The 55,051-nt window shown below is 39.3% G+C and carries 48 protein-coding genes and 11 tRNA genes; 40 read left to right on the top strand and 19 right to left on the bottom strand.

The features are described 5' to 3' along the window. Positions 1-338: 338 nt before the first annotated feature. Positions 339-860, bottom strand: a complete 522-nt coding sequence (gene fldB / locus H5116_RS04250; protein WP_024605911.1) for a flavodoxin FldB — start codon at positions 858-860, stop codon at positions 339-341. Between the two features lie 94 nt (positions 861-954). Here fldB and xerD point away from each other — a divergent pair, with 94 nt between their 5' ends. The 17 genes from xerD (at position 955) to H5116_RS04165 (ending at position 18,211) form a co-directional block, all read left to right on the top strand. Continuing rightward, positions 955-1,881 (top strand): site-specific tyrosine recombinase XerD, encoded by a 927-nt coding sequence (gene xerD, locus H5116_RS04245; protein WP_002961416.1) that lies wholly within the window; start codon positions 955-957, stop codon positions 1,879-1,881. 63 nt (positions 1,882-1,944) lie between these two features. Beyond that, positions 1,945-2,673, top strand: a complete 729-nt coding sequence (gene dsbC, locus H5116_RS04240) for a bifunctional protein-disulfide isomerase/oxidoreductase DsbC (RefSeq protein ID WP_002961417.1) — start codon at positions 1,945-1,947, stop codon at positions 2,671-2,673. A 78-nt stretch (positions 2,674-2,751) separates the two neighbouring features. Then, positions 2,752-4,473, top strand: a complete 1,722-nt coding sequence (gene recJ, locus H5116_RS04235) for a single-stranded-DNA-specific exonuclease RecJ (RefSeq protein ID WP_182695430.1) — start codon at positions 2,752-2,754, stop codon at positions 4,471-4,473. Between the two features lie 144 nt (positions 4,474-4,617). Next, positions 4,618-5,716, top strand: a protein-coding gene (gene prfB, locus H5116_RS04230) for a peptide chain release factor 2 (protein ID WP_100218355.1) whose coding sequence is annotated in 2 segments (ribosomal slippage) — positions 4,618-4,692 and positions 4,694-5,716 — 1,098 coding nt in all. Because the reading frame shifts where the segments join, the coding sequence is not laid out codon by codon here. 26 nt (positions 5,717-5,742) lie between these two features. Beyond that, positions 5,743-7,278: a lysine--tRNA ligase gene (gene lysS / locus H5116_RS04225; RefSeq protein ID WP_002961420.1), complete on the top strand. Its 1,536-nt coding sequence runs from the start codon at positions 5,743-5,745 to the stop codon at positions 7,276-7,278. A gap of 321 nt (positions 7,279-7,599) precedes the next feature. Further along, on the top strand, positions 7,600-7,782 hold the full coding sequence (locus H5116_RS04220; protein WP_010553261.1) for a hypothetical protein: 183 nt from the start codon (positions 7,600-7,602) through the stop codon (positions 7,780-7,782). A gap of 128 nt (positions 7,783-7,910) precedes the next feature. Then, positions 7,911-8,003 (top strand) — tRNA-Ser (locus tag H5116_RS04215). Between the two features lie 38 nt (positions 8,004-8,041). Further along, positions 8,042-8,118, top strand: a tRNA-Arg gene (locus tag H5116_RS04210). Between the two features lie 73 nt (positions 8,119-8,191). After that, positions 8,192-8,268 (top strand) — tRNA-Arg (locus H5116_RS04205). A 51-nt stretch (positions 8,269-8,319) separates the two neighbouring features. Next, positions 8,320-8,396: transfer RNA gene (locus H5116_RS04200), tRNA-Arg, on the top strand. A 115-nt stretch (positions 8,397-8,511) separates the two neighbouring features. Then, positions 8,512-8,588 (top strand) — tRNA-Arg (locus H5116_RS04195). A gap of 1,284 nt (positions 8,589-9,872) precedes the next feature. After that, positions 9,873-11,048: an exo-beta-N-acetylmuramidase NamZ domain-containing protein gene (locus H5116_RS04190; protein WP_182715626.1), complete on the top strand. Its 1,176-nt coding sequence runs from the start codon at positions 9,873-9,875 to the stop codon at positions 11,046-11,048. 9 nt (positions 11,049-11,057) lie between these two features. Beyond that, positions 11,058-12,716, top strand: a complete 1,659-nt coding sequence (gene pbp4b, locus H5116_RS04185; protein WP_182715625.1) for a penicillin binding protein PBP4B — start codon at positions 11,058-11,060, stop codon at positions 12,714-12,716. Positions 12,717-12,907: 191 nt separating this feature from the next. Next, positions 12,908-14,284 carry a Na+/H+ antiporter NhaC family protein gene (locus H5116_RS04180; protein WP_182715624.1) on the top strand — a complete coding sequence of 459 codons (1,377 nt, stop codon included), beginning with the start codon at positions 12,908-12,910 and terminating at the stop codon, positions 14,282-14,284. Positions 14,285-14,387: 103 nt separating this feature from the next. Then, positions 14,388-15,254 carry a hypothetical protein gene (locus tag H5116_RS04175; protein WP_182715623.1) on the top strand — a complete coding sequence of 289 codons (867 nt, stop codon included), beginning with the start codon at positions 14,388-14,390 and terminating at the stop codon, positions 15,252-15,254. Positions 15,255-15,457: 203 nt separating this feature from the next. Continuing rightward, the gene (locus H5116_RS04170; protein ID WP_024599053.1) at positions 15,458-16,165 is read left to right on the top strand and encodes a hypothetical protein; all 708 of its coding nucleotides are present in this window, start codon (positions 15,458-15,460) and stop codon (positions 16,163-16,165) included. Positions 16,166-16,468: 303 nt separating this feature from the next. Then, entirely contained in the window at positions 16,469-18,211 is a 1,743-nt protein-coding gene (locus H5116_RS04165; RefSeq protein WP_182715622.1) for a potassium/proton antiporter, read from the top strand. Positions 18,212-18,524: 313 nt separating this feature from the next. On the opposite strand, the gene thyX is transcribed toward H5116_RS04165, so the two are convergent. The 5 genes from thyX to H5116_RS04140 all read right to left on the bottom strand — a co-directional run bounded on the left by thyX (position 18,525) and on the right by H5116_RS04140 (position 22,196). Further along, positions 18,525-19,307 (bottom strand): FAD-dependent thymidylate synthase, encoded by a 783-nt coding sequence (gene thyX / locus H5116_RS04160; protein WP_170072937.1) that lies wholly within the window; start codon positions 19,305-19,307, stop codon positions 18,525-18,527. Further along, complete coding sequence (locus H5116_RS04155) at positions 19,297-20,205, bottom strand: dCTP deaminase domain-containing protein (RefSeq protein ID WP_182715621.1); 909 nt, start codon at positions 20,203-20,205, stop codon at positions 19,297-19,299. The genes thyX and H5116_RS04155 overlap by 11 nt, the downstream gene beginning before the upstream one ends. 152 nt (positions 20,206-20,357) lie before the next feature. Continuing rightward, positions 20,358-20,981 carry a hypothetical protein gene (locus H5116_RS04150; protein WP_182715620.1) on the bottom strand — a complete coding sequence of 208 codons (624 nt, stop codon included), beginning with the start codon at positions 20,979-20,981 and terminating at the stop codon, positions 20,358-20,360. Further along, positions 20,968-21,546 carry a sigma-70 family RNA polymerase sigma factor gene (locus H5116_RS04145; RefSeq protein ID WP_259398775.1) on the bottom strand — a complete coding sequence of 193 codons (579 nt, stop codon included), beginning with the start codon at positions 21,544-21,546 and terminating at the stop codon, positions 20,968-20,970. The genes H5116_RS04150 and H5116_RS04145 overlap by 14 nt, the downstream gene beginning before the upstream one ends. Before the next feature lie 14 nt (positions 21,547-21,560). Then, positions 21,561-22,196, bottom strand: a complete 636-nt coding sequence (locus H5116_RS04140; protein WP_182715619.1) for an energy transducer TonB — start codon at positions 22,194-22,196, stop codon at positions 21,561-21,563. Between the two features lie 156 nt (positions 22,197-22,352). Here H5116_RS04140 and H5116_RS04135 point away from each other — a divergent pair, with 156 nt between their 5' ends. The 8 genes from H5116_RS04135 to csrA all read left to right on the top strand — a co-directional run bounded on the left by H5116_RS04135 (position 22,353) and on the right by csrA (position 29,742). Beyond that, positions 22,353-22,859, top strand: a complete 507-nt coding sequence (locus H5116_RS04135) for a DUF3087 domain-containing protein (protein WP_002961927.1) — start codon at positions 22,353-22,355, stop codon at positions 22,857-22,859. A gap of 34 nt (positions 22,860-22,893) precedes the next feature. After that, positions 22,894-23,343, top strand: coding sequence for a low molecular weight protein-tyrosine-phosphatase (locus tag H5116_RS04130; RefSeq protein WP_182715618.1), 450 nt, complete (start codon positions 22,894-22,896; stop codon positions 23,341-23,343). 326 nt (positions 23,344-23,669) lie between these two features. Beyond that, the gene (ribA, locus tag H5116_RS04125) at positions 23,670-24,293 is read left to right on the top strand and encodes a GTP cyclohydrolase II (RefSeq protein ID WP_002961931.1); all 624 of its coding nucleotides are present in this window, start codon (positions 23,670-23,672) and stop codon (positions 24,291-24,293) included. An 81-nt stretch (positions 24,294-24,374) separates the two neighbouring features. Next, on the top strand, positions 24,375-25,163 hold the full coding sequence (locus tag H5116_RS04120; RefSeq protein ID WP_024595741.1) for a BPSS1780 family membrane protein: 789 nt from the start codon (positions 24,375-24,377) through the stop codon (positions 25,161-25,163). Further along, positions 25,163-25,615: a regulatory protein RecX gene (locus tag H5116_RS04115; RefSeq protein ID WP_002961933.1), complete on the top strand. Its 453-nt coding sequence runs from the start codon at positions 25,163-25,165 to the stop codon at positions 25,613-25,615. The genes H5116_RS04120 and H5116_RS04115 overlap by 1 nt, the downstream gene beginning before the upstream one ends. Positions 25,616-25,634: 19 nt before the next feature. Further along, positions 25,635-28,235, top strand: a complete 2,601-nt coding sequence (alaS, locus tag H5116_RS04110; protein ID WP_008138921.1) for an alanine--tRNA ligase — start codon at positions 25,635-25,637, stop codon at positions 28,233-28,235. Between the two features lie 6 nt (positions 28,236-28,241). After that, entirely contained in the window at positions 28,242-29,459 is a 1,218-nt protein-coding gene (locus H5116_RS04105) for an aspartate kinase (protein ID WP_182715617.1), read from the top strand. Between the two features lie 91 nt (positions 29,460-29,550). Next, entirely contained in the window at positions 29,551-29,742 is a 192-nt protein-coding gene (gene csrA, locus H5116_RS04100) for a carbon storage regulator CsrA (protein ID WP_004587515.1), read from the top strand. Positions 29,743-29,792: 50 nt separating this feature from the next. On the opposite strand, the gene H5116_RS04095 is transcribed toward csrA, so the two are convergent. The 3 genes from H5116_RS04095 to H5116_RS04085 all read right to left on the bottom strand — a co-directional run bounded on the left by H5116_RS04095 (position 29,793) and on the right by H5116_RS04085 (position 30,818). Continuing rightward, positions 29,793-30,260, bottom strand: coding sequence for a YcxB family protein (locus H5116_RS04095; RefSeq protein WP_165744115.1), 468 nt, complete (start codon positions 30,258-30,260; stop codon positions 29,793-29,795). Positions 30,261-30,394: 134 nt separating this feature from the next. Beyond that, complete coding sequence (locus H5116_RS04090; protein WP_002961938.1) at positions 30,395-30,586, bottom strand: hypothetical protein; 192 nt, start codon at positions 30,584-30,586, stop codon at positions 30,395-30,397. A 58-nt stretch (positions 30,587-30,644) separates the two neighbouring features. After that, on the bottom strand, positions 30,645-30,818 hold the full coding sequence (locus tag H5116_RS04085; protein ID WP_002961939.1) for a DUF1328 domain-containing protein: 174 nt from the start codon (positions 30,816-30,818) through the stop codon (positions 30,645-30,647). A 519-nt stretch (positions 30,819-31,337) separates the two neighbouring features. Between H5116_RS04085 and H5116_RS04080 the strand changes: the two genes are divergently transcribed. From H5116_RS04080 to H5116_RS04060, 5 genes are all read left to right on the top strand, one after another. Continuing rightward, positions 31,338-31,583, top strand: coding sequence for an OadG family protein (locus tag H5116_RS04080; RefSeq protein ID WP_002961940.1), 246 nt, complete (start codon positions 31,338-31,340; stop codon positions 31,581-31,583). Between the two features lie 11 nt (positions 31,584-31,594). Next, on the top strand, positions 31,595-33,376 hold the full coding sequence (gene oadA / locus H5116_RS04075) for a sodium-extruding oxaloacetate decarboxylase subunit alpha (protein ID WP_149603191.1): 1,782 nt from the start codon (positions 31,595-31,597) through the stop codon (positions 33,374-33,376). Positions 33,377-33,389: 13 nt separating this feature from the next. Then, positions 33,390-34,520 (top strand): sodium ion-translocating decarboxylase subunit beta, encoded by a 1,131-nt coding sequence (locus H5116_RS04070; protein ID WP_002961942.1) that lies wholly within the window; start codon positions 33,390-33,392, stop codon positions 34,518-34,520. 143 nt (positions 34,521-34,663) lie between these two features. Then, a complete protein-coding gene (locus H5116_RS04065) occupies positions 34,664-35,635 on the top strand; it encodes an aldo/keto reductase family oxidoreductase (RefSeq protein ID WP_182682380.1) in 972 nt (323 codons plus the stop codon). Between the two features lie 13 nt (positions 35,636-35,648). After that, positions 35,649-35,825, top strand: coding sequence for a hypothetical protein (locus H5116_RS04060; protein ID WP_007583822.1), 177 nt, complete (start codon positions 35,649-35,651; stop codon positions 35,823-35,825). Between the two features lie 74 nt (positions 35,826-35,899). Here the strand turns inward: H5116_RS04060 and H5116_RS04055 are convergent, their stop codons facing one another. After that, positions 35,900-37,213, bottom strand: a complete 1,314-nt coding sequence (locus H5116_RS04055; RefSeq protein WP_182715616.1) for a peptidoglycan DD-metalloendopeptidase family protein — start codon at positions 37,211-37,213, stop codon at positions 35,900-35,902. 323 nt (positions 37,214-37,536) lie between these two features. On the opposite strand from H5116_RS04055, the gene tyrS reads away from it, so the two are divergent. After that, positions 37,537-38,736, top strand: coding sequence for a tyrosine--tRNA ligase (gene tyrS / locus H5116_RS04050; protein WP_182715615.1), 1,200 nt, complete (start codon positions 37,537-37,539; stop codon positions 38,734-38,736). 64 nt (positions 38,737-38,800) lie between these two features. Here the strand turns inward: tyrS and H5116_RS04045 are convergent, their stop codons facing one another. The 4 genes from H5116_RS04045 to folE2 all read right to left on the bottom strand — a co-directional run bounded on the left by H5116_RS04045 (position 38,801) and on the right by folE2 (position 42,208). Next, positions 38,801-39,745 (bottom strand): regulatory signaling modulator protein AmpE, encoded by a 945-nt coding sequence (locus H5116_RS04045; protein WP_024597686.1) that lies wholly within the window; start codon positions 39,743-39,745, stop codon positions 38,801-38,803. Beyond that, positions 39,746-40,453, bottom strand: a complete 708-nt coding sequence (mtnN, locus tag H5116_RS04040) for a 5'-methylthioadenosine/S-adenosylhomocysteine nucleosidase (RefSeq protein WP_024597687.1) — start codon at positions 40,451-40,453, stop codon at positions 39,746-39,748. 122 nt (positions 40,454-40,575) lie between these two features. Then, on the bottom strand, positions 40,576-41,172 hold the full coding sequence (locus tag H5116_RS04035) for a DUF2726 domain-containing protein (RefSeq protein ID WP_002962552.1): 597 nt from the start codon (positions 41,170-41,172) through the stop codon (positions 40,576-40,578). Between the two features lie 115 nt (positions 41,173-41,287). Further along, positions 41,288-42,208 (bottom strand): GTP cyclohydrolase FolE2, encoded by a 921-nt coding sequence (folE2, locus tag H5116_RS04030; RefSeq protein WP_024597688.1) that lies wholly within the window; start codon positions 42,206-42,208, stop codon positions 41,288-41,290. Between the two features lie 231 nt (positions 42,209-42,439). On the opposite strand from folE2, the gene arcB reads away from it, so the two are divergent. Then, positions 42,440-44,758 carry an aerobic respiration two-component sensor histidine kinase ArcB gene (gene arcB / locus H5116_RS04025; RefSeq protein ID WP_039486381.1) on the top strand — a complete coding sequence of 773 codons (2,319 nt, stop codon included), beginning with the start codon at positions 42,440-42,442 and terminating at the stop codon, positions 44,756-44,758. Between the two features lie 16 nt (positions 44,759-44,774). Here the strand turns inward: arcB and arcA are convergent, their stop codons facing one another. From arcA to trmB, 4 genes are all read right to left on the bottom strand, one after another. Next, positions 44,775-45,491 carry a two-component system response regulator ArcA gene (gene arcA, locus H5116_RS04020; RefSeq protein ID WP_002962549.1) on the bottom strand — a complete coding sequence of 239 codons (717 nt, stop codon included), beginning with the start codon at positions 45,489-45,491 and terminating at the stop codon, positions 44,775-44,777. 499 nt (positions 45,492-45,990) lie between these two features. After that, the gene (locus H5116_RS04015) at positions 45,991-47,595 is read right to left on the bottom strand and encodes a sensor histidine kinase (protein WP_182671521.1); all 1,605 of its coding nucleotides are present in this window, start codon (positions 47,593-47,595) and stop codon (positions 45,991-45,993) included. 151 nt (positions 47,596-47,746) lie between these two features. Then, a complete protein-coding gene (locus H5116_RS04010; RefSeq protein WP_182715614.1) occupies positions 47,747-48,772 on the bottom strand; it encodes a methyltransferase in 1,026 nt (341 codons plus the stop codon). 62 nt (positions 48,773-48,834) lie between these two features. Next, entirely contained in the window at positions 48,835-49,560 is a 726-nt protein-coding gene (gene trmB, locus H5116_RS04005; RefSeq protein ID WP_007582957.1) for a tRNA (guanosine(46)-N7)-methyltransferase TrmB, read from the bottom strand. 161 nt (positions 49,561-49,721) lie between these two features. Here trmB and mutY point away from each other — a divergent pair, with 161 nt between their 5' ends. Beyond that, the gene (gene mutY, locus H5116_RS04000; RefSeq protein WP_182715613.1) at positions 49,722-50,783 is read left to right on the top strand and encodes an A/G-specific adenine glycosylase; all 1,062 of its coding nucleotides are present in this window, start codon (positions 49,722-49,724) and stop codon (positions 50,781-50,783) included. A 35-nt stretch (positions 50,784-50,818) separates the two neighbouring features. Continuing rightward, positions 50,819-51,091, top strand: a complete 273-nt coding sequence (locus H5116_RS03995) for an oxidative damage protection protein (RefSeq protein ID WP_002962543.1) — start codon at positions 50,819-50,821, stop codon at positions 51,089-51,091. 47 nt (positions 51,092-51,138) lie between these two features. Here H5116_RS03995 and H5116_RS03990 read toward each other — a convergent pair whose 3' ends face one another. Continuing rightward, positions 51,139-53,916 carry a hybrid sensor histidine kinase/response regulator gene (locus H5116_RS03990; protein ID WP_182715612.1) on the bottom strand — a complete coding sequence of 926 codons (2,778 nt, stop codon included), beginning with the start codon at positions 53,914-53,916 and terminating at the stop codon, positions 51,139-51,141. Between the two features lie 331 nt (positions 53,917-54,247). Here H5116_RS03990 and H5116_RS03985 point away from each other — a divergent pair. The 6 genes from H5116_RS03985 to H5116_RS03960 all read left to right on the top strand — a co-directional run bounded on the left by H5116_RS03985 (position 54,248) and on the right by H5116_RS03960 (position 55,051). Beyond that, positions 54,248-54,323: transfer RNA gene (locus H5116_RS03985), tRNA-Phe, on the top strand. 71 nt (positions 54,324-54,394) lie between these two features. Continuing rightward, positions 54,395-54,470 (top strand) — tRNA-Thr (locus H5116_RS03980). A gap of 51 nt (positions 54,471-54,521) precedes the next feature. Beyond that, positions 54,522-54,597 (top strand) — tRNA-Phe (locus H5116_RS03975). Between the two features lie 57 nt (positions 54,598-54,654). Then, positions 54,655-54,730: transfer RNA gene (locus H5116_RS03970), tRNA-Thr, on the top strand. Positions 54,731-54,797: 67 nt separating this feature from the next. Then, a tRNA-Phe gene (locus H5116_RS03965) sits at positions 54,798-54,873 on the top strand. Positions 54,874-54,975: 102 nt separating this feature from the next. After that, positions 54,976-55,051 (top strand) — tRNA-Thr (locus tag H5116_RS03960).

Below are 55,051 nucleotides of genomic sequence, written 5' to 3'. Positions count from 1 at the left end.
GTTCAAACTAGGGGCTATTTAATCGCGGCGCGAGATTTGTAACCTAGTGGGCTAAGTAAAAACCGAGCAAAGCTTCCGCGTCCTGCTCACGCCCCTTACCTACATCCATGTAGGCAACAAAGAGTTGATCGCCCCTAGGAAGAACCCTTTGGGCAGCGCCTGTTTGGCATTAATGCTACGTTATCGCCCATTTATGGGGAATAACCACACTGCATAGGCTCTGCCTTGCCTAAATACCAAACAGACTGCTGAAAATTTAACCTTGAAAGATCAACAGACCCTAGTTAAAAAGCCCGCAACTAAACTAGTTGCGGGCTTTTTACTTATTAGCTAATTAATTAAAGCGTTTCGCTATATTCAGTCATTACCTGTTCAACCCATGTTGCAATACGCTCATCGCTTAGCTCGTATTGACTGTCTTCGTCGAGCGCGAGTCCTACAAACTGTTTACCATCAGGCGTTAATGCTTTTGAAGCTTCAAACTCGTAACTACTGTCGTTTGGCCAGAAACCAAGTTGAGTAAATGTTTGCGTATTTATTTCGTCGTGTAGCATGCCTAGGGCATCTTGAAACCATTGCCCGTAACCTTGCTGATCGCCCATGCCAAATAAAGCAATGGTTTTACCATTTAGGTTTACGTCGGCTATGTCGTCCCACTTTGACTCCCAGTCTTCTTGTATTTCACCAAAATCCCATGTTGAAATACCAAAGATGATAAAGTCGTACTGCTCTGCATTTTTTAGTGGCTCGTCTTTAATATTGTGCAGGGTAACTATATCGGCACCAATAATGTCGCGAATCTTTTCTGCTGCCATTTCGGTGTAGCACGTAGTAGAACCAAAAAATAAACCAATTTGCATCGTATTTATCACTGTGTAATTGCCTGATATGATAGGCTCAAGTTTACCGTAAGGTATTTTTAATTGATACCTTAGCAAAGCATGAGAGCATAATGTGACAACGCTATCTGACGATTCTTTTGAAAATAACAGCAGTATGAGCAGTAATAGCGACTACCTAGAAACCTTTTTAGATAGCCTGTACTTAGAACAAGGCGTAAGCGAAAATACATTAAGCGCTTATCGCAGTGATTTAGATAAGTTTTGCCTATTTTTAAAGGGCGAAAATTTAATGACGGTAACGGGGCTCGACATAGAAAGCTATTTAGCGCATCGAGTTGATTTAGGTTTAAAACCACGCAGTACAGCACGTAGCATTAGTGCGCTAAAGCGTTTTTATCAGTACTTTGTGCGCGAAAAAATAATTAGTGATTCGCCCATGCTAAACATAGCTCAACCAAAAGCCGGACAGTCGTTACCTAAAACACTCTCAGAAGCTGAAGTTGAGGCATTGTTAAATGCGCCCAACACAGAAGAAGCGATGGGACTGCGCGACAAAGCCATGCTAGAGCTACTTTATGCAACGGGGTTGCGTGTAAGTGAGCTTGTTGGGCTTCGTATGGAGCAAATTAATTTGCGCCAAGCGGTGGTGTTTGTAAAAGGTAAAGGTAATAAAGAGCGCTTAGTGCCATTGGGTGAAGAAGCCATGTATTGGCTGGAGCAATTTTTAAAGGGTGGGCGTGCACAAATGATAAAACACGCCACCGATTTTGTGTTCCCATCTAAGCGCGGAGTAGGCATGACGCGACAAACCTTTTGGCATAGAATTAAACACTATGCTATTTTGGCATCAGTTGAGTCTCCATTATCGCCCCATACCATGCGCCATGCTTTTGCTACGCACTTATTAAATCATGGGGCAGATTTACGTGTGGTACAAATGATGTTGGGCCATAGCGATTTATCAACGACGCAAATTTATACCCATGTTGCCAATGAACGGTTAAAGTCGGTACACGCAGAGCATCATCCGCGAGCGTAAGTTTGAAAGTAAATATTATTAAGCCGGTCAATATATTAAGTGTTTTTAGGATAGAGAGAAGTTATGAAAAAATTAATGTTAGCAGGTGCCATGTTGTGCACAAGTATTAGTGCATTTGCAAATGGCGTTGCTGTAACACCAGATGCTAATGATCCTATTATTACTAAATTTGCCGAGCTTGGTGTAACTGTAAAGCAAATTAACCCAAGCCCAGTCGCGGGTTTAAAAGAGTTGATCACTAATAAGGGCGTGCTTTACGCAAGTCCAGATGGTCAATTTTTAATGCAAGGCACGTTAATCGATTTAAATAATCGTAACAACTTAACAGAGCAAGCATTAAACGGCGTGCGTGTTGAGGGCATTAAAGAATACGAAGATTCGATGATTGTGTACAAAGCACCAAACGAAAAACACAGTATTACCGTATTTACCGACATTAGCTGTGGTTACTGTCGTAAATTACATCGCGAGTTAGACGATTTACTTGATGCGGGTATTACCGTTAAGTACCTTGCGTTTCCACGTGGTGGCTTACAAGGTTCAGGCTACGCCGATTTAATGAACGTATGGTGTGCACGCGATCAGCAAGAAGCACTAACAGAAGCTAAGTCGGGTACAAGCACTAAAGTAGTTGCAGGCTGTAGCGCACCGGTTGCAGAGCATTACCAATTAGGTCAAAGCTTTGGTATTAGCGGCACACCTGCCATTATTTTAGAAGATGGTACGATGATCCCAGGTTACCAGCCAGCAGCAGCACTAAAAGCAGCATTAGATGCTAACAAAGCGTCGTAATACGTTTTATAGCTAATAAAAAGGCCTTAATGGCCTTTTTTTGTCTTTTTAATACGACCCAATAAGTTAAAACTCTGCATGAAAAAATTGATCATTGCGCGTGAAAACGTTGACGACTCGCATCTACCGAGTAATTTACACCCTGTAATTAAACAAATTTATGCTAACCGCAATGTATTTAATGCCGACGAGCTAAATAACAGCGTAGCTACGCTTCACGACTTTAAATTGTTTAAAGATATCGACAAAGCCAGCGATTTATTAATTGAAGCATTAAAAGCGCAAAGCCAAATATTAATAGTCGGCGATTTTGATGCTGATGGCGCAACAAGTACTGCAACATTAATGCAAGGCCTTGAGATGTTTGGCTTTAAGCATTTAGATTACTTAATTCCTGACCGGTTTAGCTTAGGTTATGGTTTAAGCCCCGCACTTGCAGAGCAAATAGTACAAATAAAGCCTGATTTAGTGATCACCGTAGATAACGGCATATCGTGTATTGCTGGTATTGATATTTTAAAAGCGGTTGGTATTAAAGTGCTGGTAACAGATCATCACTTACAAGGTGAGCAGCTGCCAAATGCCGATGCAATAGTAAATCCAAATAGGCACGAATGTAACTTCCCGTCTAAATCTATAGCAGGCGTTGGCGTTGCTTTTTACTTACTAATAGCACTGAGAAGCGTAATGCGAGACCTTGGTTATTTTGAGCAGCAACCGCCGCCTAATTTAGCTAACTTGCTCGACATTGTAGCGCTTGGTACGGTTGCTGACGTGGTCGCACTTGATGCAAATAACCGCACCTTAGTACATCAAGGTTTAGCACGTATTCGCAGTGGTAAAACACGCCCTGGCATCACCGCGCTTATTGAAGTGGCTAACCGCAATGCTGCGCGCTTAAGCGCAAGCGACTTTGGCTTTTCACTTGCGCCGCGTTTAAATGCAGCAGGGCGATTAGACGACATGAGTTTGGGTATAGCATGCTTACTTAGCACCGATATAAATCAAGCACGTAGTATTGCCAGCGAGCTCGATAGCTTAAACTTTGCAAGGCGCGAAATAGAACAAGGCATGCAAGCCGAGGCGCAAGCCGTGCTTGATAGACTCGCATTTAGCGACGATAACGTCCCTGATGCAATCTGCTTGTTTCAAGACGATTGGCATCAAGGTGTTATTGGCATTTTGGCTGGTCGCTTAAAAGAAAAATACCACCGACCAACCGTTATATTTGCTGGTGGCGAAAATGGTGAAATAAAAGGTTCGTGCCGCTCTATAGAAGGGTTGCACATGCGCGACTTACTCGAAGGGCTTAATACTGCTGAGCCACACTTAATTAATAAATTTGGTGGCCACGCAATGGCCGCTGGTTTAAGTATTAACGAGCAACACTTTAATGACTTTAAAAAAGCGTTTGATGCTGCCGTGAGTGCGCAACTGAGTGAAGAAAGTAAACGCTGCATTGTATTTACCGACGGTGAGCTGCCAAACGATTGTTTTACGATGGAGTTTGCCCAGCTATTAAAGCAATCGGGCCCGTGGGGGCAGCAATTTCCTGAGCCGGTGTTTGAGCACACCTTTGAAGTAATACAGCAGCGCATAGTCGGCGAAAAGCATTTAAAGCTGGTGCTAAAGCATCAATCAGGGCGATTGGTTGACGCCATTGCCTTTGGTATTGATGTAAAAGAATGGCCCGACACAGAAGCGAAGTTTGTAAAAGTAGCATATCAACTCGATATAAATGAGTTTAGAGGTAAATTTACGCTGCAATTAATAGTTAGAGAGCTTGAAAAAGTGCACTAAAAAATATGCACAAATCATGCATAAAAGGCTAATAAAGCGCGCGGTTTTTTGTTAAAATCGGGCGTTTTTATCATTTGACGATAATTTGTTGCGAAAATCCCATGTAAAGGGGCGCAATTACCTAGCCATTTTGGAGTGATGTACATGTTTGAAGTGAATCCTGTGATTAACCAAATCAAGGAAATTCGCGAACGTACTGAATTGCTTCGGGGGTACCTTTGACTACGCTCTTAAACAAGAACGCCTAGAAGAAGTTAACGCCGAACTTGAAGATTCAGCCGTATGGAATGAGCCTGAACGCGCACAAGCGCTTGGCCGTGAAAAATCAGCATTAGAGGCTGTTGTTGAAACAATCGACAACCTTGTAGCTGGTACTGATGACGTTGAAGGTCTACTTGAACTTGCTGTAGAAGCCGAAGATCAAGATACCTTTGATGAAGCACAAAGCGAACTTAGCGATCTAAACGAGCAGTTAGAAGGTTTAGAGTTTCGTCGTATGTTTTCAGGTCCTCATGACTCAAACGATGCGTACCTTGATTTACAATCGGGTTCTGGCGGCACTGAAGCACAAGACTGGTGTAATATTCTACTTCGTATGTATTTACGTTGGGGCGAGGCTAAAGGCTTTAAAGTTGAGCTAGTTGAAGCAACCGACGGTGATGTTGCCGGTATTAAAGGCGCAACAGTTCGCTTTGTTGGCGAATACGCTTACGGTTGGTTACGTACAGAAACAGGCGTTCACCGTTTAGTGCGTAAAAGCCCGTTTGACTCAAGTGGTCGTCGTCATACCTCATTTGCTTCTGCGTTTGTATACCCTGAGATTGACGATAATATTGAAATTGATATTAATCCGTCAGACCTACGTATAGACGTTTACCGTGCATCAGGCGCGGGTGGTCAGCACGTTAATACCACCGAATCGGCGGTTCGTATTACTCACGTACCAACAAATACCGTAGTGCAGTGTCAAAACGAGCGTTCACAGCATAAAAATAAAGCCCAAGCGATGAAGCAGTTAAAAGCTAAATTATTTGAGCTTGAGCTACAGCAGCAAAATGCTGAAAAACAAACGCAAGAAGACGCTAAATCTGATATAGGTTGGGGTAGCCAAATACGTTCATACGTACTTGATGACGCACGTATTAAAGATTTACGTACAGGCGTTGAAAACCGCAATACCCAATCGGTACTTGACGGTAACTTAGATAAATTTATTGAAGCCAGCCTTAAATCTGGCCTATAACCACCAAGCTAATAAAGAGCTAAAAAATGACTGATAAAATCCAAGACGAAAACAAGTTAATCGCTGAGCGTCGCGGCAAGTTAGACGCGATACGCGAAAATTGCCCAGCCAACGGTCATCCAAACCAATTCCGTCGTGAGCATTACACGGCTGATTTGCAAGCCCAGTTTGGTGATAAGAGCAAAGAAGAATTAGTTGAACTACAAGAAGTTGTGTCTATTGCTGGACGTATTTTAGCAAAGCGTGGACCTTTTTTTGTAATTCAAGACATGAAAGGTCGTGTACAAGCGTATGCATCTAAAGATGTTCAAAAAGACCTTAAAGAGAAATATGGTCAGCTAGACACTGGCGATATTATAGGTGTTAAAGGCGCGTTAAATAAATCGGGTAAAGGCGATTTATACGTAGAAATGACTGAGTATCAATTACTAACTAAGTCACTTCGCCCGTTACCTGAAAAATTCCATGGCTTATCAGATCAAGAAACAAAGTACCGCCAACGTTATGTTGACTTAATTACTAACGAAGCAACGCGCGAAACATTCCGCATTCGCTCACAAGTAGTTGAAGGTATTCGTCGCTTTTTAGCAGACCGTGACTTTATGGAAGTAGAAACACCTATGCTACAGGTTATACCTGGTGGTGCATCTGCGCGTCCGTTTGTAACTCACCATAACGCGCTTGATATCGACATGTACCTACGTATAGCGCCAGAGCTTTACTTAAAGCGCTTAGTGGTAGGTGGTTTTGATCGTGTATTTGAAATTAACCGTAACTTCCGTAACGAAGGGTTATCTACACGCCACAACCCAGAATTTACAATGATTGAATTTTACCAAGCATACGCTGATTACATCGACCTGATGAACATTACCGAAGACATGCTACGTACTGTTGCAGAAAACGTACTAGGTAGTGCAATTGTAGTTAATACAACTAAGGACGAAAACGGCGAAGTTATCGATTCAGTTGAATACGACTTTGGCCAACCGTTTACACGTTTAAGTATGGCGGATGCTATCTTAAAATATAACCCTGAGTTTGATGCTGCGGTATTTAACGACCCAGAAAACCATTTTGAAGAGTTAAAAGCGTACGCTAAACAAGTGCACGTTAAAATTCCTGAAAACTGTGTTTGGGGCCCAGGTAAGTTTCTTTGTGAAATATTTGAAGAAACAGCAGAGCACATGCTTATTCAACCTACGTTTATTACTGGTTACCCGTGGGAAGTATCACCACTTGCACGCCGTAACGACGAAAACCCATTTGTTACCGACCGTTTTGAGTTTTTTGTTGGCGGCCGTGAACTTGCAAATGGTTTCTCTGAGCTTAACGATGCACAGGACCAAGCTGAGCGCTTTACTCGTCAAGTTGAAGAGAAAGACGCAGGCGATGATGAAGCAATGCACTACGACGAAGACTACATACGCGCACTAGAGTACGGCTTACCGCCAACGGCTGGTGAAGGTATTGGTATTGACCGTTTAGTTATGTTGTTTACTGATTCATCAACAATTAAAGACGTTATATTGTTCCCGCATATGCGTCCACAAGCTGACTAATCTTTAGTAAAACAAAGTAAGTTAATAAACGCCGCTTAATAGCGGCGTTTTTTTTACTTATAATTAGTGTTTTAATTAATAAGTACTACACTAAAAATTAAAGGTAATTATTAGTGCTGATTAATGTGCAATTCAGCTTCACTAACTTATTGTTATTGGAAGTTTTAATATTAAAACTAACAGTGCTATAACTTTTTAGTATGATTGTTTTTTAAACATATGTTGTGTTTGTACAAAGGTTTTAGCTAGAATACGCACGAAATTTACACTGCTGGTATTTAGCAGTTAAATATAGATTCTTAAAGGACTTAGAATAATAGTATGAAAGACAAACGAGTAGATGATTTATCAGAAGAATGCACATCAGAGCAAGAACGAAACGCTTACTACCGTGCTTGTATCGCTGAATTTCAACAATTAGGTTACCAAGAACAGTATTTGGCTCAGTTAACTGATGATTTAGTTCCCGTGCTAGGTGTTAATCCTTCAAATAAAAATACGTAACCCGCTTAAATTTCAAACTAATTACACTTTTAAACCAAGCATATGTGCAATCTGTAACCATATAGTCGTTTTTGGTAGAAAAGTGTTTGACATATTTTCTGAAATCTTTATTATACGCCCCACAAGACGGAGAGGTGTCCGAGTGGCCGAAGGAGCTCCCCTGCTAAGGGAGTATAGAGTTTGTAGCTCTATCGAGGGTTCGAATCCCTCCTTCTCCACCATTTCTTTTAATGGCGTGTTTTGTACAATTTTAAAGTATGGGTGCATAGCTCAGCTGGATAGAGTACTCGGCTACGAACCGAGCGGTCGGAGGTTCGAATCCTCCTGCGCCCACCATACTTTAATAACTCGCTTAGAGTCTAAATAAGCAAAAGCTCTACTTAGAGTAAAAATAAGTAAACTATAAAGTGGGTGCATAGCTCAGCTGGATAGAGTACTCGGCTACGAACCGAGCGGTCGGAGGTTCGAATCCTCCTGCGCCCACCACTTTATAGACTCTCACTTAGAGTAAAAACAAGTAATAGTAAAAATGAAAGCGGGTGCATAGCTCAGCTGGATAGAGTACTCGGCTACGAACCGAGCGGTCGGAGGTTCGAATCCTCCTGCGCCCACCACTTTCATGTTTTCATACACTTTTAAGTGTAAGAAAAATAAACCGATGGAAATCGGTTTTTTTATGCCTGAATTAATACGCTCTGCTTAGAGTTTAAATAAGCAATCTATGAAAGTGGGTGCATAGCTCAGCTGGATAGAGTACTCGGCTACGAACCGAGCGGTCGGAGGTTCGAATCCTCCTGCGCCCACCACTTTCATAAACAAGCCGACATTAAGTCGGTTTTTTTGTGCCTAAAATAAAGTGAAGTGAAGTGTAGGTTTAGGTGAATTGAGAACCAAGCAGTCGGAGGTTCACTCTTACAAGATACGTCCTGCGCCCACCACTTTCATAAACAAGCCGATATTAAGTCGGTTTTTTTGTGCCTGAAATAAAGTGAAATGTAAGCTACCACTCCTGTAGCCGCAGAGCTTGCTCGCGTGAGAAGCGCCAGCTTCTAATTACTTACCACCGACATAACTGATACTTTATTTACGAGCTTCGCTCGTCGCGTCAGCAAGCTGCACGCCTACAAATAAAACCAACCCAATCTTTAAATCCAAACTCCGCGCTTATTCATCCGTTGTAGCCGCAGAGCTTGCTCGCTTGAGAAGCGACAGCTTCTATTCCCCCCTCAAAAATATAATTTATAAGATTTTATTTGTTGGCAACGCCAGAAATAAGTAATTTATTCACAAAGAGGTTAAGAGGCGCTGCGCTTTTAGAGGTAGTAATAAAGCTAAACTAATAAACCCGGGCTTATGTCTTCTCATTTACTTCTCTTTCGCTACTCTTTGTATAATAGATCTTTAAGTGGTTCATTGACCAAGAAACTAAATAACTAGAAGCGTTTAGCTCTAAGAAGGTTAAATACGGTCTTTAAGCTTAAAATGAGAGGTGGTATTTTCAAGTAAAGCTATCCCTAATCGTTAAATCTAAACTCCGAGCTTATTCATCTGTGGTAGACGCTGAGCTTGCTCGCGTGAGAAGCGACTGCTTCTATTCCCCCTCAAAAATATAATTTATAAGATTTTATTTGTTGGCAACGCCAGAAATAAGTCATTTATTCACAAAGAGGTTAAGAGGCGCTGCGCTTTTAGAGGTAGTAATAAAGCTAAATTAATAAACCCGGGCTTATGTCTTCTCATTTACTTCTCTTTCGCTTCTCTTTGTGTAATAGATCTTTAAGTGGTTCATTGACCAAGAAATTAAATAACTAGAAGCTTTTAGCTCTAAGAAGGTTAAATACGGTCTTTAAGCTTAAAATGAGAGGTGGTATTTTCAAATAAAACTAGCTCTAATTTTTAAATCTAAACTCCGAGCTTATTTATCCATTGTAGACGCTGAGCTTGCTCGCGTGAAAAGCGCCAGCTTCTGATGGCTATATCTAATCACTATATCTAATCACTATATCTAAGCCCACTTAACCCCTTTCTAAAGCTGCTCTTTATTATTACCTATGTTATTTTAAACGCCTTGATTAAAAGGATATTGCAGTATGTTTAAAACCCTATTTATTACGTTGTTTTTTATTTTTAGCGCCATTTTTATTGCAAGCGTGCAAGCCAACGAAGCTAGTAACTCACTTGTGGTAGGTGCGCAGCAATATGCTAAATATTTACCGCAGTTAAAAAATAAACGTATAGGGCTCGTAGTTAATCAAACATCAACGGTAGGGCAAGCTCACTTAGTAGATGCTCTGCTGACTAAAAATATTAACATAACTAAAATTTTTGCACCTGAGCATGGCTTTCGTGGCGATCACGATGCGGGCGCCCATGTAAAAAATGCCGTTGATAGCAAAACCGGTATTCCACTTATTTCTATTTACGGTAAAAATAAAAAACCAAGCCAAGCTGCTTTAGCCGATGTTGATGTGATTATTTTTGATATTCAAGATGTGGGAGTGCGTTTTTATACCTACATAAGCTCTATGCACTACATGATGGAAGCCGCTGCAGAGCAGGGGATAGAATTTTTGGTGCTCGACAGGCCCAACCCAAATATCGCCTACGTTGATGGGCCAATATTAGAGCCAGAATTTAAATCGTTTGTAGGCATGCACCCAATTCCTGTTTTACACGGCATGACCGTTGGCGAACTTGCCAAAATGATCAAGGGCGAGGGCTGGATCAATAAAGCGGCCGATTTAAAATTAACGGTGATCCCTGTTGATCATTACACTCGCAAAAGTACTTATAGCTTGCCTGTAAAACCAAGCCCTAACTTACCTAACGATCAAGCCATTGCGCTTTACCCATCACTTTGCTTTTTTGAGGCAACGCCTATCAGTATTGGTAGAGGCACCGACTTTGCATTTCAAGTAATTGGCTATTCGCCAGTAGCATTAGGTGATTTTAATTTTACACCGCGCGCAATTAAAGGCGCTGCTTTAAACCCTAAATTTAAAAACCAAACCGTACAAGGGCTCGATTTAAGACAAGCAAATATCACAGGTCTAAATTTAACTTACTTAATAAATGCGTACACGGAGCTTAGTAAAAATAACATCTCGTTTTTTGAGCGCGCTGACTTTATGGATAAGCTAGCGGGTACTAATAAATTGCGCTTAGCTATTGAAGCAGGGCAATCAGAGGCGCAAATAAAACAAAGCTGGCAGGCGGGACTTGCGCAATTTAAAGCGCAAAGAGCGCCTTACTTGTTATATAAATAAGGGCTAAGCATGTTTATTGCTTTAAAAAATCAAAGGTATGGTTATATCAAACAAGCATTTATAGTGGCATTGAGCTTTATTATTGTGGGTTGTAGTACCCCACCGGAGCCTATTAGCTCGTTGCTACCACTTACAAAAAGCCAACTTGTAGAGCTGCCTAATGCACAAGTGGTTGTAACGTTTCCTGAGGTAAATCCAAGTAGCCGGTTTTATGTAAATAACCGAGGAACGTTTAAAGCTTACAAAGGGCGCGGGCAATTATTAATACAAAACCATAACGCACAAAGCGCCGATATTTACATTAATAATAAAAAGCTCGACGTTAACCAACTAAGCGCCAACACCTTATACAATTACAGTTTGGCAAAAAATACTCACAACGGTGTTAATACCTTTAAAGTTGAAAATATTCTCCCTGCTGGCGCAAGTTTAACGCTGCGTTTTGCATTTCCTACTTTAAGCGATGAACCAAAAAAGCATATAGATTTTAATGAAGTAGACGCATTAATTGAACGCGATGTAAAAGCAGGTTTTCCTGGTGCTGTATTGGCTGTTGTTAAAAATGGCGAGCTAATAAAATTAACCGCCTATGGCGATGCAAAGCAATACCAGCAAAGTGATTTAATGCTACTACGCCCAGAGCCTATGCAAACTAATACCTTGTTTGATCTTGCCTCCAATACCAAAATATTTGCCACAAACTTTGCACTTATGAAATTAGTAAGCGAAGGGTCATTAAATATTAATAAACCCGTACAAAGCTACCTAAGCGAATATAAAGGTGAAGGGCGAGCAAAGCGCACAGTAAAAGACTTACTCACACACAGCGCCGGATACCCGCCAGTATTTGACTTTCATCGTAAAGATGGCAGCTACGGTGACGCGTTTTATTCGCAAAATAGTAAAACGACCAAACAGCTATTACTTACCAGCGTGCCTTTTAGCAGTAAATCATCTGGGCAGCATGTTTACTCAGATATTGATTACATGATTTTAGGCGTACTAATTGAGCGCATAACTGGGCAGCCCCTTGACGAATACCTAGAGCAGCAAGTGTATGCGCCACTAAAATTAACTAACACGTTATTTAACCCACTAAAAAAAGGCTTTAAGCCGCAGCAATTTGCAGCCACTGAGCTTAGCGGCAACACACGAGACGGGCGTATTAAGTTTGATAATGTTCGCACCAATGTTTTACAAGGACAAGTGCATGACGAGCGCGCTTACTACTCACTTGATGGCGTAGCAGGGCATGCGGGGCTATTTAGTAACGCTCACGACTTAGCCGTGCTTTGCCAGCTATTATTAAATAATGGTGGCTACGGCGACCAACAATTATTTAGTGCAAGCGCTTTAGCGCAATTTTTAACGCCGCAAAGCAGCGATGAAACCTACGGGCTTGGCTTTAGGCTTGCCGGTAATAACCAAGCAAGGCGTTGGCACTTTGGTCCTTATGCAAGCGCGCAGGCTTATGGCCACACCGGTTGGACAGGCACAGTAACCGTAATAGACCCCGCTTACGAATTGGCTATTGTTTTACTTACTAATGCTCGCCATAGCGCAATTAAAGGCTCGCAAAAACGTTACGAATTTACAGGCAAACAATTTGAAACCGCGCAGTACGGATCGGTGGTGTCGCTTATTTATGAAGCGTTACTAAATCAATAAGCTATCGTATAGGTTAAAACGTACTAACTATGCCACCTTAAGTGATTTATTTACAGGTGACTTGAGTAAGCCAATCCATTAAGCTAAGCGGTTTACAAATCTAAGCCAGTTTATGCTGCTAGGCTTAACAAATAAGCGATAAAACGCGTACAAAGCGAGAGTGGCTCGCTAATAATTAAGGTTAACTTTTTATGCATTGGTATTCTATTTTACCGCCGCTAATTGCGATTGCTATCGTGTTTTGGCGAAAAGAAGTGATTATGGCACTACTTGTTGCCGTTGCTTCTTCTGAGTTTTTACTCGCCTTTCAGGGCGAAGGTAATAGCGTGTTTGATACTTTTTTAAATACCATTGAACGTATTATTTCGGTTGCCAGCTCGCCAGGTAATACACGCATACTAATATTTAGTATTTTAATTGGTGCATTGCTTGCCTACATTCGCGAATCTGGCGGCGTTGCAGCAACTGTTAATATGCTAATGAATAAAGGCATTGCAAAAAGTAAGCGCCAAGTGGGCTTTTTAACCATGTTTACCGGCATTGCGGTGTTTATAGAATCTAACTTGAGCGTACTTACCTCAGGGATTTTATCGCGTGGCTTGTTCGACAAATTTAAAATGAGCCGAGCGCGTCTAGCGTACATTATTGACAGCACCAGTGCGCCAGTATGTATTTTAATTCTGCTTAATGGCTGGGGTGCGTTTGTACTTGGTTTATTAGGTAACTACGAGCTAGGTGAGTCGGCTGTATCGGTGTTGTGGGGCAGCGTTGGGTATAACTTTTACGCCATAATTACCCTTGCCATTGTTTTTTATACCATCGCGTTTGATAAAGTGCATGGCCCAATGAAAGAAGCCGAAGAAAAACTAGAGCTTCAAACAACTGACTTAAAAGAAGAAGTAAAAGGCTCTAAAGCGCGTTACATGTTAATCCCGCTTATTACGCTTATTACCAGTATGGTTGGCTTTATGTATTACACCGGAAATGGTGTATTAGCCGAGGGCAGCGGTTCTAAATCAGTATTATATGCAACGGTTTTAGCCATTGTTGTCGCTTACTTTTTAATGATTGGCTCACGTAAATTTACGCATCATCAATTAGTTGATACCGGCTTTAAAGGCATGGGCGAATTAATGCCACTGGTCGCCATTGTACTGCTTTCGCTGACACTTGGCGCAAGCTTAAAAGAGTTGGGTACTGGTGTATTTGTAGCGTCACTTGTTGGCGACTACCTACCTATTTACTTAATCGTACCTGTGCTGTTTTTAACCGGCGCAGTTATGTCGTTTACTACGGGTACATCGTGGGGCACGTTTGCTATATTAATCCCAATTGGTGTGCCACTTATTCAAGCGCTAGGTTTACCACCGTCGCTTGTGGTAGGTGCTATCTTGGGTGGTGGTATATTTGGCGATCATTGCTCGCCTATATCCGACACCAGCGCTGTATCGGCTATTGCATCGGGGTGTGACTTACTCACCCACGTTAAAACGCAGCTACCATATGCCTTATTTGGTGGCGGCCTTACGTTTTTAGCGTACTTAATAACAAGCATTATTGTTTTGTAAGAGCGTACTATAGAAGTAATGCTTTAATAAACGAGCAATAATAATTACCTAAAAGCCTGCAACTATGCAGGCTTTTTTAGAGCATAAAACAAGGATTGTTTAAATGAAAAATAAAGCTTTTGTCTTTTTTAGTTTTTTATTATTTCTGAACGCATGCTCTTACCTAGAAAGTGAAATAGAACAAGCTAATAGACTAGCAAAAACATATCAGCTCGATATTAAGGCTGGCGATACTCGTTTATTTTTTCCTGAACAATTTTTAGGAATTGGAGGCAAGCCGCCTACACTTGAAATGGAAAGCACTTCTTTGGAGGATTCTTCAGAGTCACTTGATGGCATTGAAACCGCGCTGGAGGTTTATCCTGAAGGCTTTGTTTCCAAATTTATTAATGCTATTTATATTTCAGGACCTATGCTCATGGAGGGGGCTGAAGCGGGGGGAACATATTCAAGAAATTCTATAATATTATCAAATATCTCAGATAAGAACGGTACTAACTTCAATTATGAAAATTCGTTACGGGGAGTTCATCACGAACTTAGTTCTTTGATTTATTTACGCTCCCCTTTTGTTAATCTTGCATGGCAAGGTCTGTTGCCTGAAAGTTGGAGTCCTGCTTCCTCAAACTATGAGGCGTTAATGCAAGATAGGAATATAGGGCCTGATTATAAAAATGGCTTTCTATCTACCTACGGTAAAACTAATATTGAGAACGACTTTAATATTTTCGCCGAATTTGCTTTTTCTGAGCCTGAAAAGCTACGAGACCTTGCAGCTAAGTATCCAACTATAGCTAAAAAGCTGAGTTTATTTATTACTGCATATAAGCAGGTTCTTCCTGAGTATCAGCAGGGCTTCGAAGAGTATTTCACTAATACGGGTTTAAGCGATATTGCTATAAAACCTGATAATGTAAAGATTACGATTAACAGTGATTTTAGTAATGTTAAGCCGCAGATAATTCACTAAGTTACCCTAGTGAAGGGCTTATTTTTACAGATAGTGATTGTTTTAATATAAGGTATTTCTCAGTTAAAGAAACTCAAGTTAAATACTCAAAAAGTAATTTTTCTTATACCTAAAATCATTACAGAAATTAACTTCTTAGGATTTCTCTACCTAACTTTAAATGATATGATTTCGACAATTAAATAATAAATAAGGACATTTTTATGGATATTATTATCGGTCAACATGCGCTAAAGAAAAAAACACAGCTAACGCAACTTTCTGAACGTGCAATTGGTAAAGCCTTTAAAGATCAAGCTGCTTTAGCAATACAAATGACGCAATGTAGTGCAGCTGTTTATCGTCGATTACAACGAACTTATAAATCAACTGTAACACCACGCGATGAAAAAAGAGTTAAAGCAGGTGGCTTAAGTACACAATCAGTTACTTTTTCAACAAGTAATAGTAGCCAAAAATCCTTTAATAGCTTACTTCCTGCAATGCGAGGAAGAGGTGCACCTACAAATACTTCAAAAACGTCAAATGATGTTGCAGTTGCTTCTAATCAGCCACAAGCAGTTAACTTGTTGGCTTTGCTACATCCTGTTATAAGCGGCGACATAATGAAGACAGGTAATGCTGTTGAAAAAACAGCGACTATATTAGGGCTAGTAACAACGACTGTTGGTTTTGTAGTTCCAGGCGGTGGAGCTGTTTCATCAATTGTTAGTTGGGTAGGAAGTGGTGCTACGTATTCAGGTTTTTCAATGTCTAGAATTCGCTCTGATGCGCCAGACCGAGCTTATCACCAACTAACAAATTATATTACATGGCTAGCCGCTTGGAATAAAAAAGCGTGTGAGTTAATTGATATAGCAGATCCTAATGGTCAATGGACCTTTAGGGATATCGAGCATGGACTTTCATAAGATTAGACTGTAAGCAGCGTTTTAAAAGAAAGTGTAAATACGTTATACCTGTAACTTACGATTATTGAAAAGCCTGCTTAATTGCAGGTTTTTTGTTTTTAAAAACAAATAAAATTAAGTTGAATGGAGCTAAGCTAAGTAATATTAAGTTCAATAACACTCTCTCTATTATCTAAACCACTTAAATATAGACTTAAGTACCCGTATTTATATTTTTTAGGTTATTGTATAGCATGAGCTTTAAGCTTTTTAATAGCTATAAATTCTTACTTTTCAACTCATATAAGGCTGTAAATCCACACTATGTTTGCAATTGATAATATCATTCTCGTTAGTGCCATTTTAATTTTACTAGGAGTGATCTCGAGCAAGTTATCTGCACGCGTTGGCTTACCGGTGCTGGTGCTATTTTTACTTGTAGGTATGCTCGCAGGTGAAGACGGTATTGCAGGTATTTCATTCGACAACGCAGAGGCCGCACATGCTCTGGGTACCCTCGCGCTTGCCATCATTCTATTTGATGGCGGCTTACAAACGCCTACCAGTTCAATTAAACAAGTGTGGAAACCCGCGTCTGCTTTAGCAACCGTTGGGGTGTTATTTACTGCTGTAATTACAGGCCTTGTGGCCACTTATATTTTAGACCTGCCCATATTACAAGGTGTTTTACTGGGCGCCATTGTTGGTTCTACAGATGCTGCAGCAGTGTTTGCACTTTTACGAAGTGCAGGTATTCACTTAAATAAAAAGCTTAAATCTACCCTTGAAATAGAAAGCGCATCGAACGATCCAATGGCTATTTTTCTAACGGTTGGTTTGCTCGAAATGCTCGTTAATGGCATGCCAGTAGGGTTGGGCTTACTGCAGTTATTTGCTCAACAAATGGGTGTTGGCGCTATTTGTGGTCTTTTAATTGGCAAAGTATCGGTTTGGTTTATTAATCGAATTAAACTAAATGCATCGGGTTTGTATTTAGTGATGGTAACAGCATTTGGACTGCTTTCTTTTGGCCTTTCTGCAACGCTTGGCGGTAGTGGATTTTTAGCTGTATTTATAACGGGTGTTATTTTAGGTAACAGCAAATTTGTATATAAACGCGGTATTTTTCTGTTTCATGACGGCTTAGCATGGCTTGGGCAAATAACCATGTTTGTTGTGTTAGGGCTCCTTATTAACCCATCGTCGTTGGTTGATGTATGGTTAGAAGGGTTGCTTATTGCACTGGCACTTATTTTTGTTGCTCGCCCATTAGCGGTAGCGCCTATTTTAAAACTGTTTGGTTTTAACAATCGCGAAACTTTGTTTGTATCTTGGGTGGGCCTTAGGGGCTCAGTACCCATTATTTTAGCTATATTCCCATTACTATTTGGTCTTTCAGGGGCTGAGCTTATTTTTAATGTTGTTTTTTTCGTAGTGTTAATTTCAGCCACGTTACAGGGCTCAACAATGCCGTGGATGGCTAAAAAACTAAATTTAGTAGAGCCGCCACCTGATTTGGCTGCTGCAACGCTCGAAATCACAGCACTAAACGATATTGATATAGAAATTGTAGAGTACACTTTAAGTGACGTTTCTCGGGTTTCTGGGCGTAGCTTGTCACATGCTGCACTTCCTGAGAGTGTGGTTGTTGCTATGATCACACGAGGCCCGTCAATCATACCGCCACGAGGCTCAACTAAGTTAAAACCAAACGATCATTTATTTGTTGTTTTAAAACCAGATAACAGACCTTTTGTTGATTTAGTTTTTACAGCAACCGATAAAACAAACCATCAAGATAGCCACTTAGCCCACAACGAACTTAAAGTGAAAGGGGTAACGTTGGTAGGCGATATATTTTACTCTTACCACATGCAAATAGACGCCCCAGAAGAGATAAGCTTGGAAGAAGTAATTAATCAAAAGCTTTCAGGTGAAGTCAGTAAAGGCGCTATAGTTGTTATTGGTAATGTGCAAATACGCGTTATAACAATGGTACATACACGCATAGTTACCATTGGCTTAAAGTACTTAAATAATCCAGAAAAGCGACTTTTAAAGCAGTAATCATGAACAATGATTTATTAAGTGAAGACGGCACGTTTATAACTACGTAGGTTGGGTTGAGTGACACGAAACCCAACGGATCACTAATGCAATGAGCACACCCAAAGCTAGTTATGTGTAGTGTTTATTGTAGGCGTACAGCTTACTGGCGTGTCGGGCGTTAGCCTTATTTTTTGCTTACTTTATTTCAAGAATTATTGTTTTGTAAATTACGATAGCTTAAATAGTTAAAAGCCTGCTTAATCGCAGGCTTCTTGTTCGTAATATGTTTAAATTGATAATAACTAAGTGTACTCAGCACTATATGGGAAATTTAATTTTTGAGATTAACAGCAGGCTTTTTAATTAGTTTATGACTACCATCAAGCATTTTTTGTTTATAAAAATCAGGAAATAGCGATGGTGCATCTTTTATAACTAAATCATACACTGCACATGCTACTTTCCTCATTTCCCAATCTCCCTCAATAGAGCCTCTGACATTGAAAAAGTGCCTTAATGCTCTTGCATTAGCAGTTACCACAATTTTCGTTTCAGTGGCATTAGGTAAAGCTGATCTCGCAGCTGTTCTAAGCTCTCTTAAAGATTCTCTTTTTGAAAGAGTACAATCTTTTACGGTGGAAATAATCTTTCGATAGGTGTTCAAACTTCTGTAAATATCTTCAGACCATTCTTTAAATAACGTTTCATTTCTTTCTATAGATGGTGGTACTACAAATAAAGCCTCTGATTCATCATGATATTGCTGTGATAGTTGACTATATGCAAACCCAGCTCTGTGACGAACTAATTGATGTGTAAAACCTCTAGAAACACCTGATAAAATAAATGTCCAGTTCACATGTTCAAGTACACTTTCATGCCCTTGGGCTATTAGGTTTGCGATATAGTCTTGGTTATTCTTAGGTGACTGTCTTTTTTTCCCAAAAGATAAATAGCAAACTCTTCCGGCAACCTCAACGAGTTCTTCTGCATCTGAGCCTCCGGTTCTTAGCCACTCTAAGTTTTCATTCTCAAGGAAATGGATTAAAGCATTATCATCAAAGTTAGGTCGGCTAAGCATAACTACATTAAATTGTGCATATTTAATTTTCATCTTTTCCTTTTTCTTTCATTGTCTTTTTGAAATTACTATCAAATAATGTATATAACTTTTCAATTCTCTGATTGAGGCTCTGGATTTTTTCGTCTTTTATCTTCACTTCTTTATCTAGCTGAGATATAGCTAAAGATTGAGCCTTTGAGTCTTTTGCTAGCTCTTTCACAAGATCAGAACTCTCATTCAAAGCTGCCTTTAATGGTGTTACATGTTGAAAGTAAAAAGCTTCAATTTTACTGTCATCGAAGAACATCTTGCTTGCTACAGGAATAAATGTGAAGAAAATTGCAACAATAGTTATTGAGAGCCCCCCCCAAATCAATGCTTTATTCCTGATAAATGAAGATAACAAAAAAGTAAGTCTAGTATCTAAATCAGCAAAGTCTTTACTCAAAGTTAATACTTGCTTTTTACTGACACCAGTTCCATTGATCATTTTATTTGGTAGTTCACCGTCGAGTGAAAATAATAGTAAAGTCGCAACTTTATCATTTTTTTCCAATGTAACATTAGTCTTTCCCATATTGACTAAATAAACACTTATAAATCCTTCAAAATTAGGGTCTATATGGCCAGGATTAGTCATTACAATTCCAGCTTTAGACATTGAATTAGGAGGGAAAATTATCCCTCCAAGACTATTCGGCATTTTGAATTTCTCAGCAACTTGTATTACTACGGTTTGACCAGGACTGAGTTCAATAATATCTGAACCACAGTTCTCAATGCTTCTTTGTTTAGAAGAGATACCATCAGTAGCTGAGTAAATAGCTTTTATAGTTAAATCTACAGATGAAGACTGAACTTGATTCAATATATCGCTTCTATTAACGTCTTCAGAAGTAAGTAAGTCATTATGGCTAATTAAGTATTCAATTTTTGTTTTTGTTAGCATCAATCTTCTCTAATAATATAAATATCAGTAATATATTTATTGGTTTTATTTTAGAACGATAAAATCACGAGATTTAAATTTTGTTATAATACCATGACAGAAAGGTATTTATTTTAAAATCTTGATGCCCTAATTGTTTAATCTGTATTTACCTAAGCCCCACACTGCCTAACCCCATTACCCGCATGTTTAAGCGCAATAATTTGCCCTTTGCCGTTATGTGCCATAGCGAGCATATCACCGGTATTTATATTACTTTCTACCGCGTGTTTACCTTTTAAGTCACTCAACAGCGAACGCTTAATTTGCACTAGCACCTCGTCATTACAGCTGGCTATGTACCAGTCTTTATCTACCTTTACGAGTGTGCCGTATTCTATGTGGCGTTGTTGGTGGCGGCGTAAATCGTTAGCTAATTGGCTATCGAGTGCGTGTTTTTGCTCTGTAAAGGTGCTTGCGTAGCTACCAGCTTGATTTATTTCATGTGTTTTAATAAATGAATAGTCGTGAATGTCTATAGTGTTAAATACGCTGTTAAGTACGGTTTTAGACTCTGTATTTATTACGTTGTTATTATCAAACACAATAAAGGCGAACACACCCAGTGCGCAGGCAAGGCTGGTTAGCTGCAGCGTAAAGCCGAACTTTTTAGGCTTTGTGTGCGTGGCTTTATTAAGTAGCGCTTTTTGCTGAGTGCTTGTAAGTGTTGTGCGCTCTTTTCGCTCTTTGTAGTGTTGTGTGAGCTTTTGATCAAACGGCTCATCAGGCTTGTTCATTGTTTGCTCCTAATAAACGTTTAAGGTTTTGCTTGGCATAGCGCAGCCTTGTTTTAATAGTCTCAAGGCTGCTTTGCGTTATAAGTTCTATGTCGGCGAGCGAAAAGCCTTCTTGTTGCAAGGTTATGGCTTCGCGCTGTACAAAGCTAAGTTGTTTTAGGGCGGCGTCGAACGCGTCATAACTTATGTTTGAGCTGCCTATAGTTAAGCCACTTTCGCTTTTATCATTTTGTGCTGCTAAATGCGTGTTTTCGTCAAGTTCTACAAAGCGCTGCTGCTTGCGGTATTCGTCAATGAGTGTATTGCGGGCAAGTTTAAATAACCACGCTTTAGGTGTGGTTTGTGCTTGGTAAAGGTGGCGTTTTTCGATTACTTTTAGCCATGTTTGTTGGCTTACGTCGTATGCTAAATGCGTATTAGATTGCGTAACAAGGTAGTGGTATAAGTCGTTACTGTAGAGGGCAATAAGCTGCTCTAAGTAACGATTGTCGCCACTTTTTGCGTAACTTGCCATGCAGTCCTTGCTTGGCGTTTCAAATAACCATGACTTAATACTTAGTAGCATAGGCGTTTAGTCCGTTAAATAGAGTTATCTAATTTAAAATCGAGCTGTACAGTTTGACCTGTTTGTAATTGTGCCACACCTTCAATTACTTTGGGGCGATATTTCCAGCGTTTAATTGCTCTTATTGCTTCGCGGTCAAAGGTACGTTTTGGCTCGGCGTTAATAACTACTGGGTCGATTACTTCACCGGTGGGCGAAATACTAAAGCTTAGTTGCACCCAACCTTCAATACCATCGCGCGCTGCTGTGGTTGGGTATTTAGGGTTTATGCGCACTATGGGTGTTGCATCCCCTGTTGGGCGATTAATGGTGTTGTTAATGTCGCCACCAAAATCGTCAATTGTAACCGGCGTAAAGTCGCTAATTGCCAGCACAGGATCGGCTGATGTATCAAGCGGTGGTGCTTTTTGCGGTACTTTAGGCATCGGCGGTGGTGGCTGTATTTTTTGTATATGCCTTAGCTTTGAATCCTCAGGCGCTTGAAAAATCTCTACTATAATATCGCCCCCTGGTTTAACCGGTGCGCGTTGCTCGCCACTTATTAAATATTGCATAAACGCAAAAGCTGCAAAGGTCATCGCGGCGCCGCCGATAACGGCAGTCGATGTTTTAATAAATACTGGGTTGTTAGGTACTTCAAGTGTGTGCATAAGCCGCTCCAAATTTTATTGACCACTACTATTAGGGTGTTTTCAAAGCTATAACGGGTGGCAAATCAAAAAGGGGTGAAATAATTTTATAAAAAATGTGGGGTTTAGTTACAATAGCCATTCGCATTCTTTTACTTATTAACTTTTTAGGCTGTTATGCAACTCATTGAAATAAATAAAGCGCGTTACCGTAAACATTTAAACCGTGTTATTGCAGGATGCGGTATTGGTTTGGCTGTAGGCAGCTTGGCTATATCGCAAACGCTGATTGCTTTATTTCCTGATGAAAGTGGTAGCCACTTTCATTGGAACTTAATAGGCGTTGCTATTACAAGCGTTGGGCTTGCGTGGTTACTTAATAAATACCGTACACATACGTTTATGACAGAAGTTGTTTATGTGTGGGAGCTTAAAAAAGCACTTAATAAAATAACCCGTAAAATGGCTAAGTTAAAAGCCGCTGGCCGTGAAGGTAATGCCGATGCGTTATTAGCGATTCATTATAGCTACGCGGGCTCTCGGTTATTGTGGCAGCTAGACGATAATCTAATCACCATGGACGATTTAGCCATTAAACAAGCTGAGCTTGAATCTGTTGCAGCGCAACATAACGTAACGCTTAATGTTGAAGATTACGATGAAAGCATTTTAAAACAGTTTTAAAACTTAGGTTTTTAAATTAGTTGGAGGAGCCTTAATGAAAAAAGTACTCATAGTGTGTTTAGGTAATATTTGCCGCTCGCCAACCGCAGAGGCGGTATTAAAAGCCCGCGTTAAAAAGCTAGGCGTTAACGTTAACGTTGATTCGGCAGGCACTATTGGCTATCACGAAGGTAAAACGCCTGATAGTCGCTCAATGGCAGCAGGGGAGAAGCGCGGTTACAGCTTTAAAGGTATTTATTCACGTAAAGTACGTACAAGCGACTTTACTGAGTTTGATTTAATTTTAGCGGCCGATACGCAAAACTTAGCTGATTTAAAAGCCCAGTGCCCTGAGCATCTACAGTACAAATTAGCGCTGTTTTTAGAATATGGCGAGCAAGCCCAAAGCGCTATTCCCGATCCCTATTACGGCGGCGATGATGGCTTTGAAAATGTGCTCGATTTAATAGAAGCGGCTAGCGATAAAATACTCGCTAAAATTTAAGGCATAAGCTTTAACAAGCTTTTGGTAGCTATTAATTTTAAAGTGGAGCTGCACTTGAGTTATAACCATTTTGTCGGGTGTCGCTTCGCTCGCTCTACGTGATGGCGTTGAGTTGGAAGCTTAAATTAACTTTATAAAGCGCGAGGTAAACTCCCGCCTACATTAGACGTTAGAGGCTACAACAATTCTTTCACTTCTCTTGAAAATAACGCCTGTCGTCGCCATATATTTGCCATAAACAGTCTTGTACTACGGTGTATTTATCCTATTTTGTGATACTATCACTTTATTGTCGTGTCGTAGTTATTTAAATATTTGGATTTGTCGTGGCGCAAGTAAGAGCAAGAGTCCAGCTTAAAGTTGGCAGAAATAGTGATATCCCTGCAGAAATAATCTCATTTACTGATTTAAAAGATGGTAAAGAACATATTGCTATGGTGTTTAATAACGCCGATACAGAGCAAGATGTACCGCTAATTCGTATGCATTCAGAATGCCTAACGGGCGATGTATTTTACTCATCGCGTTGTGATTGTGGTGAGCAGCTAAATGAATGTATTGAAATGATGCACGAACAAGGCGGTATTTTATTGTATTTACGCCAAGAAGGCCGTGGCATTGGTTTATACAACAAAATAGACGCTTACGTATTGCAATCGCAAGGTATGAACACCTACGAAGCTAATAATCATTTAGGCTTTGCTGATGATTTACGTGACTTTTCGGATGCGGTATTAATGCTCAATGCGCTTAATTTAAGTCACGTTAAATTAATGACTAATAATCCTAAAAAGCTTAATGCATTAAAAGATGCCGGTATTAATGTTGACTCGGTTGTGGGCACACATGCGCACATTAAAGCGGGTGTTGCGGGTAATAAATCGTACCTAGAAACAAAAATTAAGCATGGCGCGCATATGTTAGATATTAAGAAAATTAAAAAACCTTAATTATTTAATTACGTTTCGTCTATTAATCCCCCCTCACGCCAAGTTATACTTGGCGTGTTTCGTTTTAAATTAAGAGCAAGTATGTCTACACAATTACGAATTTTTAAAGCCGATGCAGGGCTAAAGTGGTTAAAAGCCGGATGGCTTATTTTTAAAACCCAGCCAGCAACCTTTATTTTTATGCATTTATTTATTGGCATTGTAGGGCTGCTGTCTTTATTTTTACCGCTGCTGCAAGTAGTAGCAGCACTCGCTACGCCATTTTTAACCGCAGGGTTTTACCAAGCGGTGCTTAGTAAGCAACAGGGCGGAAAAATTATGCTAGCCGATATTCTCAAGCCATTTACGGCTAAGGGAAATCGTTTAGGGTTATTACGTTTAGCACTTTATCAAATGGGTGCGGGTATTTTAATGGCGTTACTTGCTAATGGCTTATTTGCCGATGCAGTGGCTGTTATGAGCCAACCAGGACTTGATCCAAACGTAGCACTTGAGCAAATGCTTGAGAGTATTTCGGGCGCGAATGTAATTTTATTTTTTATGGCAATGCTAATTTATTTAACGGCATTTGCGTACGCTGTGCCACTTGTTTATTTTAGTAAAGAAACACGCATTTTAACGGCGCTTAAAAAGTCGTTAATGGTGTTTTATCATAATATTTTGCCACTTGGCGTTTTTGGCCTTATTTGCGCATTATTTATGGCGCTTTCGATGTTCTTATCGTTCTTACCACTGTTGATTTTAATGCCGATTTGCTACATTAGCTTTTTTGTATCTTATCAAGCCATTTTTATGCCTGTTGTACCATTAAGTGACGACATTAATGTTAAGCCACTTAGCAGTGAAACAAGCGGACGTTTTGACGCTTAATGGATGATAAATTAAAGCAAAAACTAAAAAACTATGTACTTTGGTTACTAGGGCGCCAAGAATATTCGCGTCGTGAGTTAACGCTCAAATTACAGCAAAAAGAAGCGACAGAAGAGTTTATTGAAACGCTGCTTGATTGGTGCGAAAAGCACAATTTTATTAACGAGCAGCGATACTGTGAAGGCTTTGTAAGAAAACACATATTTAAATGCCACGGGCTTAAGCGAATACAAAGCGAAGCTATGGGCAAAGGGATTGATCGTTCGCTACTTGAAATGGTAGTTGAAGAGCTTGAAATAGATTGGTTTGAGCTTGCGCAGGATGCGTACAATAAAAAATATTCGAATACACCGCCAGATCTCGATTACAAAGATAAAGCTAAGCGCGTGCGCTACTTAATGTATCGGGGTTTTAGCTACGATGAAATTAATTTTGCAATGCAAGCACAGTAAATACAGGTGAGACTTTCAAATGCAGCACATGACTACCGCACAAATTAGGCAACAGTTTTTAGACTTTTTTGCCAGCAAGCAACATCAAATAGTACCTTCTAGCTCGCTTATACCGGGTAACGATGCCACGTTGTTATTTAACAATGCCGGCATGGTGCAATTTAAAGATGTATTTTTAGGCGCAGAAAGCCGCCCTTATACACGTGCGACAAGCTCGCAGCGCTGTGTACGTGCTGGCGGTAAGCATAACGATTTAGAAAACGTAGGCTACACTGCTCGCCACCATACATTTTTTGAAATGTTAGGTAACTTCAGCTTTGGCGATTACTTTAAGCAAGACGCGATTAAGTTTGCGTGGGAGTTTTTAACTGAGGTTGTTAAATTACCTCAAGAAAAACTGCTTGTTACTATTTATCACGATGATGAAGAAGCGTTTGAGTACTGGTCAAAAGATATTGGCTTAAGTGAAGATCGTATTATTCGTATTGCGACCTCTGACAACTTTTGGTCTATGGGCGATACTGGTCCATGTGGTCCGTGTTCTGAAATATTTTATGACCATGGTGAGCATATTTGGGGCGGACCTCCGGGCACTCCAGAGGAAGACGGCGACCGTTTCATCGAAATTTGGAACCTTGTATTTATGCAATACAACCGTCAAAGCGACGGTACAATGTTGCCTCTACCTAAGCAGTCTGTTGATACGGGAATGGGCCTTGAGCGTATTTCTGCAATTTTGCAGGGTGTGCATTCAAACTACGAAATCGATTTATTCCAAGGCTTAATTGCAGCAGCTGCAAGTGTAACTAACGCGCAAGATATGGACGATAAGTCACTACGCGTAGTGGCGGATCATATTCGTTCGTGTGCGTTTTTAATCTCTGACGGTGTTATGCCATCTAACGAAGGTCGTGGTTATGTACTACGTCGTATTATTCGTCGTGCTGTGCGCCACGGTAATAAGTTAGGTGCGCAAGGTTCGTTTTTCTATAAGTTAGTTGCTGCGCTAATTGAGCAAATGGGTCAAGCGTACCCAGAGCTTGCTAAGCAACAAGAAATTATCGAAAAAGTATTACGCATTGAAGAAGAACAGTTTGGTAAAACACTTGAGCGTGGCTTAGCTATTTTAGAAGAAAGCTTAAGTGACCTTAAAGGCGATATTATACCGGGCGACTTAGTATTTAAACTTTACGATACGTATGGCTTTCCAGCTGATTTAACGGCCGATGTTGCGCGTGAGCGCCAGATGACGATTGATCATCAAGGTTTTGAAGAGTGCATGGCTGTACAACGTAAAACAGCGCAACAAGCGGGTAAGTTTGGTGCTGATTACAATGAGCAATTAAAATCAGAAAAGCTTACTGAGTTTAAAGGCTACGACAGCACGCACCATAGCGCGACAGTGGTAGAAATTTTTGCCGGTGGCGAAGCTGTTCAGTTATTAGAAGATGGTCAACAAGGTATTGTAGTATTAGACCGCACACCGTTTTACGCTGAATCAGGCGGCCAAACGGGCGACACGGGTACTATTACAGTTGCTGGTGGCGAATTTAATGTTACTAATACCACTAAACTTGGTAATGCTTTTGCTCACCACGGTACTGTGCAAGGTCGCATTGGTGTTAACGATAAAGTGGATGCGACTATTGATGATGCACGCCGCGATAGCATTAAGAAAAACCACACAGCTACACATATTTTACACGAAGCACTACGCCAATTATTAGGCGACCATGTAGGCCAAAAAGGCTCACTTGTTCAGCCTGATCGTTTACGTTTTGACTTTTCGCACTTTGAAGCGGTTACTAAAGATGAGCTACGTGAAATTGAGCGTGTAGTTAATGACGAAATTCGTCGTAACTTCGCACTTAATACTGAGCTTATGGCTATTGATGATGCTAAAGCGAAAGGTGCTATGGCGTTGTTTGGCGAAAAGTATGATGACGAAGTACGTGTAGTTACTATTGGCGACTACTCTATTGAGCTTTGTGGTGGTACTCACGTTGAGCGCGCAGGCGATATTGGTTTATTCAAAATTGTATCTGAAAGTGGTATTGCCGCAGGTGTTCGCCGAATTGAAGCGGTAACCGGTGCTGATGCAGTTGCTTATGTTAGCGAGCAAGAGCAACAATTACATGATGTAGCTGCTTTAGTTAAAGGCGATAGCGCATCGGTACTTGAAAAAGTAACTGCGTTGCTTGAAAAGTCTAAAGGTCTTGAAAAGCAAATTGCGCAACTTAACGATAAGTTAGCAAGTGCAGCGGGTGCATCTTTACTTGATTCGATTGTTGAAATTAACGGCGTTAAGCTACTTGTAGCAAATGTTGAAGGTACTGAATCTAAAGCGCTTCGCGGTATGGTTGACGACCTTAAAAACAAGATTGGCTCAGGTGTTATTGCTCTTGGTGTTGCCAGTGGCGACAAAGTAAGCCTAATTGCTGGTGTAACTAAAGACTTAACAGGCAAAGTAAAAGCCGGTGAGTTAGTTAACCACATGGCAGGCCAAGTAGGTGGTAAAGGTGGCGGTCGTCCAGATATGGCACAAGCCGGTGGTAGTGAGCCACAAAACCTTGCTGCTGCACTAGATAGCGTTACAGCTTGGTTAACTGAGCGTACTTAAGCCTAAGTGGCGCTTATTGTTCAAAAATTCGGTGGCACTTCGGTCGGCTCAATAGAGAGAATTGAAGCGGTCGCCGACCTTGTTGTAAAAACCAGACAACAAGGACATCAAGTGGTTGTGGTGCTCTCGGCTATGTCGGGAGAAACCAACCGCTTAATTAATCTCGCCAAACAAATCGATACTCGCCCGAGTAGCCGTGAACTAGATGTACTTATTAGCACCGGAGAGCAGGTTTCTGTATCACTACTTGCTATGGCTATTATAAAACGTGGCCACTCTGCTGTGAGCCTATTAGCCGATCAAGTCAATATTTTAACCGATAACATGTTTGGTAAAGCTCGTATTGCAGAGGTTGCTGCTACGCGTTTGAAGCATGAGCTTGAGCATAATCGTATTGCTATTATTGCTGGGTTTCAGGGGCGTGATATTGAGGGCAATATTACAACGCTTGGGCGCGGCGGTACCGATACATCGGCTGTGGAAATAGCTGCGGCTATAAAAGCTGACGAATGCCAGATCTATACAGACGTTGACGGCGTATATACTACAGATCCTCGTGTTGAACCTAACGCGCGCAGAATGAGCCAAGTTACCTTTGCCGAAATGCTAGAACTGGCAAGTTTAGGGGCGAAAGTTTTGCATATTCGCTCAGTAGAAGCCGCAGGAAAACATAATGTGCCACTTAGGGTGCTTTCGAGCTTTAATCCCGATGAAGGTACATTAATAAGCTTTGAGGAGAACGATATGCCAAGCAAGGTTGTATCGGGGATTGCGTTTAATCGTGACGAATGTTTAATTAAGGTACAAGGTGTACCAACGGGCACGCAATATCTTTCAAAAATATTGAAACTTTTTGCCGAAAATGGCATCGAAATAGATATGATTAATCAAGTTAATCATAACTTTGAAAAAATAGACTATGCTTTTACTGTGCACTCGAATGATTATCTGCAAGCACTTGAATTATTGAGTGAAGATCAAGCTCAGCTCAGTGCTCAAAATATAAGCGGATTGCAAGCGGTAGCTAAAGTTTCTGCTGTTGGCATGGGTATGAAATCACATTCTGGTGTCGCTAGTTTATTTTTTGATGCATTAGCGCAGGAAAATATTAATGTGGTTTTAGTCTCGACTTCAGAGATTAAAATTTCAGTTTTAATAGATGAAAAGTACTTAGAGTTGGCTGTTCGTGCATTACACAAGGCATTTTTAACAGAAAATGGATAGATTGCGAGTTTTTACTTACTTTTCAGTCTAATTTTCATTAGTATGTTTAAGCGGAATCTTATAATTTTTATTGGAACATGGGAGCAAGAGAATGCTAATACTAACTCGTAGAGTAGGTGAAACCCTAATGATTGGTGACGAAGTAACAGTTACTGTTCTAGGTGTTAAAGGAAATCAAGTTCGAATCGGTGTTAATGCACCAAAAGACGTATCAGTGCATCGTGAAGAGATTTATATGCGCATACAAGCTGAAAAGTCGAACCCTAATCCGGGCAATGCTTAATCAACACGTATACGTAGTTGAGTAATTAACTCAACTAGACTAAAAGCCACTCACTGAGTGGCTTTTTTGTTTATAAAAGCGAGTGTTTCAGGACTAAGTATTTGTTTTGATATGTACTGCATGCCGCTTTTGTTTTTAATAATAATACCTTGTTGGGTGTCTATTACTTCGCTTATATTTTGCCATTCTAATTGATAGCTTTTGTAATGATTAGCAGATTTAATACCTTCTTCATCAAAGGTAAGTGTTACCTCAGAGCCTGATGCTCTGCTGAGCATTTGTCTGGTTACCCACCATGGTCTGCGATAGTAAAAAGCGACGCACTCGAGTACCGCTAACATGATCATAAACGATCCTAAGTAATGATCGTCTAAAACATAAATGCCAAATAGACCAAGCGCAACTAACAACACAAGTAAAAAGTATTTAGGTTTTGCACGCTTACTATAAGGGAGTGACTCATCAAAACACTCGTAAAAGTAGGGTTTATCTAATGTGTAGGTGGTTGTGAATGCCATTTTGCCTTGCTTTAAATATCGTTTTTTTTATTTTAACAAGCTAACTGCTAAATGAGCAGCTTTATAGTCAGTGATTTTATTACTGGCACAAAAAAACGGCTCGAAAGCCGTTTTTTTTAGCGGTACAAGAAGAATTAACAGTTAGTTTCTTCAGCGTTCACGCCTTCTTTAACATTTTCACATGCATCTTCAACAGAGTTTTGCACATCAGTTACTGCTTCGTCGATACGTTCGCCAGCATCTTCTGCATGGTTGTCTTCACAACCCATCATGAAAAAACCTGCAAATACTGCGATTAGTGCTGCTTTTAAAGTTGTAGAGTTCATAGTGTAATTCCTTGTAAGTATTAATTAAATTTTAGTGTTTGTTAGATGAATGCTTTATCTACCTGGGTGATTTACCACGTAGTGCACCTGAAACTAATGAAATCACTAAAAGTACTAAAAAGATAAAAAATATAATTTTTGCTATACCAGCTGCGGCACCTGCGATGCCACCAAAACCTAACACTGCAGCGATTAAAGCAATAACTAAAAATGTAATTGTCCAGCGTAACATTGTTTTCTCCTTGGTTATCAAATTTGCTCATAATAACTAATGCCAGTTATATGCCAAAATTTATTTGGCATAAATATCAATTAGTTATGGGTTTTTGCTGTTATTCTAGCTATTAGTTGGTTAGTAACTTTTACGCTTTGTTATGTAAGTTATTCACACTGTTGCAAATAACTGCTAAATGTTCACTAAATAAACTTATTTTGGTAAGACCAATTAACAATTGGTGTGTGGCTTTGCATTTTATATTAAGAATTAGTGTTTATTTTTACTTAGCTTGATAGTTAATTAACAACTTCCATATAACTATTAGCTATAGTCGTTATTTCTTGTATGTATTGTAGAGCGCGTGATTGCTGAGTTATGGCATGTAAATTAATTGAGTGTTATGTTATTTATTGTTTAATTGGTTTTACCAATTTACAAGATGTAGACAAAGCGATTAGTTTTGTTATTATCCAGTGAATAAATATTTAATTAAATCGATTTTTTATTTTCGATATGGGTTTCAAGGGGAGAAAAATGGATATAGGTGCTCTACTCACAACGGCTGGTAACTTAATGCTTACTGGCATGGTTGGGGTGTTTGTATTTCTGTCGATATTAATTGGTGCAGTAACGCTTATGTCTAATTTGGTGACGCGCTTTAGCGAACCTGACGTGGCGACACCAGTTAAATCACCATCTTTTAAATCTCAAGGTGTGCCTAATGAGCACATCGCTGCTATTAGTGCTGCCATTGCTCAGTACAAATCAAATAATAAATAAGGGGCACACACATGGCTAAATTAAAATTAACAGAATTGGTATTACGCGATGCTCACCAATCATTATTAGCAACGCGTATGCGCCTAGACGATATGCTACCGATTGCTAGCAAATTAGACGATGCGGGTTATTGGTCTATTGAATCGTGGGGCGGTGCTACATTTGACTCGTGTATTCGTTATTTAGGCGAAGATCCTTGGGAGCGTATTCGTGCACTTAAAAAAGCGATGCCTAATACTAAACAGCAAATGCTATTACGCGGTCAAAACTTATTAGGTTACCGCCATTACGCTGATGACGTAGTTGAAAAGTTTGTAGAACGTGCACATAAAAATGGCGTTGATGTATTTCGTATATTTGATGCAATGAACGATGTACGTAACCTAGAAACAGCTATTAAAGCGGCTGTAAAAGTAGGCGCTCACGCTCAAGGTACTATTTCGTACACAGTTAGCCCAGTTCATACACTTGATATGTGGCTAACTCTTGCAAAGCAGCTTGAAGATATGGGTTGTCACTCAATTTGTATTAAAGATATGGCGGGTTTATTAAAGCCGTACGATGCTGAAAAACTAATTAAAGCACTTAAAGAAACTGTATCTATTCCAATTGCTATGCAGTGCCACGCTACAACAGGTTTAAGTACTGCTACTTACCAAAAAGCAATTGATGCTGGTATTGATATGCTCGATACCGCTATTTCATCAATGAGTATGACTTATGGACATTCCGCAACTGAAACTATTGTATCGATAGTTGAAGGGACTGAGCGTGATACTGAGCTTGATTTAAACCACCTAGAAGAAATTGCTGCTTACTTTAGAGATGTACGTAAAAAATATGCGGCATTTGAAGGTAGCTTAAAAGGGGTTGATGGGCGCATTTTATTAGCTCAAGTACCTGGTGGCATGCTTACAAACATGGAAAACCAACTTAAAGAGCAAGGCGCAGCCGATAAGCTTAATGAGGTTTTACTTGAGATCCCACGTGTACGTGAAGATCTTGGCTTTTTACCTTTAGTAACACCAACGTCGCAAATTGTTGGCACTCAAGCGGTACTTAATGTGCTAACGGGTGAGCGTTATAAAACAATTACTAAAGAAACTGCTGGCGTATTAAAAGGTGAATATGGCTTAACACCAGCACCAATGAATAAAGAGCTACAAGAGCGCGTGCTTGATGGAGCGGAAGTTATTACTTGTCGCCCTGCTGATAACATTGCACCTGAGCTTGCAACGCTTGAAGCTGAGTTATTAAAAGAAGCACAAGAGCAAGGTTTAACACTTGCTGATGATCAAATTGATGACGTATTAACTTATGCATTATTTCCACAAGTTGGTTTGAAGTTTATTAAAAACCGCAACAACCCAGATGCATTTGAGCCAGTACCTTCTGTTGAAGATAAAAGCAGTAAAGCACCTTCTAAATCAGTTTCAAATAATAACAAAGTGAAGGCTGAGCAATACAGCGTAAAAGTAGATGGTAAAGTTTATGACGTAGTCGTAGCGCAAGGTGGTGAACTTAAAGAAGTAACATTAAAAGACTCTGAGCACATTCCTCAATCTGCTTCGGTTGCATCAGGTGAAACACTTAACGCGCCTCTAGCCGGTAATATTTTTAAGATTAAGGTAAAAGCTGGGCAAGTTGTTAACGAAGGCGATGTAGTGATTATTATGGAAGCCATGAAAATGGAAACTGAAATACGCGCTACGCATACCGGAACAATTGCTGAAGTGTTAGTTAGTGAAGGCGATGCTGTAACTACCGGCGACGCTATGATTGCATTAGCTTAGGAGTAAATAGAGGATGGAAGGTATTTTAAACCTCTGGAATGCGACAGGCATTGCTAACTTTACAATCCCATCGTTAATAATGATTGCGGTAGGGTGTTTATTACTGTTTTTAGCGATAGCTAAAGGCTTTGAACCACTATTATTACTACCTATTGGTTTTGGTGCAATTTTAACAAATGTACCAGTGGCAGGTTTGTCAGACCCAGGTGGGCTTTTGTACTACGTTTATTATGTGGGTATTGATACGGGGATTTTTCCGCTGTTGATATTTATGGGAGTAGGGGCGCTGACCGACTTTAGCGCACTTATTGCAAACCCACGTATGTTGTTATTAGGTGCGGCTGCACAGTTTGGTATTTTTGCTACATTGTTTGGCGCTATATTACTTAACTATGTGCCAGGTTTTGAATTTACTCTACAGGACGCATCGGCTATTGCCATTATAGGTGGTGCCGATGGGCCAACAGCAATATTTTTAGCATCAAAACTGGCACCTGATTTACTAGGCGCAATAGCAGTAGCTGCGTATTCATATATGGCACTTGTGCCAATTATTCAGCCGCCAATTATGCGTGCACTAACAACCCCAGAAGAGCGTAAAATAAAAATGCCAGAGCTTCGCAAAGTATCTAAAAAGGAAAAGATTATTTTTCCACTTATGGTGCTTAGTTTAACGGCTATGTTTTTACCGGCTGCTATACCGCTTGTAGGTATGTTTTGTTTAGGTAACTTAATGCGAGAGTCGGGTGTTGTTGATAGATTAAGTAACAGTGCTCAAAACGAAATCATCAATGTTACAACTATATTTTTAGGCTTAGCTGTTGGTTCAAAGCTTGCTGCAGATAAGTTTTTAACTGTTGAGACGATTGGTATTTTAGTGCTTGGCGCACTGGCTTTTGCAATTGGTACGGCATCTGGCGTATTTATGGCAAAAGGACTTAACCGAATATCTAAAACGCCTATAAATCCATTAATTGGGGCGGCAGGTGTATCGGCTGTGCCAATGGCGGCACGTGTAGTTAATAAAGTTGGCCTTGAAAGTAACCCACATAACTTTTTACTTATGCATGCAATGGGACCCAACGTAGCGGGTGTACTTGGTAGTGCAGTTGCTGCGGGTATTTTATTAGCACTTGTTGGCTAAAAATGTAATTTAAAATAGATTAACCATTAAGCGCAGTTTACTGCGCTTTTTTTTTGTTCTTAATTTCTTCACCGCTAAATGGTTTCTTGTTCAGCACTTTTTGTTTACAGTAACAGCTCTTCAACATTTTAAGGATAGTTATCATGCTTCACACGCCTTTAGCAAAGCACTTGCCTCACGTTAGTAAACTTGTATTTGGATGTATGGGTCTGGGAGGCGGTTGGAATAAAGACGCAATCACTGATGCACATGTTAAGCAAGCTCATGAATGTATAGATAACGCCATTGAAGGTGGTATTAATTTTTTTGACCATGCTGATATTTATACTTTTGGTAAAGCAGAGCAGGTTTTTGGTAAAGCATTAAGTGAGCGGCCAGAGCTTAGAGAGCACATGTATATTCAATCTAAGTGTGGGATTCGATTTGAAGATGACTTAGGGCCAAAGCGTTATGATTTTTCCCAAAAGTGGATTGAGCAGTCAGTTGAAGCATCATTAAAACGATTAAATACAGATTATTTAGACGTACTTATGCTGCATCGCCCTGATCCACTCATGGAAGTTAACGAAATTGCTCGCATATTTAGTTGCTTAAAAGAAAGCGGTAAAGTGCGCAATTTTGCAGTATCGAATATGCAGCAGCACCAAATGAACTTTTTACAACACGCACTTGATATGCCAATTGTTGCTAATCAAATTGAGGCTAGTTTGCAAAAACATCAGTTTGTTGATGAAGGTGTATATGCCGGTAACAGTGACGGTAAAGATCTTAATTTTACGCCAGGTAGTATTGAGTACTGTCGTCATTTTGAAATCCAAATTCAAAGCTGGGGTAGTTTATGCCAAGGCTTGTACAGCGGTAGTGATTTATCAAACGCATCTCAGGCAGATATCAACACCAGTCTTTTAGTTAATAAGCTGGCTGCACTTTATGAAACCTCTGCTGAGGCAATTGTACTTGCATGGTTGCTTCGCCATCCCGCATCTATTCAGCCAATTATTGGAACAACTAATGCTAAACGGATTAAAGCCTCTTGTGATGCTGTAAACGTAGAGCTAACTCGTGAGCATTGGTATGCACTTTATGTAAGCGCTAAAGGCCACGAATTACCATAAGTAGGGCGTTAATATGAACATATTCGTTATTTTAATTGGTTTGTTTGTTGCGCTGGCGATACTTATACCCTTGCTTGAAAAGTATCAAAGTAAAATAGGGCTCAACGGCGCAACCAAATACAGTAAATATATTTGGCCATTAGTGATGGTGTCTTTAGTTATTCAGCTCATTTATGTACTGATGTACTAATGGTTTATAGCGTATACAAAAAAGCCTTTGCAGGTTAAACCTGCAAAGGCTTTTTTAATGTTTATTGATAAACTTTATTTAAGTGCTAACTGTAGCTCGCGATTGCGCTCAAGCTGGGCAATAAAGTTATCAGCAATAGGTTTAAACTTGGCAAGTTCTGAGCGAGGTAATGGCTCTGACTTAGGAAGTTTTACAGTTTTAGGATTACGGTGAACGCCATTTACTAAAAATTCATAGTGCAAATGTGCACCAGTAACACGACCTGTAGAACCTACAGTACCAATTTGTTGGCCCTGTTTAACTTTTTGGCCCGTTTTAACTAGCTTCTTATTTAGGTGTAAGTACTTAGTTACATATTGCGTGCCATGGCTAATAAATACGTAGTTACCGTTGTACTTGCTGTAACCGGCTTTAATTACTTTACCGTTACCAGATGCAACAACAGGTGTGCCAGTGCGTGCAGCAAAGTCGATACCACGGTGCGCTCTAACTTGCCCAGTAACAGGGTGTAAGCGGCGAGGATTAAAGCTCGAACTAATATACTTAAAGCTTACAGGCGCACGTAAAAATGCTTTTTTCATGCTACGCCCTTCAGGCGTATAAAAATTGCCGTCGGTATGGCGAATAGCTGCAAAGCGCTGACCTTGGTTTACAAATTCAGCTGCAATAATTTTACCAGTACCAATAAACTCGCCATCAACATAGTGAGACTCGTAAATTAAGCCAAATACATCGCCTTTACGAATGTCGTTTGCAAAATCAACATCCCAACCAAATATGTCAGCAAAGTTCATTATTTGGCGTTCGCTTAAACCTGCTGCAATTGCTGAAGTCCAAAAATTGTTAGATATTTCGCCGCCAGCGGTTTTGGTTAGCGTTTCAATTTCTTTGCTATCAATAGCTGTATCGTAATTACCTTCTTCGTTTAAGGTAACAAATAAAGTATCGGTTTTTGAGATCACATAGCGCAGTTGAGCTAAGGAGCCATCTTCAGCTGTCGCAAAACTAAGTATTTCACCTGGGTGAATTTTAGTCAGCTTGCGAGTCTCAGCATTAGTGTTAATTAGTTTATGAAGCGTTTGAGCCGAAAAACCAGCACGCTTAAAGATAATTGCTAAATTGTCGCCATTTTTAACTTTATGATCGACAAAGTCGTATTCTGGTAACTTTTCTGCTGCTTGCTCTGAATTTAACTCAGTTAATTTTTCGTTGTTATCAACTTTAACTTGTAACTCATAGCGCTTACCAATTTCTAGTGCATTTACACTATTGTCTTTGGATGCAGTGGCTTTTTCAGAAGGAAGAAAGGCTAAGCCAACAATAGCAGAAACCAAACCTAGAATAAGCAATTTGTGTTTTTTGGGGAGCGTGTGAACCACGTGAACCATAACGTGCCTTTTTCTGCTGTCAAGATAATAAATACATAATATTGCAGGATATACTTAATAATGTACGAATACTAGTGTTTTGTAGATTTAAACTGACCTTAAACTACGCTAAAATCGGGCTTAGAAAGCCTTTTTTAACGCTCTACCTAGCTAAGACTCAATTGATTTAGTTTAGTTGCATGAATCACTTAAAAAGTTGTTTTAATTAGGTAGAAATTTGTTATGTTAGCTACATCTATTTATTCGGTTTAAACCTTTATTAAACCGTGACTACGCAAGTAACTAGTCGCCCCTTCGTCGGCAGAATTTTGGAGTAATACACAGTGGATTTACAAACCGCTCTAGCAGAGATAAAACGCGGTGCAGAAGAAATATTAATTGAAGACGAACTAGTTGAAAAACTAAAGTCGGGCAAGAAGCTAAAAATAAAAGCAGGCTTTGATCCTACAGCGCCTGATTTACACTTAGGACACACTGTACTAATTAATAAAATGAAAACCTTTCAGGATTTAGGTCATGAGGTTATTTTCTTAATTGGTGACTTTACTGGCATGATTGGTGACCCAACGGGGAAAAACGTAACGCGTAAACCACTTACTCGTGAAGACGTACTAGCCAATGCCGAAACATATAAAGAACAAGTATTCAAAATTCTAGATCCTGCTAAAACCACTGTTGCATTTAACTCTACTTGGATGGAAAAGTTAGGCGCTGCAGGCATGATTAAACTTGCTGCAAACCAAACCGTAGCACGTATGCTTGAACGTGATGACTTTAAAAAGCGTTATGGAAGCGGCCAACCAATTGCAATTCATGAGTTTTTATATCCACTGGTACAAGGTTGGGATTCGGTTGCACTAGAGTCAGATGTTGAACTAGGTGGTACTGATCAGCGCTTTAACTTGTTAATGGGCCGTGAGCTACAAAAAGTAGAAGGTCAAAAGCCGCAAACAGTATTAATGATGCCATTACTTGAAGGTACTGACGGCGTTCAAAAAATGTCTAAGTCGCTTGGTAACTACATTGGTATTACTGATGCACCTAACGATATGTTTGGTAAAATAATGTCAATTAGTGATGTGCTAATGTGGCGTTACTACGACTTATTAAGTGCGCTTTCTATTGAAGAAATTGCAGCTCAAAAAGAACGTGTTGAGCAAGGTACGAATCCGCGCGATATTAAAATTGAACTAGCTAAAGAGCTAATTGCTCGTTTTCATAGTGAAGCTGATGCACAAGGTGCACATGATGATTTTATTCAGCGTTTTCAGAAAAAAGCGTTACCAGATGAAATCCCACAGCTAACAATCACTATTGCAGAAGATACTATTTTAATTGCTAACTTGCTTAAAGAAGCAAATTTAGTAGTAAGTACATCAGAAGCAATGCGTATGATTAAGCAAGGTGCAGTTAAACTTAACGGTGAAGATAAAATCACTGATACCAAACTTGAAATAGCAAAAGGCACAACGGCTATTTACCAAGTAGGTAAACGTAAGTTTGCAAATATTACTGTAGCTTAAGCACATTTTAAAAACTAAAAAACCAGCCTCGGCTGGTTTTTTTTGTGCTCGTATTTTGAGCCCTTTAAATCAATTTTAATATTTCAATGCTGGCTATTACTAACAACCAAAATACACGGGCCTGATTTAACCTATTAATTATTACAGGTACATCCTCGGGTGTAGGTAGTCTATCAGTGCCAATACGCATTTTATTAAAGCGAGTACCTAAATAAACTGCAGGCCCGCCCAACTGCACGCCAAGTGATGCAGAACATGTGCTTAAGAGCCAGCCTGTATTTGTTTGATAAAAATGCCTGCCATAATGCTTTATATAATGCATGCTTTGTTTGCTTGCTCGACTTGCTGCAATAGTTAAAGCGAGTAAGCGCATGGGAATGTATTCAATAATAAACAAGAGTGTTTTAAGCGGTTTTAAAAAGTAACTATTTGGGGGGATATCACTACGCCATGCTTGTTGTATTAAGGTAAGTAACCGATAGGCAAGGGCAGCAATAGGACCAAATGCTAAAAATATAAATATGACTACGAAATAGTATCGAGCAGTGCGCAGTATTAAGCTCTCAGTTAATGCTTTGATAATACCAGCAGATGAAAGCCTATTAACTTCACGGGCAAGCAGTGGCTTTAGTAATTCGCGCGCTGTGGATTTTTGATTTTGTTTAGTTAGCTTTGCAATGCGAAGTGCTTTTTTATCAATGCTCTTACTTTCTAAGCATAAGTATAAAATAAGGCCAGCGAGTAATTCAGGATAAAAAGCAAACTCGAGTAGCAACACTACAATAATGAGAATGACACTTAAAATAAGTGAGCTTGCGAGTATAGCTGCCAAATATTGATAGCTTTTAGGTTCTTTGCTTTTGTATATACGTTTGCCAATAGCACTAAAAACAGCATTTAACGCCGTATTAGGATGATACCAGCTAATAAGGGGAATAAAGCGCTCAGCAAGGAGCGCTAGTATAAAGGCAATAAAGTCCAAGTGATTTTGAACAATATTGCTAAGCATTTACAGAGATACTGCTGTAAGCTTTTCTAAAAGTGCAACAACCATTTTAGATGAGTTGATTGATGCTGTTTCTAGGTATTCTTCAAATGATTGTGGTGACTCTTTACCAGCAATATCAGACATTGAGCGAATTACAACAAATGGTGTGTTTAGCGTAAAACACGTTTGTGCAATTGAAGCGCCTTCCATTTCAACAGCAAGCATTGTAGGAAAATCACTACGTGCTTTATCAATGCGTATAGGGTCACACATAAATGTGTCACCAGTACAAATTAAGCCAACGAGTGTTTTAACATCACTGATTTGTTCGATAGTTTGCTGTGCTGCTTCAACTAATTTAGGGTGTGCTGCAAAGCCTGCCGGCATTTGTGGTACTTGGCCAATTTCGTAGCCAAAAGCAGTTACGTCTACATCGTGGTGACGTACTTCTGACGAAATTACTACATCGCCAACACTAAGAGAAGGATCGAATCCACCGGCTGAGCCTGTGTTAATTATGCAATCAGGTTTGAAGTTATCGATCAGTAAGGTAGTTGCAATAGTTGATGCGACTTTACCAATACCAGATTGAACAAGTGTCACCGTGTTACCAGCCAACTCGCCAGTATAAAAAGTGAAACCTGCTTTAGTTAAAATTTGTGGGTTTTGCATAGCTTCACGTAAAATTTTAACTTCTGGCTCCATTGCGCCAATAATACCAACATTCATAAAGTTTAATTCCTGAGTTTGAATCACTTGATTATACGTGAAGTTAGCAATAAAAAACAAAAAAGCGAGCTTGTTTATGAGCTCGCTTTAAATACTTTTTAGGAGAGTATTTAATTCGTTTTTTAAATTTCAGCTAACGCGGTGGTTTGCGCTTTAGCTTGAGAAGGTGAAAGTACCGCTGGCTTATGTGAGCGATTACGAACAGGGCGCTGAGTTTGTGTTGCTGCAGGCTTACCAAGTTTAAACATAATTGCATCGCGTACTTCAGAAGGGCGGTAGCCCGATTTAACTTTCATACGAATATGTGGAATGCCCGCAGACTCTAGTGCACCGTTTACAAACCAGTCGCGTTGAGCTTTGTGGCCATCTTTGTTGGCATTGTTAACTAGGTCAACAGCAGCAATGATTGTTAGTTTTTCTTTATCGATTAAAACAAAGTCGAGTTGCTTATTTTTAGCTTTAGCTAAAGCAGCACGTTTAGACTTTACTGAAAGGCCTTGCTTACAGTCAATAACGTCGATTAACTTAACGCGACTAACAATTTTATATTGATCGCCAACAGCACGCTCTAGAAGATTTAAAAAAGCGCCTTCAACCTGCGTAAAAACAGTTTGCTTGCGAGTAAAAGGATACGGGTTTCCGCCATCGTCATTAAATTTTGACGCAACAACAGAGGCCCCGACAACTAATACTAGGATTAATAATAAAGCGAATTCCATACGGTAACTCCATAACAACAAATTGACACTGCTCAAACAAAGCAATTTACGTGCCTAAAAAGTATGGGTTATAAAATAATTACCGGCTGGTTTACAAGCAATAGCTACACAGCGATTAAGCTTTGTAGCCTCCTTTAATACCTTTTACTGCAATAGCTACAGCATCGTGTGCATGCAGTGACTCATAGTGGTTTATTTGCAGCCAATAATCACTGTAATGGTTTGCCTCTAGCAATGCTTTAATTTTACGCGCTGCATCTTCACAAAACATAAGGTTTTGACCATTCAAACGGGCAAATTCTTGCTCATCTTCACGTTTTACTGCTGCTTGTACTGGTGTTTTAAGCTCAGCTTCAAGAGTGTTAATTAGCGTAACTACGTCAAATTCTTGAATGTTGCTATCAAGCTTTACTTTTACGTTGGCAATAGAGCGCTGCGAGTGGGGAGTCGCTACAATACCTTGTGTAGTGCCTAGCCATTCGTGCACATCTTTTTGGCTCAACGTTTCTTGGTTAAACTTTTCGTTAAACGCGTTTTGTATAAGCTGGCGCGCAAGTGCAGCAGAGCATGGGCACGTTGAAGAATAAGTAACATCTACGGTTAGCTCGTAGCTAATAACGTTATTTTCAATTGTACTGGTAAGTACAACTGGGTAGCTTTTCCAGCCCGCTTTGCCACTTAATAGTGACTTACGGCGTAGCGGTAATTCAAATTTAAATTCAATTTGTGCTTTATTGCTCAGCCCTTCGTGGCTAGTTATAAAGGTATCGAGTGCCTGCGCTATTGTTTGCGGATTGACTTGCTGCTCGGTTGAAAGCAGATCAAGTGCCAAAAATAGACGTGACATATGAATGCCTTTGGCATCTTCTTTATGTAAATTTACAAATGCACGAGCTTTGGCGTTTACTGTAACTGGAGATAAGTCTCGGGATTCAAAAATAAATGGCAGTTCTATTTCGCCCATGCCAACCCAGTCTAATTTACCTGTTTGTAAAGCGGGTGCAGTGTCTGCTATATCTGGCATATTGGTTTGCATGTGCGCTACTCGTATTTTGGGGATAATAAAGCGGGGCATTTTACACTAAATAATTTATTGCTGAAATGATGAGTTTAATAGATGAGCTAAATCAAACATGAAAAATTCTGTTTTTATCGCACAACGTGAGTAGTGGTAGGAGAAAAATGCTAAAATCTGGGAAAATGGTATGTTTATACATACGCATTGCCTTCTTTATATTAAGTACACAGCTAAGAGATAAAATTACGTATGACCGATTATTCTTTGAGCCCTTGGGCTCGGGTACTTTCCAGCTCAATAACGCGATTTGGTGAATTTAAAACCGCTGCTATTTGTTACACTTTATTTTTAACTGTATCTCTTATTTTATCGAGCATGTTTTATTATGTGGCGATAGGCGAATTACACCTGGTTGATATTTTAGCCGTGGTATTTTTTACGGCTGTAGTTTCTCCTTTAATTATAAGTGTGTTGCTTAATTCAATTCGACAACTAGATGCCTCATATGCTTATTTAGATAGCGCCACCAAACAAGAAAAGCTTTTAAATCAAACCCTAAAAGATAACATTAACCGTCTAAACATCGAAATTGATGAGCGTAAAATGGCATTTCATGCCAAGCATCGCGCTATCGAAGAACTACGACGAGAAATTGCTGAGCGTAAAAAAACACAACAAGAACTTGCTCAACAAAGCATGCTGCAGCGCTCAATAGTTGATTCATCTCCTGATTTATTTTATTACCGCGATAACAATGGCGTGTTTGCTGGTTGTAATAAAATGTTTGAAGAAGTAATGGGCAAATCAAGTAGCGAACTAATTGGCAAAACGGTTGAGCAGATATTTCCTAGCCACTTTTTATCTGAAGTTTTGAAAACCGATAAAGAAGTAGAGCAAAGCCATAAAGCACTAACCATTGATGTGGGTTATGAGGTAAATGGCGAAACGCGTTGGTTTGAGCTGCGTAAATTACCTTTTATAAATGATGAAGGTGATTACATTGGTCTACTGGGCTTTGGTCGTGATATCACAAGTCGTAAGGAGGCCGCTCAAGCGCTCGAAACGGCCTATAAAGACAAAGGTAAGTTTATTGCCACATTAAGCCATGAACTACGTACACCGCTCAATGGTATTGTTGGTTTAACACGAATGCTGCTTGATACTGACTTAAACAAACAGCAGCGTAGTTGGGGTAATACTATATTTTCGAGTGCTGAAACGCTCGGCAATATTTTTAACGATATTATTGATTTAGACAAAATAGATAGAGATCAGCTCGATATAGTGACCAACTCTATTAATGTATCAGACTTTATAAATGACGTTGTTAACTTTGCGGGCTTAATCGCGGAGCAAAAAGAGCTAGAGTTTGATATTAAGCGCAATGGGGTGCTGGATATTTACGCACAGCTCGACCCAACTCGCTTACGCCAAGTTGTTTGGAACTTAATTAATAATGCCGTTAAGTTTACACAGCAAGGAAAGGTAACACTTGAATGTAGCCGAGAAAACAGAGTTGAAGGCCCATGGTTAGTTATGAAAGTATCGGATACCGGCCAAGGTATTCCGCCAGAGCAGCTTGCTCATATATTTGATATGTATTACAAAGCGCCAGATTTAAAAGGGACTAACGCAATAGGTTCCGGTATTGGTTTGGCTGTAACTAAGGCACTTGTAAGTGCGATGAAAGGGATAATTACAGTAAATAGTACTGAGGGCGAAGGAAGTTGCTTTACAGTTCAAATACCGCTTAGTCTATGTGTAGCACCAACAGAGCAAAGTTATGTTGGTCGTGGTTTGTATATTTTACTAGTAGAAGATGTACCTCTTAACGCCGAAATTGCTACAAACTTATTAGAGCAACGCGGGCATGAGGTGTTGTGGGCTGAAACCGGTGAAGATGCACTCTCGTTTGTCGAAACCGAAGATGACTTAGATTTAGTATTACTTGATATGCAATTGCCTGATATAAATGGTGACGTAGTTGCCAAGCAAATACGCTCAGATAGTCATTTTGATAAACTACCTATTGTGGCACTTACGGCCAATGTTCGTAGTGCTGAAGAAGAGCTTGAAGGTATATCAATACAAGGGGCGCTTGCTAAACCAATTAACACAGTGAAGCTTGATAAAATGCTGGCTGATTTATTTGGAATTAAGCAAAGTGAATGCACAGAGCCACTGTTAAAAGTAAGTGAAGAAGCCCTTAAAGGCATTGATGCACACTTATTAGATATAGAAACAATAGAAGACTTTGTCAATTCAATGGGCTTAGTTGTGTTTAGACGCAGTAGTCAGCTATTCGAAAAACTAAGTCCACAATATCAGCAAGAGTTACTTACTTCATTAAATACTGGTGATAGAGAAGAATATGAATCAGTAGCGCATAAACTCAAAGGGGCGGCTGGCTCAGTAGGTCTTAATGATGTGCAGCTTCATGCCAAAATAATGGAACATGGTGCGATTGATGAATCTGATGAGGTGTTAAAGCAGTGGTTAGATATTCTGGCAGATAAAATAAATGAAGGACAGAAAGCCCTTCATTTATTTTTACAGCAATTAGAGTGAAACTAATTAGCTCTAATTAAGCGTCAATTTTACCAATGAAACGGTAACCTTCACCATGGATGGTGCTGATTAACTCAGACGTTGAGTTATCACTTTCAAAATGCTTACGAATGCGACGAATAGTAACGTCAACAGTACGGTCATTTGCGCGAAGCTCACGGCCTGTCATATGCTTAATTAATTGCTCACGGCTAAAAATGCGACCTGGAGAATCAAGCATTAAACGAAGTGCTCTGTACTCACCTTTAGGTAAACGTTTAGCGTCGCCATTTGGAGAAGTAAGACAACGGCTGTTTTCATCAAGTTCCCAACCATTAAACGTAATAACACCATTTGTTTCTAGTGCTGACTCTTCACCACCTAAGGCAGTACGAGTAATAAGGTTGCGAGCTCTGATCGTTAATTCACGCGGGTTGAATGGTTTAGTAACGTAGTCATCTGCGCCAATTTCAAGACCTAAAATACGGTCAACATCGTTGTCACGACCTGTTAGGAATATAAGACCTACTTTACGCTTTTGGCGTAATTCACGGGCTAAAATAAGACCGTTTTTACCAGGAAGGTTGATATCCATAACTACAAGATTAACGTCATCGTTATTTGTAAGCTTGTCATGCATATCATCGCCATCAATGGCTTCAATAACTTTGTACCCTTCAGCTTCAAATAAACTAACTAGGTTCAGTCGAGTTACGTCTTCATCTTCTACGATTAGAATGACTGGCGTTTGCATTATTAATTAACCTTTTGGAATATATTATTTATAAAAAATCGGTGACTAATTTATAACCGATTACTAGAGATTATAGGATTATACCCATTTGTTAACAAGGAAAAAACAAATTGGATAAAAATAAAACAGTAGGGTGTCCAAAGTCTACTAAAAAAGGGCAGTGCAAAAACTACTGTTTAATTGATATATACATGGATGTAGCTATTTGAATCATAAAGTCGAAGCCATTTTCCTTTGATAATTGACATATCATTCAATTAAACAAGGTACTTAAAATAATCAGACTAATTCAAAGCAAAACTATATCACTTTTTAACCTTTTAACCTTTCATCAATGTATGTGATACAGCAAAGATAAAAAAGTTCATAAATCGCTTGGTAATATTTATTTAAAGCAATTAAATAATGTTACGCACTTATCACATGCCTCATTAATGAGGTCATTAAATGCTAATTCAAGGATAAATTTTAAATATATGCACTTTTTAATGATCTTTATTTAAGGAATAGTAATTATAAAGCGAGCACCGCGTTTTTCTTCAAGATCAAACATCACTCTTCCGCCAAGTGCTTGTGTTACTAGGTTATAAACTAAGTGCATGCCTAAGCCACTTGCGCCTTGCCCGCGCTTTGAAGTTACGAATGGGTCAAAAATTCTATTTTTAATGTTTTTGTCAACGCCCTGACCATTGTCAGAATAAACGATTGTTAATTTTTTCCCGACGAGTTCTACGTCAAAGCGAATTTCATTGTTTTCTTTACCTATAAATCCATGAATTACAGAGTTCATAAGTAACTGCTGAAAAACTTGTTGTAGAGGTTCAGACTTACTATGAATAGCCAAGTCGGTCGGACAGTTGATAGTTACAACAGGCTTTTTGGGCAATAATTCAGATTGAATCGATGTTAAAACATCACTTATTAATTTGTGCACATTAATATAGGTATTTACACCGTCATCTTGAATAACCGCTACTTTTTTAAAGTTAGATATAAGGTCAGCTGCACGATTTAAGTTGCGGTAAATTAAATCTAAGTTTTCAATACCTTCATCTATAAAGCGTTTTAGATGGCTTGAGGTAAGTTTTTTGTCATCAAAGCTTTGCTGTATGTCTGCTAGTTTATCTCTAAGTAACGTAGAACCGGTAATACCTAGCCCTATTGGTGTGTTAACTTCATGGGCAACACCTGCAACCATTTGCCCTAAAGATGCCATTTTTTCGTTTTCAACAATTTGTGTTTGGTATTGATGCATCCGCTCAAGAGTTGATAAAAGCTCTTGATTTGCCTCTCTAAGGGCGATTGTTCGTTGGTTTACTTTTTCTTCAAGGCTTAGGTTTAGTTGTTTGATTTCTTGCTTATCTTTTTCGTGGCGTTCAAGTTGTTTTTTTGTACGCGTAAGCATGATATTTAAACTATTTGAAAGAGCACTTATTTCTTTTACATCAGTTACTGGTGCGCGTGCATCGTAGTTATGATTTTTAGACACATCCTGCAATAACATGCTTAATTGCTCTATTGGCTTAGCTATACGTCGTTGAACTTTAATAGCAATAAAGTAAACAACCGCCAGAATTAATAATGTTAATAACACGTCTATTAATATTTTTCTCTCAATATAAACCTCTAAACTCTCGAGGCTTCCTCGCATATACACATAACCTACTACTTGTTCGTTATCGTAAATAGGGCGGGTTAGCTCAATATGGTCACTCGTAATTCGTGGTGTTTTTAGCTCTTCTACACTGTCTATTCTCAGTGGCACAGGAGGTGTTTTTTTAGCATTAAAGCTAATAAAGAAAACAGGCTTTTGGGATGCTTTTTCTATTGAGTAAATATGTATGTTTTTTACAAGAGGGATCTTTTCAAATGACTTGAGGCGTTTTTCTTCTGTTTTACGATCATCTTCAATTACCGATTGCCCAGCATCAAAAGCTACAATTTCAGAAAGAATAACAAGCTTATTAACTATTAATTGCTTTTGTTCTTTCACGCTTAAATACGTAGAGATAGAAATAGATAACGATAAGCAAATAGCTGTAATAAGCATGATCAAATTAATGAGTGCTTTTCGAATGCTACTTTGATGAACTTTTTTAGGCATTATTTCATTATCGCCTGAGTTAATTTTAATTATTTAGAGTTTTAGTTTAGCAAAGACGTGGAAAAATGAAGGAAAAAAACTAAATTAATTCTTATATTTATTCGAAAGTTAGCTTGAGCACGTTTGTGCTCAATCATTTTACAAATTTAAATTAGCTGCTATATACAGCAAATTTATTGTTCTTAAATACAGTTTGATAGCTTTCAAACTGAGTTTCTAAAATAGGCGGGTACTTTAAAAAGCTGTTAGCAACAATATTTAGTTTCCCTAATTTAGTTAAATGCTGTTTTGCATTAGCTAAAAATGTTTCTGCTACTGTGTAGTCGGTTGCAATACCAGTATGAAAAGGTGGATTGCTAATAATTAAATCAAACTTGCCATTAATGCTTTTAAGGCCGTCACTTAATATAGCCTCACCATTGATGTTGTTAAGCTTTAGGGTTTGCTGTGTTGCATAAGTTGCCAGCGCACTTACATCACTACACACAAACTCAAGTGCTGGATTATGAAGCCCTAAAAAAGTTGCTATTAAACCAGCGCCACAACCAAAGTCGAGAACTTTGCCTTGCTTAATTGTCGGTGCGTTTTCCAGTAGAACTTTCGTTCCTATATCTAAACTACCGTGATTAAACACTCCAGGAACACTAATAGCTGTAAATTCAGTGTCGGCAACATTAACAACAAACTTTTTATGGTAAGTCGTAATATCAAAGTGAGGGTGCTTAGAAATTTCAGCAAATGAGTAAAGAACGCAGTGCTTAGCTGAATCAATCTTGTTACTAAACTCAGCCTTACCAGCTAATTGCTTTTCAATTGACTTAACACCACTTTTGTTTTCACCTACTACTAATAGTTCGGCATCATCAGTAATAGCAGATCGAATATTATCAAGTGCCATTAATAACTCTGGTTTTGATTTAGGGTAGTAAAGAATAACTAAATCGTAGTTGTTACCAGGTATTGTGTGGCTTACATGAACATCAACATCTTTGGTGTTTTTAGCAAACTCTCCGTTAGCATGGTTGTAGCTAAACGCAGTTACTTTGCTTTGCGGATTAAGTCTTTTAAGCTCTGTTAAAAAGCCATCTTGAACAAAGTTGACCACCAAGATAGATTTTCCCGTTAGTGCCTCGCTATTACGAAGTAACAGTAAACTTGGGTTGGTTAGTACGCTCATAAATGGCTTTGCCTTACAGTATATTTAGTTTTATAAAAGTAAAAGTGAGTAATTAAATTTAATTATTCTGTGCGCTCAAACATTAAATCCCACACGCCATGACCTAGGCGATGTCCGCGCTGCTCAAACTTAGTAAGCGGGCGTAAATCTGGACGTGGAACATAATCATTTGTTTCTGATTGGTTTTTGAAACCAGGAGCTACGTTCATTACTTCGAGCATGTGCTCTGCATAGTTTTCCCAGTCTGTTGCCATATGAAAAACGCCACCCATTTTAAGTTGGGCTCTTAGCTTTTCAACAAACTCAGTTTGTACAATACGGCGTTTGTGGTGACGCTTTTTATGCCAAGGGTCAGGGAAAAATAGTTGTAGTGTTGTTAAGCTTTCATTAGGTATGCAATCTGCAAGTACTTCAACTGCATCGTGTTCAAAAATACGTAAGTTGGTAATGCCTGCTTCATCGGCATCCATTAAACAAGCACCAACGCCTGGGCGGTGTACTTCAATACCGATAAAGTTTAGGTGAGGGGCATTTGTTGCCATTTCGACAAGCGACTTACCCATACCAAAACCAATTTCTACTACTACATCGTTGTTGTTACCAAAAACTTCGCTTAAATCAAGCATACCGTTTTTATGCTCTAGGCCCATTGTTGGCCAGCATTTTTCGATTGCAGCGGCTTGGCCTTTGGTTAATCGACCTTCGCGTTTTACAAAACTGCGAATGGTGCGGATGTATTTACCTTCTTGCTTAGCTTGCTCAAGGTTAGTGTTGCTTGATTCACTCATATTATTGGCCTGACAAAAACAATGTGTTTAAAAATGGTTGCATATTATCCCTGACCGAGGCCGCAATCACAAGTATTAGCTGGTTTTACACCCCGTATAGCTTGATCTTTTTGTTAACTGCAATAGACTGAGCCGCCATTGGGCATCAGTAAAAGTTAAAAATGTTGGATTTAAATAAAGAACAGTCACACTGCTTTTCTAATCAAGTTGTTGATTGGTATCACCTTCATGGGCGTAAAACACTCCCGTGGCAGCTAGGTAAAACACCTTATAAAGTGTGGGTGTCTGAAGTGATGCTGCAGCAAACCCAAGTTATTACTGTTATTCCATACTTTGAAAAGTTTATGCAAAGCTTTCCAGATATTATCGCTTTAGCTGATGCGGATGAAGACTTAGTACTGCATCACTGGACCGGCTTAGGGTATTACGCTCGTGCGCGTAACTTACACAAAACAGCTAAAATAGTGCGTGACAAATACCAAGGTGAGTTTCCGAAAACACTTGAGGAAGTAATGGATTTACCTGGAATAGGGCGCTCTACTGCAGGGGCTGTTTTATCATTGTCGCTTGGACAGCATCACCCTATTTTAGATGGGAACGTGAAGCGAGTTTTAGCGCGCTATTTTATGATTGAGGGCTGGTACGGCGTTAAAAAAGTCGAAAACCAGCTTTGGCATTTATCAGAGCAGTTAACGCCTAAAGATAATGTTACTGAGTTTAATCAAGCTATGATGGATTTAGGGTCTAGCGTTTGCTCACGCAGCCGGTTTGATTGCGAGGCTTGCCCATTAAACTCAGGCTGTGGTGCTTTTAATGCAGGTAAAGTAAAAGAGTTTCCACATTCTAAACCTAAAAAAGCAGTTCCTAAAAAGAGTTGTCATCAGTTAATTATTCAGTGTGGTGATAAAGTGCTTATGGAAAAACGTCCTAACAGCGGTATTTGGGGCGGATTGTTTGGCTTTTTTGAATTTAATGAGTACGAAGAGCTTCAAATGTTTTTAGCTCAGCAAGGCCTAGAAGCCGACTTAGTAGAGCTTGAAGCGTTTATTCATGTGTTTTCACATTTTGAGCTGAGGATTAACCCACATGTGCTCAATGTTAAGAAAACTCCTGATGTGGTAAACGATAAGCAATTAATCTGGTATCCGCTTGATCAATCAATAGAGGTTGGCCTAGCAGCACCAACTAAAAAGTTGGTTAAACAAATTACAGCAATAGTATAGAATAGCCCCATATTTAGCGTTAGAGAGAATCAATCATGGCACGTACAGTATTTTGTCAAAAGTTACAAAAAGAAGCCGAAGGGCTTGGCTTTCAGTTATACCCTGGTGAAATTGGTGAAAAGATTTTTAATAACATCTCTAAAGAAGCGTGGGCTCAGTGGCAACATAAACAAACAATGCTTATTAACGAAAAGCATTTAAATATGATGGACCCAGAACACCGCACATTTTTAGAAGAGCAAATGGTTGGCTTTTTGTTTGAAAATAAAGATGTAGAAATTGAAGGTTATCGACCGCCTGAAAAGTAATGTTTTAAACATAAAAAAGGGCTATTAAGCCCTTTTTTTATGTTTATTTATTCATTTAACTCATCTTCTTGCTCAGATGTTTTAATTTGTTCCTTTAAAAATTGAGCAGCTTTAGAGTATTCAATTTCCAGCTTATCTCTTAACTCTATTAATTCATCGGTTGTGAGTTCACCTTCTTTACATTTATCTTCAAATGCACTTGAAAGTTCTGCCACCGTTTGGGCACCAATTGTCTTGGAGATCGATTTTAATTGATGACACCCCTCAATAATCTCATTTAAATCGTTAACCATAACGCCGGAATTAATACTCTTAATTAAGCCTTGGCTTTGTTCTAAATACATTTTGAAAAAACGAATTTGCTTAGCGTTATCACCGTTTACATATTTAGCAACAGCTTCCATATCAATAGGTAGTGCCATAGTTTGATGAATAACTACATTTGGGTTTTGGCTTTGTTTATCGCTCCAACGTTTTAGAGTTTCTTCTAACGCGTTTAGCTCTATAGGTTTGGTAATGAAGTCGTTAATACCTACTGCTAAACAGCGCTCTTTTTCGCCTTTAAGTGCGTTTGCTGTTACTGCAATAATGTAAGGCTGTGCATCAATCGATTCTAATAACTCTGCTTCATTACGGATTTTTTCGACCATATCGTAACCCGACATTTTAGGCATGTGTAAGTCGGTTAAAATAAGTGAGTAATCACCTTTTCTCCACATATCTAGACCTTCTTCACCGTTGTTAGCTATTTCAACGCCAAAGCCCAGTATATGTAGTTGATCGGTGAGGACTTGTTGGTTTAGAAGGTTATCTTCAACAAGTAGAACCAATTTGTTTGAATTACGTGCCTGCTCAACATTTAAATAGTTATTAAGTGTTTTGGTTTTTTTAATTTGCTTAGGTGTATGTAACCCTGCAGCCACCAATATAGAAAGCATAAAGTTAGATTTACATAGAGGAGAGGCATTAATATAAAAAATGTTTTTATGATTTATAGCTGCTTCATCAAGCTTACTTAGTACAACAACTTGTTGGTTATAATCCTCTAATGAATAAAATAAACGTCTTAGCAGCGCATTAGTTTTATCCATATTGTCTATGCCATCAGCTACCCAAATAATATCTTGTGAATGCTGGTGCTCTTCAATTTCTTCTTCTGTGTGTGCATATATTATTTTAGCGCCCATGAACGATAAATAACGGTACATTGTTTTTTCACGTTCTAGGTGATTACTAACTACAACAATTTGCTTACCATTTAATGCACCTTTATGTGCGTACTTAATTTTACCCGATGTGCTAAACGGCAGCTCTACTGTAAACTCACTGCCAATTCCGGTATGACTAGTTACATGAATAGTACCTAGCATAAGCTCAGTTAAGCTTTTACAAATAGAAAGACCTAAACCGGTGCCACCATATTCTCGGGTAATTGAGTTTTCGGCCTGAATAAATGGATTAAATATTTCGCGAAGTTGCGTCTGCGACATGCCTTTACCGTTATCAGTGACGCAAAAGCGTAAGGTAAAGTGATCAGTCGTATTATGAACCACCTCTACTGATATTTTTACATGGCCTTGGGTTTTTTCATCAGTGCTAGTGAATTTAATTGCGTTGCTACATAGGTTATAAAGCACCTGACGTACACGCACACTATCACCGGTAAGGTTGACTGGAATATCTGGTGCTATTGCTAGTTCTAAATCAAGCTCACGTTTTTTAGCAACTGATGAGAGCACTCGAGCAACTTCTTCAATGGTATCGGTTACCGAAAATGGGATCGGGTCAATATTTAGCTTTCCAGCCTCAATTTTAGAAAAATCTAAGATATCATCTAAAATGCTCAATAAAGAAAATGCTGATTCACGAATAATTGTACTTAAACGATGTTGAGCGCCATCAAGTTCGGTCTGGCGCAGTAAATCAATAGTTCCTATAACACCATTCATCGGTGTTCTTATTTCGTGGCTCATTGTGGCTAAAAAGGTCGTTTTGGTTTCGCTTGCTCGTTCTGCTTTTAATGTGGCTTGCTCAAGCGCTATAGTACGATTTTGCACTTCGGCTTCTAGGCCATTTTGTAATTTATAAAGCTCTTTTTGTGCGGCGTCATTCTCACTCATCGCAGTCTGTACTTTTTGTAGCAGTAAGTTAATGTTTTTTGCCACTACACCTAAACCAATATCAAGCTGCTCATCAACACTACTATTGTAATTAGCATTTTCGGTGATTGCCTGCAGCTCTTGTGTAAGAGTGTCAGTACTTTTTCGTAAGCGACTATTAATGTACATATTAAACATTAAAGTAAATATAAATAATGCAGCTACGCTTGCTATCGCAATAATGTAGGCAATAACTTGAGAGTTTTGAGCGCTTAAAGGAGCGGTTGGTAGGTTTTGCTTAATAATAAGCTCGCCAATTGGTTGATCGTTTAACAGCAGTAAGTGATGTAGGATGCCTTCTTCTACTAGATGCTTTTCAGTTTTAATTGAAGCGATAGCAGGTTTACTGCTGCTATATACCAACTGAGTATCTGATGTAGCATTGAAGCGATATAGAGTATATTCAAAGTCATCATCTAATAACGACGTTAAATCAAGTAACTGCCTTACTTTACCTTGACCATACATAGTTAATGCATCAACCATAGGTAAGTCTAATCTATCGGCAAGCGTTACAATATTAACAGATGATGCAGGTTGGGCTGTCTTAACTTCAGTTTGTGAATAAAATGAGTGGGCAATAATAGCAAGCGCTGTTACTGCAATATTTATGATTAAAAAAAGAGGTAATAAGCCTTTGACTGGCGATGAAAATTTACTCTGCATTGATTGTTTCCAATTGATGTGATTTTACTACGATAAGTCCCTATCGTACGTATCTAAGCTAATCGTAACATTTACAAAAAATAATTCACTACGGTTTTAGTCTGATTTATTTATATTTATAGTTCTATTTGTGGTAAAAATGAACGTTATTAATAAAAAACACACTGAGTTGTCTGAAAACCGTTCAAACAGTTATAAAGAATAAAAAAAAAGTTGACTTGTAAGGGCAAAACTCGTTTAATACGCCGCACGCCCAGATAGCTCAGTCGGTAGAGATGAGTGGGAATTGCATTAAAAATACTTTAAGATTTTTAATTAGCACTGTTTAAGTGCCTCGATAGCTCAGTTGGTAGAGCAGAGGATTGAAAATCCTCGTGTCCCTGGTTCGATTCCGGGTCGAGGCACCATTTATTAAAGTAGTGGTGTTTAATCAACAGTTTAAACATTATTACGCGTGCCTTAGCACACAGTTTTGTGTGCCGACTTAGCTCAGCTGGTAGAGCAACTGACTTGTAATCAGTAGGTCAACCGTTCGACTCGGTTAGTCGGCACCATTTATATAAAGTTAATTGTAAAGTATAACAATTAATTAGCACAGTTTATGTGCCTCGATAGCTCAGTCGGTAGAGCAGAGGATTGAAAATCCTCGTGTCCGTGGTTCGATTCCGCGTCGAGGCACCATTTACTTTAAGTTCTCAATCTTTAAAATTGAACGTGCCTTAGCACACAGTTTTGTGTGCCGACTTAGCTCAGCTGGTAGAGCAACTGACTTGTAATCAGTAGGTCAACCGTTCGACTCGGTTAGTCGGCACCATTTATTTACTAAACTAGTTTAGTAAAAAGTTAACTTAGAAAATTTAGTTAACTAGCACAGTTTATGTGCCTCGATAGCTCAGTCGGTAGAGCAGAGGATTGAAAATCCTCGTGTCCGTGGTTCGATTCCGCGTCGAGGCACCATTTATTGAAAAGCCTTGCTTATGCAAGGTTTTTTTATTTTAAGTGCTTTATAAAAGTTCTCAATCTTTAAAATTGAACGTGCCTTAGCACACAGTTTTGTGTGCCGACTTAGCTCAGCTGGTAGAGCAACTGACTTGTAATCAGTAGGTCAACCGTTCGACTCGGTTAGTCGGCACCA

Origin of the sequence: Pseudoalteromonas sp. SG45-2, from assembly GCF_014164115.1 — a bacterium.
Taxonomy (GTDB): Bacteria; Pseudomonadota; Gammaproteobacteria; order Enterobacterales; family Alteromonadaceae; genus Pseudoalteromonas; species Pseudoalteromonas distincta.
This window is presented reverse-complemented; position numbering and strand designations above follow the sequence as displayed.

What these genes read in the sequence shown, in the direction of transcription:
- H5116_RS04080 (WP_002961940.1), top strand. Translation starts at nt 31,338, where the DNA reads ATGGATATAGGTGCTCTACTCACAACGGCTGGTAACTTAATGCTTACT.
- H5116_RS04175 (WP_182715623.1), top strand. Translation starts at nt 14,388, where the DNA reads ATGAAAAATAAAGCTTTTGTCTTTTTTAGTTTTTTATTATTTCTGAAC.
- H5116_RS04155 (WP_182715621.1), bottom strand. Translation starts at nt 20,205, where the DNA reads ATGCTAACAAAAACAAAAATTGAATACTTAATTAGCCATAATGACTTA.
- H5116_RS04170 (WP_024599053.1), top strand. Translation starts at nt 15,458, where the DNA reads ATGGATATTATTATCGGTCAACATGCGCTAAAGAAAAAAACACAGCTA.
- H5116_RS04190 (WP_182715626.1), top strand. Translation starts at nt 9,873, where the DNA reads ATGTTTAAAACCCTATTTATTACGTTGTTTTTTATTTTTAGCGCCATT.
- H5116_RS04135 (WP_002961927.1), top strand. Translation starts at nt 22,353, where the DNA reads ATGCAACTCATTGAAATAAATAAAGCGCGTTACCGTAAACATTTAAAC.
- H5116_RS03990 (WP_182715612.1), bottom strand. Translation starts at nt 53,916, where the DNA reads ATGCAGAGTAAATTTTCATCGCCAGTCAAAGGCTTATTACCTCTTTTT.
- H5116_RS04015 (WP_182671521.1), bottom strand. Translation starts at nt 47,595, where the DNA reads ATGCCTAAAAAAGTTCATCAAAGTAGCATTCGAAAAGCACTCATTAAT.
- H5116_RS04090 (WP_002961938.1), bottom strand. Translation starts at nt 30,586, where the DNA reads ATGAACTCTACAACTTTAAAAGCAGCACTAATCGCAGTATTTGCAGGT.
- pbp4b (WP_182715625.1), top strand. Translation starts at nt 11,058, where the DNA reads ATGTTTATTGCTTTAAAAAATCAAAGGTATGGTTATATCAAACAAGCA.
- csrA (WP_004587515.1), top strand. Translation starts at nt 29,551, where the DNA reads ATGCTAATACTAACTCGTAGAGTAGGTGAAACCCTAATGATTGGTGAC.
- H5116_RS04065 (WP_182682380.1), top strand. Translation starts at nt 34,664, where the DNA reads ATGCTTCACACGCCTTTAGCAAAGCACTTGCCTCACGTTAGTAAACTT.
- folE2 (WP_024597688.1), bottom strand. Translation starts at nt 42,208, where the DNA reads ATGCAAACCAATATGCCAGATATAGCAGACACTGCACCCGCTTTACAA.
- alaS (WP_008138921.1), top strand. Translation starts at nt 25,635, where the DNA reads ATGCAGCACATGACTACCGCACAAATTAGGCAACAGTTTTTAGACTTT.
- thyX (WP_170072937.1), bottom strand. Translation starts at nt 19,307, where the DNA reads ATGAAAATTAAATATGCACAATTTAATGTAGTTATGCTTAGCCGACCT.
- H5116_RS04035 (WP_002962552.1), bottom strand. Translation starts at nt 41,172, where the DNA reads ATGGAATTCGCTTTATTATTAATCCTAGTATTAGTTGTCGGGGCCTCT.
- mutY (WP_182715613.1), top strand. Translation starts at nt 49,722, where the DNA reads ATGTTGGATTTAAATAAAGAACAGTCACACTGCTTTTCTAATCAAGTT.
- H5116_RS04045 (WP_024597686.1), bottom strand. Translation starts at nt 39,745, where the DNA reads ATGCTTAGCAATATTGTTCAAAATCACTTGGACTTTATTGCCTTTATA.
- mtnN (WP_024597687.1), bottom strand. Translation starts at nt 40,453, where the DNA reads ATGAATGTTGGTATTATTGGCGCAATGGAGCCAGAAGTTAAAATTTTA.
- fldB (WP_024605911.1), bottom strand. Translation starts at nt 860, where the DNA reads ATGCAAATTGGTTTATTTTTTGGTTCTACTACGTGCTACACCGAAATG.
- H5116_RS03995 (WP_002962543.1), top strand. Translation starts at nt 50,819, where the DNA reads ATGGCACGTACAGTATTTTGTCAAAAGTTACAAAAAGAAGCCGAAGGG.
- H5116_RS04130 (WP_182715618.1), top strand. Translation starts at nt 22,894, where the DNA reads ATGAAAAAAGTACTCATAGTGTGTTTAGGTAATATTTGCCGCTCGCCA.
- H5116_RS04140 (WP_182715619.1), bottom strand. Translation starts at nt 22,196, where the DNA reads ATGCACACACTTGAAGTACCTAACAACCCAGTATTTATTAAAACATCG.
- H5116_RS04180 (WP_182715624.1), top strand. Translation starts at nt 12,908, where the DNA reads ATGCATTGGTATTCTATTTTACCGCCGCTAATTGCGATTGCTATCGTG.
- H5116_RS04010 (WP_182715614.1), bottom strand. Translation starts at nt 48,772, where the DNA reads ATGAGCGTACTAACCAACCCAAGTTTACTGTTACTTCGTAATAGCGAG.
- H5116_RS04220 (WP_010553261.1), top strand. Translation starts at nt 7,600, where the DNA reads ATGAAAGACAAACGAGTAGATGATTTATCAGAAGAATGCACATCAGAG.
- H5116_RS04095 (WP_165744115.1), bottom strand. Translation starts at nt 30,260, where the DNA reads ATGGCATTCACAACCACCTACACATTAGATAAACCCTACTTTTACGAG.
- recJ (WP_182695430.1), top strand. Translation starts at nt 2,752, where the DNA reads ATGAAAAAATTGATCATTGCGCGTGAAAACGTTGACGACTCGCATCTA.
- H5116_RS04115 (WP_002961933.1), top strand. Translation starts at nt 25,163, where the DNA reads ATGGATGATAAATTAAAGCAAAAACTAAAAAACTATGTACTTTGGTTA.
- arcA (WP_002962549.1), bottom strand. Translation starts at nt 45,491, where the DNA reads ATGCAAACGCCAGTCATTCTAATCGTAGAAGATGAAGACGTAACTCGA.
- oadA (WP_149603191.1), top strand. Translation starts at nt 31,595, where the DNA reads ATGGCTAAATTAAAATTAACAGAATTGGTATTACGCGATGCTCACCAA.
- H5116_RS04085 (WP_002961939.1), bottom strand. Translation starts at nt 30,818, where the DNA reads ATGTTACGCTGGACAATTACATTTTTAGTTATTGCTTTAATCGCTGCA.
- dsbC (WP_002961417.1), top strand. Translation starts at nt 1,945, where the DNA reads ATGAAAAAATTAATGTTAGCAGGTGCCATGTTGTGCACAAGTATTAGT.
- H5116_RS04070 (WP_002961942.1), top strand. Translation starts at nt 33,390, where the DNA reads ATGGAAGGTATTTTAAACCTCTGGAATGCGACAGGCATTGCTAACTTT.
- arcB (WP_039486381.1), top strand. Translation starts at nt 42,440, where the DNA reads ATGACCGATTATTCTTTGAGCCCTTGGGCTCGGGTACTTTCCAGCTCA.
- trmB (WP_007582957.1), bottom strand. Translation starts at nt 49,560, where the DNA reads ATGAGTGAATCAAGCAACACTAACCTTGAGCAAGCTAAGCAAGAAGGT.
- H5116_RS04145 (WP_259398775.1), bottom strand. Translation starts at nt 21,546, where the DNA reads ATGCTACTAAGTATTAAGTCATGGTTATTTGAAACGCCAAGCAAGGAC.
- H5116_RS04060 (WP_007583822.1), top strand. Translation starts at nt 35,649, where the DNA reads ATGAACATATTCGTTATTTTAATTGGTTTGTTTGTTGCGCTGGCGATA.
- H5116_RS04120 (WP_024595741.1), top strand. Translation starts at nt 24,375, where the DNA reads ATGTCTACACAATTACGAATTTTTAAAGCCGATGCAGGGCTAAAGTGG.
- H5116_RS04055 (WP_182715616.1), bottom strand. Translation starts at nt 37,213, where the DNA reads ATGGTTCACGTGGTTCACACGCTCCCCAAAAAACACAAATTGCTTATT.
- lysS (WP_002961420.1), top strand. Translation starts at nt 5,743, where the DNA reads ATGACTGATAAAATCCAAGACGAAAACAAGTTAATCGCTGAGCGTCGC.
- H5116_RS04150 (WP_182715620.1), bottom strand. Translation starts at nt 20,981, where the DNA reads ATGAACAAGCCTGATGAGCCGTTTGATCAAAAGCTCACACAACACTAC.
- H5116_RS04165 (WP_182715622.1), top strand. Translation starts at nt 16,469, where the DNA reads ATGTTTGCAATTGATAATATCATTCTCGTTAGTGCCATTTTAATTTTA.